Raw genomic sequence first — 57,671 nt, forward strand, 5'->3', positions numbered from 1 at the left:
GAAAACCAGCCAGCAACTTGTTTAGCAACCTTTGCGTTGCCGGCAACGCAACAAACGGTAGGGTCCAGCCAGACCTTACTGTTAGACCACATAACCTGTCGTGTTAATAACCTTAAATCAAATGGAATAGACAATGAAAAGGAATAAATACCTTTTAGCAGCCTCTGTGCTCGCCGTGATATTTCCGCTTACCAGTCAGGCGGAAAATATCAACGTCGACTTTACCGCCACCGTGTTAGCCACGACCTGCAGCATGTCAATTGCGGCGTTAGATGGCTCGAACTTATCGGGTGATGCCACCAGCGGCTATACGCTGAACGTCGGCGATGTCGGGTTGGATAAAATTATAAAAAAATCAGCGGAATCGCAGAAAAACTTTAAGTTTGTCGCGAAGGATTGCAGTGCCGCTCTGACCAAAATCACCACCACGCTTGCCAGCTCCACAGATGCCAGCGGCAATTTTATCAAAAACCAATCAGCGGCAAGCGGCGCTGCCACCAATGTTGGCATGGGCTTTAAGCGCAAAAGCACTACCGATGAAACCTATTTCACGCCCGGCTCAGGCTCATTTAGCTGGACTTCCGACGAGCGCGCAGCAAACGAAGTGGAAATGACGGTCGCGCTGCGTGAACTGACCGACGGCGCGGGTACCACAGGTGCTTTCAGCTCAACCGCTACGTTTAACTTCACTTATCAATAACAAGGACGATGATAATGAAAAAGCAAATATTGCGCGTCGTGATTTTTAGCTCGCTGATTGCCACGGGAGCTGGCATATCAACGATGACATATGCCGATGGAACCAACAGTCTGGACCTGACCGTGAACGCCAATATCACTGCGGGTACGTGTTCTGCATCCGTGGTTGAAGGTGATACCATTACCGATACTATCGCTTTTGGCAACGTTTACATTTCTGAAGTATATGCAAAAAGTAAAATAAAACTTTTCAAGTTACGGTTCAGTGATTGTGTCGGTCTCAAAGATAAAAAAGCTAAGTTCAGACTAGCCCCAAATAATGTAGCATGCCCGGGGAGCAGCGGCACTGATGGGCAATTCGCAAATGCCTCGACTTCAACAACAAAGGCAGCAATGGTCGCCATGGAAGTATGGACGACAGAAACCCCTGGAGGCACTGGCGCGGTAAAACTTCACTGCTGGTCGAAACCAGAACAAACCGTGGATTTATCTGGTGCAAGTGTAACAACGCCTGTTGATTTTCCTTTAAGCGCTATGATGGTCGCTCAAAGCGGCGGTACGCTTCAAAATATGACAGCGGGAGATTTCTACTCGCCCACCACCTTCACCATCACTTACCAGTAATGGTGATACCAATGAGACGTTTGCGCGAACCCACGCTCGCCACGTTATTTTCAGGGCTGGCAACAGCCCTGTTTAGCGCGACGCTGTACGCCGATACCAATGTGAATTTCACCGCCAGCGTGCAGAAGGACACCTGCCAGATAAAGATAGATGGCAATGGAACGGTAAACTTCGCCACCATAGCGCCCGCCTATTTTGCCGATGGCATTACCGCGGAAACCGATTATGAGGGGGGGAAAGAGTTCACCATTAAGCTTATTTCTTGCCCGATCAGTGATGGTAAAATAACCAATGTCACCTTTAATTTCGCACCACTAAACGGGCAGTTCTCACCTGAGAATCAACAAGTTTTTCCTAATGACATCGCTACCGATGCTGGTGGCGTAGACAATGTCGGCGTGGTGATTTTCACCACCGATTCACCACGCACCAACGTGCTTAATACGGATGGTTCATCGCGGGCGACTTTTGCTGCCAGCACCTACAGCGACACCGTCTGGACCTTTTACTCCAGAATGCAAAAAATACGCAGTGCCGAAAAAGTGACGACCGGTGAACTTAGCAGCCGTGTACTGGTGAATGTCTCCTATGAATAATCAGGAGATTTTATTAAACGAAAGGATATCGTTAATATGCTTTTAAAAAACACAACATGGTTTGCCGCCTTTTTCCTGATGATGGCTATCATGTCCAACTGTTATGCCATAAATACTACCCTGGCCGTTGGCGACTACGCCTCCAGTGAACATGATGGCCCAAGCGGGGATTCGGTATTCACTGATAACAGCCACAATTTTGGGCAGACCATCGCGATTCATAAGGAAACGGCGCTGCGCCAGATTACCGTTTTTAACTGGTCCGGCATCCAGTACGTTATGGAGATGTTCTGTAACGGCAGCGGCAACCACACCTACCTTCAACTGACCCATAATTATATCTCTGCTGGCAAAAGCTATAATGGACATCCGCTGTATAAAACCTCAATTCCCGGTTTTTATTTCACCATTGAGATGACCTTCCTTCAGCCAGCAGAGAATATGACCTCAAGCACCTTCTGGTTTGATAAGACCTCAACGCCGATCACCAGCGAGTTCACGGAATTTCCGTCAGCCTGCTCCAGAACAAATGTTTATAGCAACCTTGGCAAATTAATGTATGGCCTGAAAATCTATGCCTATGTCGACTCTGACTTCGCGCCGACGGAAGCCCAGCTTCAAAGCTTTACGCTGTCTAAAAACGGCGACTCCGATTTCTACATTGATAACCCGGGCAGCGGATTATCAAACTATAAAATGAAGTTTAACCTCGCCGCCACAGGACTTAAGGCCGTCTGGCCAACCTGCTCGGCCAGCACCATTAGCGGCACCAATGTTTCGGGATCAACGGTTAAGCTGGGTAGCTTTTATCCAAAGCAGATTATGGAAGGGCTGTCGCCGACCAAGTTCCAGATCAATCTCTCCTCCTGCCAGTACATCAATAATATTGAAGTTAAATTGGCCAGTAATAATGTCGGGACGAAAAACACCTCGCTACTAACCAACAATTCAACCAGCAACACGAAAGCCAGCGGCATTGGCGTTTTAATTGAAGGTTTGAAAAGTAGTTCGAGCGCCCAGATGGTACTCAAACCTAACGACTCAAGCTCAATTTATAAAGATACCACCAATAACACCGGAGACGGCAGCCCGGTAGGAAGCGCGACAAAATCGTTGTATTTCCAGGCAACCTTAAAGCCCGATGGTGACAATCCAACAATCAATCCAGGTGATTTCAAAGCCACCGCTCAATTTTCAATCACCTATCCGTAAAATCCTATAACGAACCGCAACGCAATTTGCCCAGAAAAGGCTAACGCTTGCGGTTCTCTTCCCCTACAATGCGGCCATTCTATTCATCAATATTATGGCCGGAGAGGTTATGAGCAAACCCACTACTATCGCTGTGCTGCAGAAATGCAAACAAGAGAAAAAGCGCTTCGCCACCATTACCGCGTACGATTACAGCTTCGCCAAACTCTTCGCCGATGAAGGCATCAATGTGATGCTGGTTGGCGACTCGCTGGGCATGACAATTCAGGGGCACGACTCCACCCTGCCTGTCACCGTGGAAGATATCGCCTACCACACCCGCGCGGTACGCCGCGGCGCGCCGAACTGCCTGCTGCTCTCCGACCTGCCGTTTATGGCTTACGCCACGCCGGAACAGGCGTTTGAAAACGCGGCTATCGTGATGCGTGCGGGGGCCAACATGGTCAAAATCGAAGGCGGCGCATGGTTGGTTGATACGGTGAAAATGCTCACCGAACGCGCCGTGCCGGTGTGTGGCCATCTGGGATTAACTCCCCAGTCGGTGAATATCTTCGGCGGCTATAAAATTCAGGGCCGCGGCGATGCCGGGCAGATACTGCTGGATGATGCGCTGGCCTTAGAAGCAGCGGGCGCTCAACTGCTGGTGCTGGAGTGCGTGCCGGTTGAACTGGCGAAGCGCGTCACGGAAGCGCTGTCGATTCCGGTGATCGGCATCGGCGCGGGCAACGTCACCGACGGTCAGATCCTGGTGATGCACGATGCGTTTGGCATCACCGGCGGTCATATTCCAAAATTCGCGAAAAATTTCCTTGCCGAGGCGGGCGACATGCGCGCCGCCGTACGGCAGTATATGGCAGAAGTGGAGTCCGGCGTTTATCCGGGCGAAGAACACAGCTTTCACTAATTTTTCTGACCGTGCCGGATAGCGACGCGACGCGTCTTATCCGGCCTACAGATCCTCAACGGATGTAGGCCTGATAAGCGCAGCGCCATCGGGCTGGATCATCAAGCAACTCAAGGAGTCTTGTTGTGTTAATCATTGAAACCCTGCCGCTGCTGCGCCAGCATATTCGCCGTCTGCGTCAGGAAGGCAAACGCGTCGCACTGGTTCCCACTATGGGCAACCTGCACGACGGCCATATGAAGCTGGTCGATGAGGCAAAAGCCCGGGCCGATGTGGTCATCGTCAGCATTTTCGTCAACCCGATGCAATTTGATCGGCCGGACGATCTGGTGCGCTATCCGCGCACGTTGCAGGAAGATTGTGAAAAGCTGAACAAACGCAAAGTCGATTATGTCTTTGCCCCAGCCGTTGAGGAAATCTACCCTCAGGGGCTGGAAGGACAGACATACGTTGACGTTCCCGGCCTCTCTACCATGCTGGAAGGCACCAGCCGTCCGGGCCACTTCCGCGGCGTCTCGACCATCGTCAGCAAGCTGTTCAACCTTATCCAGCCGGATATCGCCTGCTTTGGCGAGAAAGATTTCCAGCAGCTGGCGCTGATCCGCAAAATGGTGGCGGATATGGGTTATGACATTGAGATCGTCGGTGTGCCGATTATTCGCGCTAAAGACGGTCTGGCGCTCAGCTCACGTAACGCTTATCTGACTGCAGAGCAGCGCAAAATTGCGCCGGGTCTATACAACGTGATGAATAGCATCGCTGAAAAACTGATTGCGGGTAATCGTGAGCTGCAAGAGATTATTGCCATTGCCGAGCAGGAACTGAATGAAAAAGGCTTCCGTGCCGACGACATTCAAATCCGTGATGCCGACACGCTGCTGGAGCTGACGGAAACCAGCAAACGCGCAGTGATTCTGGCTGCCGCCTGGCTGGGACAGGCGCGTCTGATCGATAATCAAAGCGTTACATTAGCCCAGTAGACAGGGGTTAAAAATCGGGCAATACTGCCTGAGAATTTCCAAAGCAGGCTACAAGCGCCTGCTTAGCCAAGATAAACGACAGGGTATAGAAGTTATGATTCGCACCATGCTGCAAGGCAAGCTCCACCGCGTAAAAGTCACGCAGGCGGACCTGCACTACGAAGGCTCCTGCGCCATTGACCAGGATTTCCTTGATGCCTCCGGTATTCTGGAAAACGAAGCGATTGATATCTGGAACGTGACCAATGGGAAACGTTTCTCAACCTATGCGATTGCGGCTGAACGCGGCTCCAGAATCATCTCGGTGAACGGTGCGGCGGCGCACTGCGCTGAAGTTGGCGACATTGTGATTATCGCCAGCTTCGTCACCATGTCTGATGAAGAAGCGCGTACATGGCGTCCGAAAGTGGCCTACTTTGAAGGCGACAACGAAATGAAGCGCACCGCGAAAGCCATTCCGGTTCAGGTTGCCTGATAGTCCTTACCCCTGCGGCTGATTGACTATCAGCCGCGACATCGTTTCCAGCGAATCCGTGCGTAAAATATACAGCCTTTTGAGCAGCATCGGATTATCTCCCGGCTTCACCTTCCCTCTCACCGTGGTGACCGCCAGATGGAAACCGGCGTCTTTTGCTGCTTTGATCGCGGTCGCGTTATAGCCGCCAAAGGGATAAGAAAGATAAAATACGTGCGGAGTAAACTGTGTGAGCGCCCGCCGCGAACGTTCAAAATCAAACAGAATATTATGGTAACTGCGGCTATATAAAATCGGGCGGCGATGCCCGTCTACCCGGTGTAAAAAATGGGTATGCGACTGAAAATCAAAAACATCGCTTATCTTGCGCAATTCGGACACGCTCATAAATTGCAGCGACCTGGGATTCCATTTTTGCGGATGGCGCTTAATACGCGATGAGATAATAAATGCCGTCGCTTTCATATCGTACTGCTTTAATACCGGATATGCATAGCGACTCACCGATTTAAGGCCATCATCAAAGGTGATAGCCACCGCGCGCGCCGGGAAATTAGCGCGGTTATAGATGTAATCCTCCAGTTGGTACATCGTCAACGTGGCATAGCCGCGATCGCGAAGCCAGGTCATTTGGTTGCTGAATGCCCGAACCGAAGTCGTGGTGGAGGTATGGCGAAAACGGGTATTCTCTTCATCACGTAAAATGTGATGATAGGTCAAAATCGGAATGCCGTTGTCTTCCTGCGCATCCATGGCGTTGACATAAGCCAGCCTGTCGCCAATACGGATCTGATTCCAGGTTTGATGTAGCCGGCCTTTCAGCTTGCTAATAATGGGGTAACGCAAATTATCCACCAATACGCCAAACGGGGCGCTACTGATGTCCGGCGCGTTATACACCGGCGTGTCCTTCCAGGTCACCAGATTCTGATTGCTGAGCGGCTTGTTAAGATCGCCCAGCCCATCTTCCACTTTTTGTTTTCCCTGCACGGGTCCCAGATGGCCTTTATCGATAAACCCCACACCGAAGCCAAATTTAAAGGCATAATAATCAACCGCAACAGGCGTTACGGAAAGAATTTGTCCGGCGCGGATATTCCCTACGGTCACCATTTTGTCGCCAATCTGCGACCAGATGGCGGCATCTTTCGTCGTTTGCATATAACGAGCGGGCAAGGCAGCCAACACATTACCGGCGAAAAAGAACAGCAAGATAAGAACAACACGCATAACCATATATCATAACCGAGGCGAAAAAACGCCGTTATTGTAGCAAAAGCGTCGTCAATGGTATTGATCAAAACTCATACAAATCATGCAGCAATACAAAAGGCGGATTTTTCTGCTGCTGATGCCAGAGACTGGTGACATCCGGCGCGCCAAGCGCGACAATCTGGTCACGAAATGCTGAACTGCTCATCGACTCTCGCAAAGGAATCATTTCCTCTATCAATGAATAGCTAATGCCTGAAATAACTTCACATTGAGGATGTTTATGGCTCATCAGCGACGCTACACGATAAGGCGCCGCGCCGGAAATGTCGGTTAAAAATATCACGCCTTCACCGGAATCGGTGGCATGGAGGGCATCACACATCATGCGGCTCAGCATGTTTGAGCTCAGACCGCGCCAAAAATTGACCGCCCGGCATTGCGCCAGCGGACCATTTTTTCTCTCCAGGCGATCAAGCATATCCTGTGCACGATCGTCATGGCAGGTAATCACCCAACCTAACATAACCTACCTCCTTAGCAGGCAAGTAGTTTATCAGGGTGATCAATCGGGAATGATGACAGCCGTCAAAAGTCTCCTCTTCCCTCCAGGAGAAGAGGAGAATCGTATCAGCTACGCAAACCGCGTCCGCGCTGGATCAGCGACCAACACAGCAGATAGAAAGTAGCGATAAAGATCACCAGTACGCCAAACGTTGTCACCAGCGGCACATCATGGATACCCAGAAAACCATAACGGAAACCGCTGATCATGTAGACGATCGGGTTCAGGTGCGACAACCCTTGCCAGAACGGCGGCAGCAGCGTCAGCGAGTAAAATACCCCGCCGAGGTAGGTCAGCGGCGTCAGCACAAAGGTCGGGATCAGACTGATATCGTCAAAGGTTTTGGCAAACACGGCGTTCAGCAGTCCGGCCAGCGAGAACAGAATCGCGGTCAGAATCAGCGTTAGCGCGACAAATACCCAGGAATGCACCTGGAAAGGCACGAAAAAGAGCGAAATCGCCGTCACCAGAATCCCCACGCACAGCCCGCGCGCCACGCCGCCGCCGACAAATCCGGCGATGATCACGTGCGTTGGCACCGGCGCGACCAGCAGTTCCTCAATATTGCGCTGAAACTTGGCGCTAAAGAACGAGGAGGCCACATTGGCGTAGGAGTTAGTAATGACCGCCATCATAATCAGGCCCGGCACAATAAATTGCATATAGCTAAAGCCATGCATTTCGCCGATGCGCGAACCGATCAGGTTACCGAAAATAATAAAATAGAGCGTCATGGTGATGACAGGCGGCACCAGCGTTTGCACCCAGATCCGCATAAAGCGGTGGATCTCTTTCGCCCAGATGCTTTTAAGGGCAACCCAGTAAAGCTGCATCATGCGCGATCTCCTTGTTTTTCATGCACCAGCGACACAAACAGTTCTTCCAGACGGTTGGCTTTATTACGCATACTTAATACCTGAACCCCCTGCTCGCTCAGTTGGCTAAAGACGCTGTTAACCCCCTGCTCGCGTAACACTTCCACCTCCAGAGTCGAGGTATCCACCAGACGATATTGATAACCCGTAAGCTTAGGTAGCGGGCTTTTGGGCGCTAAATCCAGAATAAATGTCTCCGATTTCAGCTTTGAAAGCAGATTTTTCATGGAAGTATTTTCCACCAGCTCGCCGTGCTGAATAATACCGATATTGCGGCACAGCATTTCCGCCTCTTCCAGATAGTGGGTGGTGAGAATAATGGTGGTGCCTTTGGCGTTTAAGTCTTTCAGGAACCCCCACATTGAGCGACGTAATTCGATATCGACGCCCGCCGTCGGCTCGTCGAGAATCAATAGTTTAGGCTCATGCATCAATGCGCGGGCGATCATCAGGCGGCGTTTCATCCCACCGGACAGCATCCGCGCGCGTTCATGACGTTTTTCCCACAGATCGAGCTGTTTTAAATACTTTTCGCTACGTAAAACCGCCTCTTTATGCTCCACGCCGTAATAACCCGCCTGATTCACTACGATCTGTTGCACCGTTTCAAACGGGTTAAAGTTAAACTCCTGTGACACCAGTCCAAGCTGTCGCTTGGCGTTAACCACGTCTTTTTCCAGGTCGTAACCAAAAACGTTAACGCGCCCGGACGTTTTATTAACCAATGAGCTGATAATACCGATGGTGGTCGATTTCCCTGCTCCATTTGGCCCCAGAAGCGCGTAAAAATCCCCCGCTTCGACCTGCAAATCTATGCCGCGCAGCGCCTGAACGCCGCCGGGATAGGTTTTTTTAAGTTGTTGAAGTTCCAGCGCAATGGTCATAAATTCTCACTTACTTTACGTTCTTACACTTTATATATGGTTTAAATAATTACGGAGTTGCCCTATATTAGCCCAACGCACTTATTTGGTTACAGGTCGTTAACTTCCATGAAAGACATAGATACACTCATCAGCAACAATGCACTATGGTCAAAAATGCTGGTGGAAGAGGACCCCGGATTTTTTGAGAAACTGGCGCAAGCGCAAAAACCGCGCTTTCTATGGATTGGATGTTCCGACAGCCGCGTTCCCGCAGAGCGTTTAACCGGGCTTGAACCGGGCGAATTGTTTGTTCACCGTAATGTGGCTAACCTGGTTATTCACACCGATCTGAACTGTCTCTCCGTGGTTCAGTATGCGGTAGATGCTCTGGAAGTTGAGCATATTATCATTTGCGGCCACTCCGGTTGCGGCGGTATCAAGGCTGCGGTAGAAAACCCTGAGCTGGGCTTGATTAATAACTGGCTGCTGCATATCCGCGACATCTGGCTTAAACATAGCTCGCTGTTGGGAAAAATGCCCGAAGAGCAACGTCTGGACGCGCTCTATGAATTGAACGTCATGGAGCAGGTCTATAACCTGGGGCATTCCACCATTATGCAGTCAGCGTGGAAACGCGGGCAGAATGTGACCATTCACGGCTGGGCGTACAGTATCAATGATGGCCTGCTGCGCGATCTTGACGTCACCGCCACCAACAGAGAAACGCTGGAGAACGGCTATCATAAGGGTATCTCCGCCCTAAGTCTGAAATACATTCCCCACCAATAAGCCATTAGCTATAGGCCGGATAAGTCGCTTTAGCGACGCCATCCGGCATTTCTGCGCTTACTCGTCCAGCAGCACCACTTTACCAACATACGGTAGATGGCGATAACGCTGGGCGTAGTCGATACCGTAACCGACTACAAATTCGTCCGGAATCGAAAAGCCAACGAACTCAACCGGCACGTCCACTTCTCGGCGAGACGGCTTATCCAGCAGCGTACAAATCGCCAGCGATTTCGGCTCGCGCAGGCCCAGGATTTCACGGACCTTCGACAGCGTATTACCGGAATCAATAATGTCTTCGACAATCAGCACGTCTTTACCACGAATATCCTCATCCAGATCTTTGAGGATTTTCACGTCGCGGGTGGTGGACATACCGCTACCATAACTGGAGGCGGTCATAAAATCGACTTCATGAGGAACCTGAACTTCACGGCACAGGTCCGCCATAAACATAAATGAGCCACGCAACAGACCTACCAGCACCATTTCACTGTCGCTGTCTTTATAACGTTCGGTAATCTGACGACCCAGCTCGGCAATACGTGCTTTGATCTCCGCTTCGGGGATCATGACTTCAACAGTATGTTTCATATTTATAACCATATGATTTAAAAACAAATCACTCAATGCCGGTGACTAATAACGCCGCATTGACGCGCAAGGCACGCAGTATAACAGCAAACGTATTCATTCGCGGCATTTGATAAGAAAGCTCATTTTGTGATGACGATCACACATGTTAATTCCTATGCTTAATTGCTACTAAAAAATTAACAATTTGGGATGGTGTCTTTTTATGGCAGAAAATAACGCACGATCGCCACGATTACTCGTGACGCTGACGGCCCTCTTTGCAGCACTTTGCGGGCTGTATCTTCTTATCGGAGGTGTCTGGCTGGTTGCTATTGGCGGTTCCTGGTACTACCCCATCGCGGGCCTCGTGATGCTGGTTGTGGCCGGATTGCTATGGCGCAGTAAACGTGCCGCACTGTGGCTGTATGCCGCCCTGCTGCTGGCGACAATGATTTGGGGCGTGTGGGAAGTCGGGTTCGACTTCTGGGCACTCACGCCGCGTAGCGATATCCTGGTGTTTTTCGGCATCTGGCTAATATTGCCGTTTGTCTGGCATCGGCTGGTGGTTCCTTCCAGCGGCGCAGTGGCGGCGCTGGTCGTGGCGCTGCTGATTAGCGGCGGCATTCTGACCTGGGCTGGCTTCAACGACCCGCAGGAGATCAACGGTACGCTTCGCGCCGACGCCACGCCCGCCGCAACAAGTTCGTCGATCGCCGACGAAGACTGGCCGGCCTATGGACGTAATCAGGAAGGCCAACGCTATTCGCCGCTGAAACAGATCACTGCGGATAACGTTCACCAACTGAAAGAAGCGTGGGTCTTCCGCACCGGCGATCTGAAACAACCCAACGATCCGGGTGAAATCACCAACGAAGTGACCCCGATAAAAGTCGGTGATACGCTTTATCTGTGTACAGCTCACCAGCGTCTGTTCGCGCTGGACGCCGCCAGCGGTAAAGAGAAGTGGCATTTTGATCCTCAGTTGAAGACCGATTCGTCTTTCCAGCATGTGACCTGCCGCGGCGTCTCTTATCATGAGGCCAAAGCGGATACCGCCTCGCCGGAGGTCATCGCCGACTGTCCGAGCCGCATTATCCTCCCGGTCAACGACGGTCGCCTTTTCGCGGTGAATGCCGAAACCGGCAAGCTGTGTGAAACCTTCGCCAACAAAGGCGTCCTGAATCTGCAAACCAATATGCCGGATACCACGCCGGGACTGTATGAACCGACGTCGCCGCCGATTATCACCGATAAAACAATTGTCATTGCCGGTTCGGTCACGGATAACTTCTCTACTCGCGAAACGTCCGGCGTTATCCGTGGTTTTGATGTTAATAGCGGTAAACTACTGTGGGCCTTCGATCCTGGGGCGAAAGATCCGAACACGATTCCAGCCGATGAGCACGCTTTTACCTTTAACTCGCCGAACTCCTGGGCCCCTGCCGCCTATGATGCGAAACTGGATCTGGTCTATCTGCCGATGGGCGTGACCACGCCGGATATCTGGGGCGGTAACCGCACGCCGGAGCAGGAACGTTATGCCAGCTCCATCCTGGCGCTGAATGCCACCACCGGGAAACTGGCCTGGAGTTATCAGACCGTCCATCACGATCTGTGGGATATGGACCTGCCGGCACAGCCGACGCTGGCGGATATTACCGTTGACGGTACTACCGTTCCGGTTATCTATGCACCAGCGAAAACCGGTAATATCTTTGTGCTGGACAGACGTAATGGCGAGCTGGTCGTGCCCGCTCCGGAAAAACCGGTCCCGCAGGGCGCGGCAAAAGGCGATTATGTCGCCAAAACTCAGCCGTTCTCTGATTTAACCTTCCGCCCGAAAAAAGATCTCTCCGGCGCGGATATGTGGGGCGCGACCATGTTCGACCAACTGGTGTGCCGCGTTATGTTCCACCAGTTGCGCTATGAAGGTATCTTCACCCCGCCATCCGAGCAGGGGACATTGGTATTCCCTGGCAACCTGGGGATGTTTGAATGGGGCGGTATTTCCGTCGATCCAGACCGTCAGGTCGCTATCGCTAACCCGATGGCGCTGCCGTTTGTCTCGAAGCTGATCCCACGCGGCCCGGGTAATCCAATGGAACCGCCGAAAGACGCGAAAGGTACCGGTACAGAAGCGGGTATTCAGCCGCAGTACGGCGTACCGTTCGGCGTCACGCTGAATCCGTTCCTTTCGCCGTTTGGTTTGCCGTGTAAACAACCGGCCTGGGGCTACATTTCCGCGTTGGATCTGAAGACCAATGAAATCGTGTGGAAGAAACGTATAGGGACGCCGCGCGACAGTATGCCGTTCCCGATGCCGGTTCCGGTGCCGTTCAACATGGGGATGCCCATGCTGGGCGGGCCAATCTCAACCGCCGGTAACGTGCTGTTCATTGCCGCGACCGCCGACAACTACCTGCGCGCTTATAACATGAGCAACGGGGAAAAACTGTGGCAGGGACGTTTACCCGCCGGAGGCCAGGCAACGCCGATGACCTATGAGGTAAACGGTAAGCAGTACGTGGTCATTTCTGCCGGAGGCCACGGTTCGTTTGGTACGAAGATGGGCGACTATATCGTGGCCTATGCTTTGCCTGACGACGCGAAATAACCATTAATGCCCGGCGTATGCCGGGCATTGTGCCGGGTAGCGGTTTCGCCTTACCCGGCCTGCGTCACAGACATCGATTAGACCGTAAATCCTAACATCATTCCCGTATCTTCATGTTCTAACAGATGACAGTGCGCCATATAGGCATGTTCCTTCGGCGCGTCGTGATCGAACTTGACCAGCACTTCGCTGATACCGCCCTCAACGCGTACCGTATCCTTCCAGCCCGTTCTGTGCGCCGCTGGCGCTTTGCCGTTCTCTGACAAAATACGGAACTGGGTGCCGTGAATATGGAAAGGATGCAGCATCATGTCACCCACGCCGGAAATCACCCAACGTTCATGTCGGCCTTTTTGCGCCGCGAACATCGGTTTGTTCATATCGAAGACCTGGCCGTTGATAAAGTTAGCGTTATGGAAGTCGAATTTTCCGCCGTGATTCATATTGCCCATCGCGCCATGATTCATCCCGCTGTGATCCATGTTGCCATGATCCATCTCGCCATGCCCCATATTGCCGCCCTGCATATGCGCGTTCATGCTGTCATGATCCATGCCGCTCATCGCCTGAGCGCCATATTTCTTCATCAGCATTTGCATCCCCATCATATCAAGGCGCGGGTCCATCGACAGTTTCAGGTTGCGCACCGTCAGCCCTTCCAGCGACGGCAGCGCCGGCATCGTCGTCAACGTATCCGGCAGCGTACCGGAGGCGGTAATCCGCAGCGGCTGGATACGCATCACCGGATGCGGTTTATCAAACGGAGCGATCGCCATTCCCATCTGGCTGACCGGCAGGGTCACCAGATCAAAGGCTTTCCCGTCGCTGATATCCACCAGCACTTCAAAACGCTCGCCCATTAATAACGGCAGTTCGGTGACTTTCACCGGCTCCGCCAGCAGGCCGCCGTCGCTGGCGATCACATAAAGCGGACGATTATCGCTGGCGGCGATATTCAGCGAACGCGCATTACAGCCATTCAGCAAGCGCAGACGTAGCCAGCCTTTCGGCGCGGAATGCTGCGGATAGATAGCGCCATTGGTCAGCAGCGTATCGCCAAACCAGCCGACGGCGGCGGTCATAATATCCAGTTGATAATCAATCTGGCCATCGGCGGAGAAGCGTTTGTCCTGAATGATCACCGGCACATCGTCGATACCCCACTGTTTCGGCAGGCGCAATTTGCGAATCTCGTCATCTTCAATCAGCACCAGTCCGGCGAGGCCCATCGCCACCTGGCGCCCGGTTTTGCCGTGTTTGTGCGGATGAATCCAGCAGGTCGCGGCGCGTTGCTGCGGCGTAAACGTCACCGTGCGGGTTCCGCCAGCGGGAATAATCCCCTGCGGGCCGCCGTCAACGATGCCCGGAATCTCCAGACCATGCCAGTGAAGCGTCGTGTCTTCGGCCAGTTGGTTATGGATATCAACGGTCACGCTTTTTCCTTTGTGAAGCTGTACCGCTGGCCCCAGCAAATTACCGTTGTAGCCCCAGGTTGTCGCGTTCTTACCGGCGAATGTCGACTGTCCGGCTTTAACAATTAACTGCATACGGTTGCTCGCATCTGCCGTTAACAGGTCAGGAATAGGCAACGCGGGACGTTCGGCGGCAAAAGCGGCGCGGCTCCACAGCGGCAGCGCTGATGCAACCCCCAGCGCCACTGAATATTTTAAGAAATCACGGCGTAACATAATCATTTCCTTATAATGAACAGGCGGGTGTCTAAGCTTAGACCCTGCCCTAACGGGAAGGTCAAGCCAGCAACACGTCTTTACCGTTCCTGACAGCAATACAACAAGAATGAAAACGCCGCGACCAATCCTGATAATAAAAGTCGTCGCTACGTTCTCAGTATGCTAACGTTGACTTTCCCTGATGCCGTGGTAGAAGCAATGAAGACGTTTTTCAGACCCGTGTTGTTTGGCAGCCTGATGGCCTTATGCGCAAATAGCTATGCGCTTACTGAATCCGAAGCTGAAGATATGGCCGATTTAACGGCGGTTTTCGTTTTTCTGAAAAATGACTGTGGTTACCAAAATTTACCCAACAGTCAGATTCGCCGTGCGCTGGTCTTTTTTGCCCAGCAAAATCAGTGGGACCTGAGTAACTACGACACCTTCGATATGAAATCGTTGGGCGAAGACAGCTACCGCGATCTTAGCGGCATCGGTATTCCGGTCGCTAAAAAATGCAAAGCTCTGGCCCGCGATTCTCTGAGCCTGTTAGCCTACGTTAAATAATCCTCCGCGATCCTATTGCTGAAATAATGACCGTGCATCCACGGTCATTGTTAGCTATGATGTTGCGCCCTTTTTTTACGGGTGTTAACAATGGAGGTATCAGCCAATGGCCGAAAATACGATGTGGCATGAAACGCTACACGACCAGTTTGGTCAGTACTTTGCCGTAGACAACGTTCTGTATCATGAAAAAACCGATCACCAGGATTTAATCATCTTTGAAAACGCCGCTTTTGGCCGCGTGATGGCGCTGGACGGCGTGGTACAGACCACCGAACGCGACGAGTTTATTTATCATGAAATGATGACCCATGTCCCGCTGCTGGCGCACGGTCATGCGAAACACGTTCTGATTATCGGCGGCGGCGACGGCGCAATGCTACGTGAAGTTACCCGGCATAAAAACGTCGAAACCATCACCATGGTAGAGATAGACGCTGGCGTAGTCTCGTTTTGCCGCCAGTATTTACCCAACCACAATGCCGGCAGCTACGACGATCCGCGCTTTACGCTGGTGATCGACGACGGCGTGAATTTCGTCAATCAGACCCATCAGACCTTTGATGTGATCATTTCCGACTGTACCGATCCGATAGGCCCCGGCGAAAGCCTGTTTACCTCCGCCTTTTATGAAGGCTGTAAGCGTTGCCTGAATCCGGGCGGCATTTTTGTCGCCCAGAACGGCGTGTGCTTCCTGCAACAGGATGAAGCGCTCGACAGCCACCGCAAGCTGAGTCATTACTTCAGCGATGTCGGCTTCTACCAAGCGGCGATTCCGACCTATTACGGCGGCATTATGACCTTCGCCTGGGCGACGGACAACGACGCTCTTCGCCACCTGTCGAGCGAAATTATTCAGGCGCGTTTTCATGCCGCCGGCCTCAAATGCCGCTATTACAACTCGGCTATTCATGCCGCTGCATTTGCGCTACCGCAATATCTACATGACGCACTGTCCGCACAGTGACGTTAAGGAGGTGATAAAAATTGAAAAAGCTGAAACTGCATGGCTTTAACAATCTGACGAAAAGCCTGAGTTTTTGTATTTACGATATCTGCTACGCCAAAACCGCAGAAGAGCGCGATGGCTATATCGCCTATATCGATGAACTCTATAACGCCAACCGACTGACCGAGATCCTGTCGGAGACCTGCTCCATTATCGGCGCGAACATCCTGAACATCGCCCGTCAGGATTATGAACCCCAGGGCGCCAGCGTCACGATTCTGGTGAGCGAAGAGCCGATCGACCCGAAACTTATCGACCAAACCGAACATCCCGGCCCGCTGCCGGAAACCGTGGTGGCGCACCTCGATAAGAGCCATATCTGTGTGCATACCTATCCGGAAAGCCATCCGGAAGGCGGGCTTTGCACCTTTCGCGCCGACATCGAAGTGTCAACCTGCGGGGTGATTTCACCGCTAAAAGCGCTCAATTACCTGATCCACCAGCTAGAGTCTGATATCGTCACCATCGATTACCGCGTGCGCGGCTTTACGCGCGACGTCAACGGTATGAAACACTTTATCGATCATGAGATTAATTCCATTCAGAATTTTATGTCGGAAGATATGAAGTCGCTGTATGACATGGTGGATGTAAACGTGTATCAGGAAAATATTTTCCATACCAAGATGCTGCTTAAAGAGTTCGATCTTAAGCACTATATGTTTCACACCAAACCGGAAGATCTCACTGAAACCGAACGCCAGCAGATCACCGCCGCGCTGTGGAAAGAGATGCGCGAGATTTACTACGGCCGCAATATTTCTGCGGTCTGATTCACCACTGGCAGCGCCTGACGGCGCTGTCACTCCGGCTGCACCAGCGTTAGCGCAAAAGCGCGCCCTTTTAGTTCAACCTGCGCTGACGGCGGCAGATTGACGTCGGTAATCACATCATTAAAGCGCTCAAGCGGCACCACATTAAAGAGCGAATGCGCGCCATACTTACTGCTGTCCGCCAGCAACACTTTGCGCTGCGCATTAGCAATAATCTCCTGTTTAAGCCCGGCCTTATCTTCCGTTGGGGTCGTCACGCCCGTTTTTACCCCCCATGAATTACAGCTCATAAACGCGATGTTCGGATAAACGCTGCGCAACAGCTTGCGCCCATGCTCACCGATACAGGACTGACTGCTGTCATCGATACGACCGCCGACAATCGTCACTTCAATTTGCCGGAACTCAGCTAAAAACAGCGCAATATGCAGATCGACGGTGATGACCCGCAGCGGAAGATGGGTTAAGCATTTCGCCAGTTCCATCATTGTCGTACCGGCATCCAGCACGACGGCATCGCCAGCATTGACCAGCGATGCGGCAACGCGTGCAATCGCCCGTTTTTCAGCGGGCGATCGCAGTTGTTTTTCATTGGTGGTGGGCTGGGCGGGTTCAAAACGCCGCAGCGCCACGCCGCCATGACTACGGCTGATCACGCCCTGCTCATCCAGCTTGATCAAATCGCGACGGATAGTGGCTGGCGATGCGTCAACCGCCTCAACCAGCTGTTCTACCGTAACCAGCGTATGGTTTTTCAGATACGCCACAATGAGATCCAGACGGTGTTGTCCTTTCATAACAGGGAATTATGCCAGTTGCATTGCCAGTTTGATCGATACGGCCATGCTCTCAGATTTTGCTTTTCCCGTCCAGGCGATATCAAATGCGGTGCCATGATCGGCAGAGGTCCGGATAAACGGCAGCCCTGCGGTGATATTCACGCCATCATAAAAGCCAAGCAATTTCAACGGGATATGCCCCTGGTCATGATACATCGCCACCACCATATCATACTGTCCCTCATAAGCCTGGAGAAATACAGTATCCGGCGGGCACGGCCCATAAACGTCCATACCTTTTGCGCGGGCATCGGTAATGGCTGGCGTCAGGATACGCGTCTCTTCATCGCCAAACAGACCATTCTCGCCCGCATGAGGATTCACGCCTGCCACGGCGATACGCGGTTTAACGTAACCCACACGCTTGAGGAAAGTATCAGCAATACCAATCACCGTTTCGACACGCGTGGTACTTAACGTATCAAGGAATTTACGCAGCGCGATATGCGTTGAAACGTGAATCACTTTTAGTTTATCGGTGTAAAGTACCATCGCGTAATCGCGGCTATGGGTCAGAGTCGCGAGCAGCTCGGTATGGCCCGGATAGTTGTGCCCCGCCAGGTGCAGCGCCTCTTTATTCAGCGGCGCGGTAGCGATAGCCTGTACGTCGCCCCGTAACGCTAACTCGGTGGCGCGCTTCACGCAGCGATACGCTAAATCCCCCGCCTGCGCCTGAACTTTCCCGGCCTCCAGCGCCTCCGGCTGCGCCAGCGGCTCATCAATCACATGAATGATGCCGGGCGCAAAACGCGCTTCGGCGACCCGTTCAATGGCCCGTAACTCGACGTTCGGCGTGATGCCCTTCGCCTGTAAACATTTCAAGGTTGCGAGGCATCCAATCACCACCAGCGGCGCGCCGTTGAGACCGTCTTCACTTAGCGCTTTAACAATAATTTCCGGCCCAATGCCCGCTGGATCGCCCATGGTAATGGCAACGGTTTTAGTCTCCACAATACATCTCCTCAATATAATAAAGCGCGTCACACAACGTACTGTCTGAACCGAATCCGCCCGCTTTGGTAATGACCGGCAGATCGTCAATTTCGCTGTTTACAAACGTTCCACAGGGAATACAGGGCGCCACCTCGCTCTGAATGCGATAACCTTCAGCGCCAAGCGCGCCGGCGACGGCGGTAGCGATATCGCCGCCGGTCAGAAACAGCCCGCCAATCCGCGCCTGCTCGATAATATTTAACGTGACGACGCCAAGCCGATGACTCAGTCGCTCGCCCAATTGCTGACGGCTCATCGCGGATTTTTCGCACAGCGCGTCGATTAACTGTCGATCTTCTGCGCGACGGCTGGTGCGTAAAATCGTATGTCGATGCTGACTTAACAGCGCGCAGGCCTGCTCTACGACAGACGCGATTTCCTGCTCCGCGCTATCCGACACCATGCGCGCGGCATCGATATCCACGACCTCCGCACGTCCCCGGCACAGCGCATTATCCACCTGACGTCGCGTGGCTTCGCTCATCGAACCGGCTACCACCAGTACCGGTAGCCGCTGCCGGTCTTGCATAAAAAGTTCAACCGGCAACGCATTCGCCAGACCAGCTGCGCCGACGAGCAGCGGCATCGACGGTTGTTCGCACGCCGCTTGCGCAATCAACGTCAGGTCCCGCTCTTCTACCGCATCCACGACGATAATCCCTTCGCCCTCAGCCGCATAAGCCGTAAGTAAGGCGCTTAACCCGCCGCGTCGGACATCCTGTAAAAAGACTTCATACACAGGGATCTCACTTTGCAACGCCACTATCTCGGCAATACGGGAAGAGACAATGGGCGTTTTCGGATCGCTAGCAAATTCGGTTTCCAGTAGCGGGGCGCCATTAACCAGACATTTTCCTTCAAGCGTCGTGCGTCCGGCCGCAGGGATCGCAGCAGCGATAACGGCCAGTTTTCGCTGACTGGCGCGCATAGCTGCCGTCACTTCGGCGCCGATATTGCCGCGAAATGTGGAGTCGATTTTTTTGTACACCAGCGGCGCTGGCGATGTCTCACACCACGGGGAAAGCGCGGCATAAACGGCAGATGCCGCCTGATCTGCGGGCATCGCCCGGCTTTCGGTGTTAATGACTAACACATCGGCGCGGCGGGACGGTTTTTGCGACGCGCTCAACATGACTTCCGTTCTCGCCCCCTTCTTCGCCAACTGGACGCCGGTATCATTCGATCCGGTAAAATCATCGGCGATAACCATCATTTTCATGCGTTTTTCTCCAAAGAAGCCTGACGCGCCTGTTTTTTCGCAACCCAGGAGGTCAACACTGGCGTCAGGATTGCCGTGGTGATCACCGAGGCGGCAATCAGCGGAGCGGCAGCAGCGGCCACCTCGGCGAGCGAAGGGTCGGCCTGCGCAATAGCCAGCGGCGTCGCAACGGCATTACCCGCAGTGCTGGAGGCCGCCGCCCCGGCAATGCCAGTTCCGCCAACCAGACGATCTGCGCGAATATTAAAGAAACCGCCAACGAACGTTGTCAGCACGCCGAGCAGAATTCCGGCAAGTCCGCCTTGCAGTAACATTTCCAGGTTGATGCCCGCCCCCAGCGCAAAAGCAAAGAAAGGAATGAGCAGCGGGCCGCCTTTGGTCAAAAAATCGCGCATATGAGGATCAAGATTGCCGAGGATCATGCCGACAACCAGCGGAACCAGCACCGCCACCAGCGCCATAATGGGAATGTTCGCCATCCCTGCCGCGCCCAGCGCAATCATCGTAAAGAAAGGGCCATCATTAAGAGACAAAATAGAGATAGCGCCGACGTCGCGCTCATTGCCGAATTCGCCTACCAACGCAGCATAAAGTCCGCCATTCGAATTGCTCATCGCCGCGATAATCGCCACGCCGCTCAGGCCAAAAATACCCTCCGCGCCGAAAAGATGCTCCACGCCCAGGCCAATGCCGATGGCGACAAGCAACTTAGTGAGCGTAATCGTCCCGCCCTGCAATAACGCCTGGGGCGCGGCTTTCACACTGATACCGGCTCCCATACACAGCAGAAAAGCGCCAATCAGCGGCGCCGCGCCGTTTTTAAATAAGGCAGTGGTAAAACCGCCAATCTCAAGCGCCTGCGGGGCGAAGGTGTTAATGACTGCGCCAATAACGAGCGGTACGACCATCATGCCGCCGGGTACGCGCTCTATTGCTTTTTTGATGTTCATGGTCTTACCGCCTGTTGCTTGTTGTGATTGAATAAAATCATAACGATTATATTCAATCAAATTAAGATCACAAACGCGTCAGATCACAGTTTTAAAATGATTAATAAAAATCAAAAAATCATTCTGCAATAAAAAAGCCGGGATACTCCCGGCTGGAATGTGTGGTGATTTCGTTTCCACTACCGCCCCCAACTGTCCGTCGACAGGCGTTGCGGGGCAATAACGAAGAGAGGGTCAGGCTTTACTGACGAATTCCCGATACGCGGCGACGACCCGCAGAAAATCCTCCATGCCGCACAGGGATAAACTCTCTTCATCGTAATAACTCATCCCCTCTTCCATCTCATCGCCGGAAAAATCCAGCTGATTGGCGCGAATCATCACTTCTTCGCCGTCCATCCAGATCGTGTACTCATGCCCTGCTCGTTGCCAGGAACGTTCGCTGCCTTTGACCGTACGCGCGGCTTGTTCTACTTCATCCAGTAGCGAGAGGTTGTCTTTAACCTCTTCATTAAACCAGTGACCGACCACCTCGTGGCCCATCGACATTCGTACCAAAACCCGTCCGGTCACATCGCGCAGAAATTCGTAATCCATAATGTGTTCCTCTGCAAAGCCCTTACAGTCATTATCGCAGCAGCGGAGAAGAAAAAAAGCGGGAACAGCAGGCGGAATGAAAATAAAAACCCACCGCAGTTGCGATGGGTTTTGTAGGCCCGGTAAGCGTAGCCGCCACCGGGCAATAAGAGGCGTAGGCATGGTAAGCCTGACGCCGTCAGGCAAATTATACCGCAGTCTGGAAAATCACCCCATCCGCTTTCTCAGTGTACTGAGAGAGCTGGTCGAAGTTCAGATAACGGTAGGTATCCACCGCCGTCTTATCCACCTGCGCCACAAAGGTCTGGTACTCTTCCGGCGTCGGCAGTTTGCCAATAAGCGCTGCAACCGCCGCCAGCTCCGCAGAAGCCAGGAAGACGTTCGCACCAGTACCTAAACGGTTCGGGAAGTTACGGGTAGAAGTGGAAACCACCGTCGCGCCGTCAGCCACACGCGCCTGGTTACCCATACACAGGGAACAACCCGGGATTTCGATACGCGCACCGCTCTTACCAAACACGCTGTAGTAACCTTCTTCGGTCAGCTGCGCAGCGTCCATACGGGTTGGCGGCGCTACCCACAGGCGGGTTGGCAACTGGCCTTTGTGGCTATCCAGCAGCTTACCAGCCGCGCGGAAGTGGCCGATGTTGGTCATGCAGGAACCGATGAACACTTCGTCGATCTTCTCGCCCTGCACGTCAGACAGCAGACGCGCGTCGTCCGGATCGTTCGGCGCACAGAGGATTGGCTCTTTGATATCCGCCAGATCGATGTCGATCACCGCTGCGTATTCCGCGTCAGCATCGGCTTCCAGCAGCTGCGGGTCCGCCAGCCATTTTTCCATACCCTGGATACGACGTTCCAGCGTACGACGGTCGCCGTAGCCTTCGGCGATCATCCACTTCAGCAGGACGATGTTGGAGGTCAGGTATTCAACGATCGGCTCTTTGTTCAGCTTGATGGTACAACCGGCAGCGGAACGCTCGGCAGAAGCATCGGTCAGCTCAAACGCCTGCTCGACTTTCAGATCCGGCAGACCTTCGATTTCCAGGATGCGGCCAGAGAAGATGTTTTTCTTGCCTTTCTTCTCAACGGTCAGCAGGCCCTGTTTGATGGCGTACAGCGGGATGGCATGGACCAGATCGCGCAGGGTGATGCCCGGCTGCATTTTGCCTTTGAAGCGCACCAGCACCGATTCCGGCATATCCAGCGGCATCACGCCGGTCGCGGCGGCAAACGCCACCAGACCAGAACCCGCCGGGAAAGAGATACCAATCGGGAAACGGGTATGGGAGTCACCGCCGGTACCGACGGTGTCCGGCAGCAGCATACGGTTCAGCCAGGAGTGGATCACGCCGTCGCCCGGACGCAGGGAGACACCGCCGCGGTTCATAATGAAGTCCGGCAGCGTGTGGTGCGTGGTGACGTCAACGGGCTTCGGATAGGCTGCGGTGTGACAGAACGACTGCATGACCAGATCGGCGGAGAATCCCAGACAGGCCAGGTCTTTCAGCTCATCACGGGTCATCGGGCCAGTAGTATCCTGAGAACCGACGGAGGTCATTTTCGGTTCGCAGTACGCGCCCGGACGAATGCCTTTCACGCCGCAGGCGCGACCGACCATTTTCTGCGCCAGAGAGAAGCCACGGCTGCTTTCTGCCACGTCTTTTGCCTGACGGAAAACGTCAGAGTGCGGCAGACCCAGCGCTTCACGCGCTTTGGTGGTCAGGCCACGTCCGATAATCAGCGGAATACGGCCACCGGCGCGTACTTCGTCGATCAGCACGTCGGTTTTCAGTTCGAAGGTTGCCAGCAGTTCATCGGTTTCATGATTGCGCACTTCGCCTTTGTACGGGTAGACGTCAATTACATCGCCCATGTTCAGGTTAGAAACGTCAACTTCAATCGGCAGCGCGCCCGCATCTTCCATGGTGTTAAAGAAGATAGGCGCAATTTTGCCGCCGAGGCACAGACCGCCGCCGCGCTTGTTCGGCACGTTCGGGATGTCATCGCCCATGAACCACAGCACGGAGTTGGTCGCGGATTTACGGGAAGAACCGGTGCCCACCACGTCACCCACGTAGGCCAGCGGGTAGCCTTTTTTCTGCAATGCTTCGATTTGTTTGATCGGGCCGACAACGCCTGGCTGATCCGGCTCAATGCCTTCACGGGCGTTTTTCAGCATCGCCTGCGCATGTAACGGGATATCCGGTCTCGACCACGCATCCGGCGCCGGAGAGAGATCGTCGGTATTCGTTTCGCCGGTCACTTTGAAAACGGTGACGGTGATTTTTTCCGCCAGCGGCGGACGGCTCAGGAACCATTCGGCGTCGGCCCAAGATTGCATCACCTGTTTGGCATATTCATTGCCCGCTTTGGCTTTCTCTTCTACGTCGTAGAAGTTATCGAACATCAGCAGGGTGTGAGACAGCGCTTTGGCCGCAATCGGCGCCAGTTTCGCATCGTCCAGCGCGTCAATCAGCGGATGAATGTTGTAACCACCCTGCATGGTGCCCAGCAGTTCAATGGCTTTTTCTGGGGAGACCAGCGGGGAGGTGGTGTCGCCTTTCGCGACAGCAGCGAGAAAACCGGCTTTAACATAAGCGGCTTCATCGACGCCAGGAGGAACGCGGTTGATCAACAGGTCTAACAGGAATTCTTCTTCGCCCACAGGCGGGGTCTTCAGCAGCTCGACAAGCGCAGCCATTTGGGTTGCGTCTAAAGGTTTCGGCACAATCCCCTGGGCAGCACGCTCAGCTACGTGCTTACGGTATTCTTCTAGCACGACGATATCTCCTCGCTCTCATTGTCATAATGCGGCGCTTTTGTTGATGGGCGATTCTCTTCACGCTCCTGTGAGACAGTAGTTAGTAGGGTAAATGCCCGGTACCGCATAAGGCACAATAACAGGATTTTCTTTAAGTGTTAATCTGTTTACAAAAAAGCAACATAAAAAAGTGGCTGAATCGTTAAGGATGGTCTAATGCTCTACTGAGACGGGAGCTGCAGCCATAAATGCTTACCTCATTTCGTGCTTTGATCGTCACGTAACGTTACCGATCCCAACATTAGCTAAAAATTAAACTATCGTCCCTTTATACTCACGCCAAACTGCACCCCGTCGGCGGCAGGCATAATGACCATAGCGATTCTCGGGAATCGGGAGAGATAAAATGACGTTGCCCTTTAAACCCCATCTCATTGCCCTTGTGTGCAGTGCCGGGTTATTTGCCGCTTCGGGCGTACTGTATGTTAAAAGCCGCGCTCCCGAAGCGCCCGCGCAGGCGGCAGCTCCCACCTCTGAGCCAACGCAGACCGCTGTGCCCGCGCCTGTCGCGAAAACGACCTTTACCACTGCGCAAATCGATCAATGGGTCGCGCCTGTCGCGCTTTATCCCGATGCCCTGCTTTCGCAGGTGCTCATGGCCTCCACCTACCCGGCGAACGTGGTTCAGGCCGTCCAGTGGTCGCGGGATAACCCCACGCTGCAGGGCGATGCCGCTATTCAAGCGGTGGCCAGCCAACCGTGGGACCCCAGCGTCAAATCGCTGGTCGCCTTTCCTCAGTTGATGGCGCTTATGGGCGAGAATCCGCAATGGGTGCAAAACCTGGGCGATGCGTTCTTAGCCCAGCCACAGGATGTGATGGATGCGGTGCAAAGGCTGCGTCTGCTCGCTCAACAAACCGGTTCGCTAAAATCCACGCCACAGCAAACCGTCACCAGCGTGCCGAAGTCCAGCGCTTCTACCGCCGTCACGACGACAACCACCACATCCGCCAGTACGCCAGCAACACCGTCGACCGTCATCAAAATTGAACCTGCGAATCCGCAGGTGGTGTACGTGCCAAACTATAACCCCACGACGGTGTATGGCGCCTGGCCCAATACCGCTTATCCGCCGGTGTATTTACCGCCCCCTCCGGGGCAGCAGTTTGCCGACAGTTTTGTTAAAGGTTTTGGTTATAGTCTGGGCGTCGCCACCACCTATGCGTTGTTCAGCAGCATAGACTGGGATGACGACGATCATCACCACCATGACGACGACCATCATGATGATGATTACCATCATGGTGGTAACGGTTATCAACATAATGGCGATAATATCAACATCAATGTCAATAATTTCAACCGGATATCCGGGCAAAACCTGCCGGGCCAAACGATGGGCTGGCAGCATAATCCCGCCTGGCGCAATGGCGTCCCCTATCCGAATAATACCGTTGCGCAACGGTTCCATCCCACCAATGTTAGCGGCGGGTTAAGCGCAACGCAGCAAGCGCCAGTGTCTCGCGACAGTCAGCGCCAGGCAGCCATGGCGCAATTCCAACAGCGCAGCCATACATCACCCGCTAACGTGTCAGGCGAGACATCCCGCGACAGACAGCGCAAAGCGGCATCGCAGCAGTTAAATCAAATTGCCCAGCGTAATAATTACCGTGGCTATGACGGAACACAAAACAGCAGTCGTCGCGAGGCGGCGCAGCAGACACTGAATAAATCCACCACGCAGCAGCATCGTTCCGAGCTGAAGGCTAAAGCCCAGCAGCACCCTGTTTCACAACAGCAGAGAGACACCGCCCGCCAGCGTATTGAATCCTCTACGCCACAGCAGCGTCAGGCATTTCGCCAGAATATGCACGCCAATGTGTTTAGCGGGAACGACAGTCGATCGCCGTCATGGCAATCGCAACAGCTACGCGGCCTAGAAAGCCGTCGCGGCAGTCACTTGAACACCGAGCAACGCGCCGCCGCGCGGGAACATTTTTCTGAACATCATGAATTTCATCGCCGTTAACCGGAGCAGATAATGAAAAAGGTTATGTTAAGCGCTCTGTTACTGTCGTTACCCTTGCTGGGCTACGCGCAGGAACGGTTCCCCTCCCCGGAAGCGGCCGCCAGCGCCTTCGCCGCGGCGGTAGCCGGAAAAAACGAAACGCAGCTTACCGCGCTACTGGGCGATGACTGGCGGCAATTTCTGCCGCCGGAAGGTGCCGATCCCGAGGCCGTGGCCCGCTTCAATCGTGACTGGCGCGAAGGCCATCGCATTGTACAAAAAGACAATACGGCGCACCTGAATGTCGGACGAGAAGACTGGCAGCTCCCGGTGCCCATGGTGAAAGAGACTGGCGGCTGGCGCTTTGATATGGCGGCAGCCGGGAATGAGATCCTCACCCGTACTATTGGGCGAAATGAACTTTCTACCTTACAGGCCATGCATGCTTACGTTGATGCGCAGCAGGACTATTACTTACAAAACCATCGCTGGGCGCACAGGATAATCAGTAGCGAAGGCCAAAAAGATGGCCTGTACTGGCCAACCAAAGCAGGCGACGTCCCCAGTCCGTTAGGCCCAAACTTTAGTCCCGCAGCGCCAGACGAGGGTTACCACGGCTACCATTTCCGTATTATCAGCGATAACGACGGTCACGGTGCGGCGCTTCTGGCCTGGCCGATGCATTACGGCGAAACCGGGGTGATGAGTTTTATGGTCAACCAGGACGATCGTATTTATCAGGCGGATTTAGGCAAGGAGACGGAGAGTAAAGTTCAGGCTATCACGCGTTTTGCGCCAGACGCGCAGTGGCAGGTCGCCGAATAACCCGTAAGCGCCTGGCGTTATCGCCAGGCCGTGATCATTAGCCCTGATGCGGCATCAATTCCGGGTGGCCTTGTACCGGCGGCTTGTTGCTGGTCAGCGCGGCTTCATCAGCCTGAATGCTGCCGGAATTGGCCGCCCATACGCCTTCATGCGTGTGGGTGATCTGCTGATGCTGCGCATTCAAATCCTCGCCCATTGCCGCAATATGCGTGCTTTCCGTACCGCCGCTGTTAGTCGCCCAGGGGATGACGGGATCGCTGGCAAATGCCATGCCGGAAATCAAGGTCGCAGTTAGCGCTGCCGTTGTCAGAAAAAGTTTCATATATCAAACCTCATAATTAGCTCGCTATTATTTTATAGCGTTACCAATTTCAGGATGATGACAAATTAAGGAGAGGTATTTCTTATGAAACAATTAGTTGGTCGAAAATGACAGACAAAGGCACTACCGACGGCATAAGCTTTGAAAAACGTACTGCTGCGGAAAGGATAAATTTTGCGGTTTCGTTATCCTTCGCCATCATTTGACACATCTGATTTGCCATGCATAAAAAAAGCGGCTGTAAAGCCGCTTTTCTGTATCGGGTGGCGCATTGCCACCCGCAGAAGATTATTTCTTCTTCGCTTTCGGGTTTGGCAGGTCGGTAATGCTACCTTCGAAGATTTCCGCCGCCAGGCCCACGGACTCATGCAGAGTCGGGTGAGCATGGATGGTCAGCGCGATATCTTCCGCGTCACAGCCCATTTCGATCGCCAGACCGATTTCACCCAGCAGCTCGCCGCCGTTGGTACCGACAATCGCCCCGCCGATCACGCGGTGAGATTCTTTGTCGAAAATCAGTTTGGTCATACCGTCTGCGCAGTCAGAAGCGATAGCACGGCCAGAAGCTGCCCACGGGAAGGTGGCGGTTTCATAGCTGATGCCTTTTTCTTTCGCTTCTTTCTCGGTCAGGCCAACCCATGCCACTTCTGGCTCGGTGTACGCGATAGACGGGATAACTTTCGGATCGAAGTAGTGTTTCTTCCCGGCGATAACTTCAGCGGCAACGTGGCCTTCGTGAACGCCTTTGTGCGCCAGCATCGGCTGACCGACGATATCGCCGATAGCGAAGATGTGCGGCACGTTGGTGCGCAGCTGTTTGTCGACGCGGATAAAGCCACGGTCGTCAACTTCCACGCCAGCTTTGCCCGCGTCGAGGTTTTTACCGTTCGGCACACGACCAATCGCCACCAGAACCGCATCATAACGCTGCGCTTCAGCCGGGGCTTTTTTGCCTTCCATCGAAACGTAGATACCGTCTTCTTTCGCTTCAACGGCAGTCACTTTGGTTTCCAGCATCAGGTTGAATTTCTTGCTGATGCGTTTGGTGAAGACTTTAACGATGTCTTTATCAGCCGCCGGGATAACCTGGTCGAACATTTCAACCACGTCAATCTCTGAACCCAGCGCGTGGTATACGGTACCCATTTCCAGACCGATGATACCGCCGCCCATGACCAGCATACGCTTCGGCACTTCTTTCAGTTCCAGAGCGTCGGTAGAATCCCATACGCGCGGGTCTTCATGCGGAATAAACGGTAATTGGATCGGACGAGAACCCGCCGCGATGATCGCGTTATCGAAGTTGATCACGGTTTTGCCATTTTCGCCTTCCACTTCCAGGGTATTAGCCCCGGTGAATTTACCCAGACCATTGACCACTTTCACTTTACGGCCTTTGGCCATACCAGCCAGACCGCCGGTCAGCTGCGTGATCACTTTCTCTTTCCAGGTACGAATCTTGTCGATATCGGTTTTCGGCTCGCCGAAGACGATACCGTGTTCAGCCAGCGCTTTGGCTTCTTCGATAACTTTTGCTACGTGCAGCAGCGCTTTAGAAGGGATACAGCCGACGTTCAGACAAACACCGCCAAGGGTGTTGTAGCGTTCTACAATTACGGTTTCCAGACCTAAATCAGCGCAACGGAAAGCGGCAGAATAGCCTGCCGGGCCCGCCCCAAGTACCACGACCTGAGTTTTGATTTCAGTACTCATCATGACCTCTTTATTTGTATCCGGCGGTCCGGGGTACTTGATCGCCCATCATCCACCGGGTCGTTCTATCCGCCCGTATCTTACAAAATTGTTAACAATTTTGAAACAACAAACGGATCACGAATTATCGCTTTCGCTAATAACCTCACAAACTCCATGAGATTATCAAAAAAAAGCCGGCCGTCGGGCCGGCTTTTTCGCTTACATCACCAGACGGCGAATGTCAGACAACATATTGTTGATAATGGTAATGAAACGCGCACCATCAGCACCATCGATCACACGGTGGTCGAAAGAAAGAGAGATAGGCATCATCAGACGCGGCACAAACTCTTTCCCATTCCACACCGGTTCCATCGCCGACTTAGAAACGCCGAGGATAGCCACTTCCGGCGCGTTGACAATCGGCGCAAAGTGGGTAGTTCCCAGGCCGCCGATGCTGGAGATAGTGAAGCAACCACCCTGCATTTCGCCAGCGGTCAGCTTACCATCACGCGCTTTTTTGGAGATGGTGGTCAGTTCACGAGACAGCTCGGTCACGCTCTTCTTATTCACGTCTTTAAAGACCGGAACCACCAGGCCATTCGGGGTATCAACCGCCACGCCGATGTTGATGTATTTTTTCAGGGTCAGACGCTGACCGTCTTCGGATAGAGAGCTGTTGAAGCGCGGCATCTGTTCCAGAGCAGCGGCAACCGCTTTCATGATGAAGACCACTGGCGTGTATTTCACATCCAGTTTGCGCTTCTCAGCTTCGGCGTTCTGCTGTTTACGGAACGCTTCCAGATCGGTGATATCGGTTTTGTCGAAGTGCGTAACGTGCGGGATCATCACCCAGTTACGGCTCAGGTTCGCGCCAGAGATTTTCTGGATACGGCCCAGTTCCACTTCTTCAACTTCACCAAACTTGCTGAAGTCCACTTTCGGCCACGGCAGCATACCCGGGATACCGCCGCCCGCAGCAGCCGGCGCAGCTTCCGCGCGTTTGATAGCGTCTTTCACGTAAGCCTGAACGTCTTCGCGCAGAATACGGCCTTTACGACCAGTGCCTTTCACTTTCGCCAGGTTGACGCCAAACTCGCGCGCCAGACGGCGAATCAGTGGGGTAGCGTGAACGTAAGCGTCGTTTTCAGCGAACTCAGATTTGCCTTCGGCTTTGGCAGCCGGGGCAGCAGGCTTCTCAGCTTTCGCCGCCGGAGCCGGCGCCGCTGCTTCCTGTTTAGCCGGAGCGGCCGCAGGCGCTGCGCCTTCCACTTCGAAGACCATAATCAGCGAGCCGGTTTTCACTTTATCGCCGGTGCTGATTTTGATTTCTTTCACGGTGCCCGCGAACGGCGCAGGCACTTCCATAGAGGCTTTGTCGCCTTCCACGGTGATCAGCGACTGTTCAGCGGTAACTTTATCGCCGACTTTGACCATCACTTCGGTGACTTCAACTTCGTCGCCGCCGATGTCCGGTACGTTAACGTCTTTCACGCCCGTCGCTGCTGCTGGAGCAGCCGCAGCCGGAGCGGCTTCCGCTTTCGCTGGTGCTGCTGCGCCCGCTTCACCCGCCACTTCGAAGACCATAATCAGAGAGCCGGTAGACACTTTATCACCGGTGTTCACTTTGATCTCTTTCACGGTGCCTGCAAACGGAGCAGGAACTTCCATAGAGGCCTTGTCGCCTTCGACGGTGATCAGCGACTGTTCAGCTTCTACGGTGTCGCCCACTTTCACCATCACTTCAGTCACTTCAACTTCGTCACTGCCGATATCCGGAACGTGAACGTCTTTCGCCGCTGCCGCAGCAGGTGCTGCTGCCGGCGCCGCTTCTTTCTTCTCTTCTGCCTGAGCAGGCGCAGCGTCAGCTGCACCGTCGGCGGAATCGAAAATCATGATAAGTGCACCGGTCTCAGTTTTGTCGCCGACAGAGACTTTGATCTCTTTCACGACGCCAGCCTGCGGAGACGGGACTTCCATAGAGGCTTTGTCGCCTTCTACGGTGATCAGCGACTGTTCAGCTTCAACTTTGTCGCCCACTTTGACCAGAATCTCGGTGATTTCAACTTCATCTGTCCCGATGTCCGGTACTTTGATTTCGATAGCCATTATTCTTTTACCTCTTACGCCAGACGCGGGTTAACTTTATCTGCATCGATGTTGAATTTGGTAATCGCATCCGCTACCACTTTCTTGTCGATTTCGCCACGTTTAGCCAGTTCGCCCAGCGCTGCGACAACCACATAAGAAGCATCAACTTCGAAATGGTGACGCAGGTTCTCACGGCTGTCGGAACGACCGAAGCCATCCGTACCCAGTACGCGATAGTCGTCAGCCGGTACGTAAGTACGAACCTGCTCGGCGAACAGTTTCATATAGTCAGTAGATGCCACAGCCGGAGCGTCGTTCATCACCTGAGCGATGTACGGTACGCGCGGGGTTTCCAGCGGGTGCAGCATGTTCCAGCGCTCACAATCCTGACCATCACGCGCCAGTTCGGTGAAGGAGGTCACGCTATATACGTCAGAACCTACGCCGTAATCTTTCGCCAGGATCTCTGCCGCTTCACGGACGTGACGCAGGATAGAACCGGAGCCCAGCAGCTGAACTTTACCTTTGCTACCTTCGAGGGTTTCGAGTTTGTAGATACCTTTACGGATACCTTCCTCGGCACCTGCTGGCATTGCCGGCATGTGGTAGTTTTCGTTCAGGGTGGTGATGTAGTAGTAAACGTTCTCTTGTTTTTCACCGTACATACGCTCCAGACCATCATGCATGATGACAGCCACTTCATAAGCGTAAGCCGGGTCGTAAGAGATACAGTTCGGGATAGTCAGCGACTGAATGTGGCTGTGACCATCTTCGTGCTGCAGACCTTCGCCGTTCAGCGTAGTACGACCGGAAGTCCCGCCAATCAGGAAGCCGCGAGCCTGCTGGTCGCCAGCCTGCCAGCACAGGTCGCCGATACGCTGGAACCCGAACATAGAGTAGTAGATGTAGAACGGGATCATCGGCAGATCGTTGGTGCTGTAAGAGGTCGCCGCAGCCAGCCAGGATGCGCCTGCGCCCAGCTCGTTGATACCTTCCTGCAGAATCTGGCCTTTCTCGTCTTCTTTGTAGTAAGCAACCTGCTCACGGTCCTGCGGGGTGTACTGCTGGCCGTTCGGGCTGTAGATACCAATCTGACGGAACAGACCTTCCATACCGAAAGTACGCGCTTCGTCGGCGATGATCGGAACCAGACGATCTTTGATCGACTTGTTCTTCAGCATCACGTTCAGGGCACGCACGAAAGCGATCGTAGTGGAAATCTCTTTACTTTGCTCTTCCAGCAGCGCGCCGAAATCTGAAAGTTGAGGCAGCTCTAACTTCTCGGTGAAGTTCGGCTGACGGCTTGGCAGGTAGCCGTGCAGCGCCTGACGGCGTTCATGCAGGTATTTGTGTTCTTCAGAACCTTCCGGGAAGGTAATGTACGGCAGTTTTTCGAGATCAGCATCGGCAACCGGCACGTTGAAACGATCGCGGACGTAACGCACGCCGTCCATGTTCATTTTCTTAACCTGGTGAGCGATGTTTTTACCTTCCGCGGTGTCACCCATGCCGTAACCTTTAATGGTATGGGCCAGGATTACGGTCGCTTTGCCTTTGGTTTCCTGCGCTTTTTTCAGTGCCGCGTAGACTTTCTTCGGATCGTGACCACCACGGTTCAGCGCCCAAATCTGCTCGTCAGTCCAGTCGGCCACCAGCGCGGCGGTTTCCGGATATTTACCGAAGAAGTGCTCACGCACGTAAGCGCCGTCTTTGGATTTGAAGGTCTGGTAGTCGCCGTCAACGGTTTCGTTCATCAGCTGGATCAGTTTACCGCTGGTGTCTTTACGCAGCAGTTCATCCCAACGACCGCCCCACATGACTTTGATAACGTTCCAGCCAGCACCTGCAAAGATGCCTTCCAGTTCGTTAACAATCTTGCCGTTACCGGTGACCGGGCCGTCAAGACGCTGCAGGTTACAGTTGATAACAAAAACCAGGTTGTCCAGTTTTTCACGGGTGGCGATGGTGATCGCGCCTTTGGATTCCGGCTCATCCATCTCGCCGTCGCCGAGGAAGGCGTAAACGGTCTGTTTAGAGGTATCTTTCAGGCCACGGTGTTCCAGATATTTCAGGAATTTCGCCTGGTAGATAGCACCGATTGGGCCCAGCCCCATAGAGACGGTCGGGAACTGCCAGAATTCCGGCATCAGTTTCGGGTGCGGATAGGAAGAGAGGCCATTGCCGTGAACTTCCTGACGGAAGTTATCCATCTGTTCCTGGGTCAGACGACCTTCCAAGAACGCGCGAGCGTAGATGCCCGGAGAGATGTGGCCCTGGAAGTACACCAGGTCGCCGCCATCCTGTTCGTTGCGCGCACGGAAGAAATGGTTAAAACAGACATCATAGATCGTGGCGGAAGACTGGAAGGACGCCATGTGGCCGCCCAACTCAAGGTCTTTTTTAGACGCGCGCAGCACGGTCATGATGGCGTTCCAGCGGATCGCAGAACGAATGCGACGTTCCAGCTCCAGATTACCCGGGTATTCCGGTTCGTCTTCAACGGCAATAGTGTTGATGTAATTACTGGCCCCTGCGCCTGCCGCGACTTTCACGCCGCCTTTACGAGCTTCAGAAAGCAGTTGGTCAATCAGATACTGAGCGCGCTCAACACCTTCTTCACGGATAACCGATTCGATCGCCTGTAGCCAGTCGCGAGTTTCGATCGGATCCACGTCATTTTGGAAACGTTCTGACATGGGGGTATTCCTTATCTATCTAATACGTTGAGTTATCTGGAACCTGTCCCATTAAACTTTCGTCAGAAAGCTTAATAAGACAGGTTCTGCGTTTAGTTGCCGCGCACATTTTTGCGCGTTATTCACAACATCTTCTGGTTAACGTTCTGCCAGAAAAAACTAATTCTTGCGCTGTTCCAGGCGGCGTAAAGCGCGTTCACGACGGCTCTCCTCACGGCTTCTGTCCAGCATAATCTCTTCGATAAACGCCAGATGTCGGTGTGACGCTTCACGCGCTTCTTCTGGTTTTCCGGCCATAATGGCTTCAAATATACGGGTGCGATGCGTGCTCACCAGCGGCAGCATCTCCCGACGCGCATACAGCAATTCGAAGTTCTGCCGCACGTTTTGCGCCAGCATCGGCTCCATACACCTTAGCAGATGAAGCAATACCACGTTGTGCGCCGCTTCGGTGACGGCGATTTGATACTGGAGCACGGCTTCGGACTCGGCATCCAGATCGCCGGACTCTTGCGCCAGCTCAATAGCGTGGTGCAGCTCGCGAATACGGTCTTTATCTTCGTCGGTGCTGCGCAGCGCCGCGTAATAAGCCGCAATGCCTTCCAGCGCATGGCGCGTTTCGAGCAGGTCAAACTGGGATTCAGGGTGATCGGAGAGCAGTTCCACCAGCGGGTCGCTAAAGCTCTGCCACAGGCTGCTCTGCACGAAGGTTCCGCCGCCCTGGCGACGAAGCAACAATCCCTTCGCTTCGAGACGTTGAATCGCCTCGCGCAAGGAGGGACGGGAGACGTCGAACTGTTTTGCCAGTTCACGTTCCGGTGGGAGTTTTTCTCCGGGACGCAATGTTCCCTCAAGGATTAAAAACTCCAGCTGCTGCTCGATCACATCGGAGAGTTTTGGTTGGCGGATTTTGCTGTAGGCCATGATTTCCTGTCTTAAGCCATTTGCCCGGAGTCAATTGGTCTTACCAATTTCATGTCTGTGACGCTAAAGTAACAAAGTATTCACCTTCTGTCCATACAGGTTTTGATTGAAATCAGTAAAGGAGGCACATTTTAACAATTTTACAGAAATCACGTTTCAAAACTGTAACTGTGCACAAATGTTAAATTTACCCACCAGGAGGTAGATTTAACGTATTTGAAACGATAAAAAATCTCATCTGAACCGATTCAACAGCAGATCAAATGCATTTTTATGCATAAATAATGAATAAAAACAAATTAACCTTTAGAAGGGAAAATAAAAGGAGGTATTTACAAGTGCTTTCTTTTTACGCAACTCGTCATCACCCCTGCACAAAGCAGGTGCATTCGCGGCCACATACCATTATTCTGATCAAGACGAAAGAGTTGAAGTGACATTTTAAAAAACGAGCTTGTAAATAAATCAATACAAAAAGCGGAATTGCAAACTTACACACGCACTACTGCATCGTTCAAAATAAGCGCGTTATGAATAAACCGCGCCCGATACACGAGGTTTTATGATGGACAGTCAGCAGCACGGCGAGCAGCTCAAGCGCGGCCTGAAAAACCGCCATATTCAGCTTATCGCATTGGGCGGCGCGATAGGGACAGGCTTGTTCCTGGGAAGCGCCTCCGTTATTCAGTCGGCGGGGCCAGGAATTATCCTGGGCTATGCGATTGCAGGCTTTATTGCCTTTCTGATTATGCGCCAGCTGGGAGAGATGGTGGTTGAAGAACCGGTCGCCGGCTCTTTTAGCCACTTCGCCTATAAATACTGGGGCGGCTTTGCCGGATTCGCTTCCGGCTGGAACTACTGGGTGCTGTACGTATTAGTTGCCATGGCGGAACTGACCGCAGTGGGTAAATATATCCAGTTCTGGTATCCGGAGATCCCCACCTGGGCTTCTGCGGCAGCCTTCTTTGTGATTATCAACGCCATCAACCTGACCAACGTTAAAGTGTTCGGTGAGATGGAGTTTTGGTTCGCCATTATTAAAGTGATCGCCGTCATCGCTATGATTCTGTTCGGCGCGTGGTTACTCTTCAGCGATACCGCTGGTCCGCAGGCCACCGTGCGCAACCTGTGGGAACAGGGCGGCTTTCTGCCGCATGGCTGGACCGGGCTGGTGATGATGATGGCCATTATTATGTTTTCGTTCGGCGGACTGGAGCTGGTAGGGATCACCGCCGCTGAAGCCGATAACCCGGAACAGAGCATCCCCAAAGCTACCAATCAGGTTATCTATCGCATCCTGATTTTTTATATCGGCTCGCTGGCGGTTCTGCTTTCGCTGCTGCCATGGACTCGCGTCACCGCCGATACCAGCCCGTTTGTCCTTATCTTCCATGAGCTGGGCGATACGTTTGTCGCCAATGCGCTGAATATCGTGGTTCTCACCGCCGCGCTATCGGTTTATAACAGCTGCGTTTACTGCAACAGCCGTATGCTGTTCGGTCTGGCCCAGCAGGGAAATGCGCCGAAAGCGCTGCTGAACGTCGACAAACGCGGCGTGCCGGTGAGCTCCATTTTGGTTTCCGCCGTCGTGACGGCGTTGTGCGTGCTGCTCAACTACCTGGCCCCAGAGTCCGCATTCGGACTGCTGATGGCGCTGGTGGTCTCCGCGCTGGTCATTAACTGGGCGATGATTAGCCTTGCCCATATGATGTTCCGTCGCGCGAAACAGCAGCAGGGCGTGAAAACCCGCTTCCCGGCCCTGTTTTATCCGTTCGGCAACGTTCTCTGCCTGCTGTTTATGGCGGCGGTATTGATCATTATGCTGATGACGCCAGGTATGGCGATCTCCGTGTGGCTGATTCCGGTATGGCTGCTCATCCTGGGCGTCGGCTACCTGTGTAAAGAAAAAACGGCAAAAACGGTGAAAGCCCACTGATCGTGGCGTTACTTTTCCGCCCTCCCCGTCCGGGGAGGGTGTTATCTGCCTCACAGTTTCCCACGTATAACCATTTTATCCATATCAGCGGCGTGATCCTGCTACGCAAAAAAAAGCTCGCAGGCGAATAATTACCGCCATCATCTGATGGGGAGAAGTCTCAATGGATAAGGGCAGACTTTCGGTAAGAGAGAAAATCGGGTATGGCATGGGTGACGCCGGATATAACATTATTTTTGGCGCTATCATGCTGTTTGTTAATTACTTTTATACGGATATTTTTGGTCTTGCCCCAGCGTTAGTCGGTGTTTTACTCCTTTCAGTACGCGTTATCGATGCCGTTACCGATCCGGTGATGGGCGCGCTTGCCGATCGTACCCAAAGTAAATATGGTCGTTTCCGCCCCTGGCTACTGTGGATTGCATTTCCCTACGCGCTGTTCAGCGTTCTGATGTTCACGACGCCGGACTGGGGCTATAACAGCAAAGTTATCTATGCCTTCGTCACCTATTTTCTGCTTTCCGTGACCTATACCGCCATCAATATTCCCTATTGCTCACTGGGCGGCGTGATCACTAACGATCCAAAAGAGCGCGTAGCCTGTCAGGCTTATCGCTTCGTGTTAGTCGGCATCGCGACGCTGTTGCTATCGTTAACGCTATTGCCGATGGTGGACTGGTTTGGCGACGGCGACAAAGCCAAAGGCTATCAGTTGGCGATGACCGTGCTGGCGATTATCGGCATGGGTATGTTTCTGTTCTGCTTTGCCAGCGTCCGCGAACGCGTTCGCCCTGCCGTTCCGACGCACGATGATATGAAGAATGATTTCAAAGATGTGTGGAAAAACGATCAATGGGTACGCATTCTGCTATTGACCTTATGTAACGTCTGCCCGGGGTTTATCCGTATGGCGGCGACCATGTATTACGTCACCTGGGTGATGGGACAAAGCACCCATTTCGCTACGCTTTTTATTAGTCTTGGCGTGGTCGGTATGATGATCGGCAGTATGCTGGCAAAAGTCTTAACCGATCGCTGGTGTAAATTGAAGGTATTTTTCTGGACCAATATCGCGCTGGCGATTTTCTCCTGCGCGTTCTATTTCTTTGACCCGAAAGCCACCGTGATGATAGTGGCGCTCTACTTCTTGCTCAATATTCTGCATCAGATCCCTTCCCCGTTACACTGGTCGCTGATGGCGGACGTCGATGATTACGGCGAATGGAAAACCGGCAAACGCATTACCGGTATTAGCTTCTCCGGTAATCTGTTCTTCCTGAAACTGGGCCTGGCGATTGCCGGGGCGATGGTCGGCTTTTTGCTCTCCTGGTACGGTTATGACGCCAGCGCCAAAGCGCAAAGCGCCTCGGCGATGAACGGTATTATGCTGTTGTTTACCGTTATCCTTGGCGTTGGCTATCTGATTACCGCAGGCGTGGTACGTCTGCTGAAAGTTGACCGTGAACTGATGAAAAAAATCCAGGACGATTTGGAAAAACGTCGCACTAATTACCGCGAATTGAGTGAGTTGCAGGAGCTCAAAGCCGCTGAAAGCGTAAGGAAAGCCTGATGGCAAACTGGCCAAACCCGTTTATTGAACAACGTGCCGATCCGTTTATTTTACGCGACGGCAGCGATTACTACTTTATTGCCTCCGTACCGGAATATGACAGGCTGGAAATCCGCCGGGCTGATTCGCTGGAAGGGTTGCGCGCCGCCGACCCCGTTGTCGTCTGGCGCAAACCGGAAAGCGGCCCGATGAGCCAGCTCATCTGGGCACCGGAAATGCACCGCATCAACGGTAAGTGGTACATCTATTTTGCCGCTACCCATACTCAAGCGCTTGATAAACTGGGAATGTTCCAGCACCGCATGTTTGCCCTGGAGTGCGCCGATGCCGACCCACTCACCGGCAAGTGGACGGAGAAGGGTCAAATTAAAACGCCGTTTGATACCTTCTCCCTCGATGCCACCACTTTTTATCATCAGGGAAAACAGTGGTATCTGTGGGCGCAAAAAGCGCCGGATATTGCCGGTAACTCAAATATTTATCTGGCTGAACTGGAAAATCCGTGGACCCTTAAAGGCGAGCCGGTAAGACTCAGTAAGCCAGAGTACGACTGGGAATGTCGGGGTTTTTGGGTTAACGAAGGTCCGGCCGTCGTGGTGCATGGCGACAAGCTGTTTATCAGCTATTCGGCCAGCGCCACCGATGAAAACTACTGTATGGGGTTACTGTGGATTAACGTAAACGACGATCCGCGCGATCCGGCCAACTGGCATAAATCACCGCGCCCGGTCTTTACCACCAGCTATGAAAATCGCCAGTATGGGCCGGGACACAACAGCTTTACGCAAACGTCGGAAGGTGAAGATGTACTGGTGTACCACGCGAGAAATTACACCGAAATTGAAGGCGATCCGTTGTACGATCCCAACCGCCATACGCGTCTGAAACGGGTGCGCTGGGACGAAAACGGGATGCCTGATTTTGGCGTGCCGCCAGCCGATACGATCTAAGCCGTTGCACTGCCCGGTGGCGCTAGCGCTTACCGGGCCTACAGATTTTTCCATTGTAGGCAGCATAAGCGTTAGCGCTATCGGCACAACATTACACTAATGCCCCATAAATGGTGAGCAACGCAATAATCACCACCACCACAAACGAGGCCTTCTTCGCCATCGATACCGCCGCTTTGGGGGTTTCTACTTTGTCAGTATGCGGTTCGCGCACCAGTGAGAACTGCGCCAGACGTGTGAGCACCTGATATTGCGAAGTATGCAGATCCGCCAGCGAGGCAAACCAGGCCGGCAACGCTTTCTCGCCATGCCCCAGTAATGCATACACTACGCCCGCCAGACGTACCGGAATCCAGTCCAGTACATGAAGAATAGCGTCAATGCCGGATTGCAAACGTTGGTGCGGCGTCTGATAGCGCGCCAGCCAGGTCTGCCAGGCCCGTAAAAACGCATAGCCCACCAGCGTTACCGGCCCCCACGGACCGCCAACGATAAACCAAAATAGCGGTGCGAGGTAAAAACGGAAATTTATCCATAACAACGCGTTTTGCAGCTCACGCAAAAACTCACGCTCATTACAATCCGGCGGCACGCCGTGAATCAGCGTAAGCTCGCTGGCCATCGCCTCGCAAGGATGCGGATCGTTACGGGACGCCGCTTTCAGCCAGGCGTGATAATGTACTCGCACTTTGCCCGCGCCGATACACAGCACGCCCAGGAGAATCCACACCACCAGCGTCGGCACGTTAAATAGCAGCCCTTTTAACGCCTGGAGCAGTAGAAAAGTCACCACCATCGCGATCGCCGTCATTCCCATCGTGCGCAACATCGAAAAATGCGTAATCCGACGGAATAGCGCCTCCAGCCGATGATCGAGCTGCCAGTGCTCGCCCAGCTTAAACAGGCGCTCGACAATCAGCACCAGTAATGTCGTAAACAGCGTCATGTCATCTCCTTGTGCGACGAGAGGGCTACCAAAGCGCGAAAGCGCGGCCAGTCAAAGGCAGGGCCAGGGTCCGTTTTGCGGTCAGGCGCAATGTTGCAGTGTCCGGTCATATTGTCGGCGATCGCCGGATAGCAAGCGATAAGCGTGCGCGTCACGGCGGCTAGCTGCTGATACTGCGCATCGGTATAAGCCAGCGTATCCGTCCCCTCCAGCTCAATACCAATGGAGAAATCATTACAACGTTCCCGCCCCTGATAGTTTGATACGCCCGCATGCCACGCACGCTTATCAAAAGGCACATACTGGACGATTTCACCGTCGCGACGAATCAGACAATGGGCCGAAACACGAAGATGAGCGATTTCTGCAAAAAAAGGATGGGCGTCTGGATCTATCGTTCCGGTGAATAATGCATCGATCCACGGACCGCCAAACTCGCCGGGGGGCAGGCTAATATTATGCACCACCAGCAAGGACGGTTTTTCGTCATCCGGACGGCAATCATAATGCGGAGAAGGGACGCGTCGCGCCTCTACCAACCAACCCTTATCTGGCAACATGCGGAGTCTCCTTTTGAGTGGTGCTTATAGCTGCTTCAGAGTAGCATGTTTCTACCTTATGATTCGTTAGCAATTTGGAGTTTTATCATGCCGCCTCGCCGTTATAACCCAGACGACCGACGTGACGCGCTACTGGAACGCATTAATCTCGATATCCCTGCCGCCGTTGCTCAGGCGCTGCGTGAAGATTTAGGTGGAGAAGTCGATGCTGGCAACGATATCACCGCGCAACTTTTGCCGGCAGATACGCAAGCCCATGCCACAGTGATCACTCGTGAAGACGGCGTTTTCTGCGGCAAGCGCTGGGTTGAAGAGGTCTTCATCCAACTGGCGGGCGATGATGTGCGCCTCACCTGGCATGTCGATGACGGCGACGCCATTCACGCCAACCAAACAGTGTTTGAACTGAACGGCCCCGCTCGCGTATTGCTGACCGGCGAGCGCACGGCGCTAAACTTTGTCCAGACCCTTTCCGGCGTCGCCAGTGAAGTACGCCGCTACGTTGGACTATTGGCTGGCACCCAAACCCAGTTGCTCGACACGCGTAAAACGCTGCCGGGTCTGCGCACCGCGCTCAAATATGCGGTTTTATGCGGCGGCGGCGCCAATCATCGTCTGGGTCTCACTGACGCGTTCCTGATTAAAGAAAACCATATCATCGCCTCCGGTTCGGTTCGTCAGGCGGTGGAAAAAGCGTTCTGGCTACATCCGGACGTGCCGGTAGAAGTCGAGGTCGAAAATCTGGATGAACTGGACGATGCGCTGAAAGCAGGCGCGGATATCATCATGCTGGATAATTTCAACACCGACCAGATGCGCGAGGCGGTGAAACACGTCAACGGCCAGGCGCGGCTGGAAGTATCCGGCAACGTCACCGCGGAAACCTTACGCGAATTTGCTGAAACCGGGGTGGATTTCATCTCCGTTGGCGCGCTGACCAAGCACGTGCGCGCGCTCGATCTCTCCATGCGTTTTTGCTGATCCTCTCCGCCCGATGGCGCTGCGCCGTCGGGTCTATAAATCACCTGTCCGTAGATCCGCGTCGTGATTCGGTAAAATATTCGTAGCGCCTCGCAATAACGTTGCCGTGTCATGTAACGCAGCGAAAATCTTCAGAATCCGCCTTCCCGTTTTACCTTTTGCCGCTCGCCCGCTCTTCCCTTGTTTGCCACAGTAGCGCCGGCTAACTCAAGGAGCGAACAATGGAAAAACAACGCGGTTTCACGCTTATCGAACTGATGGTCGTTATTGGCATCATCGCCATTTTAAGCGCCATTGGCATTCCGGCTTACCAGAACTATCTGCGTAAAGCGGCGCTGACGGATATGTTGCAAACATTTGTCCCCTACCGTACTGCCGTCGAACTCTGCGCTCTGGAACATGGTGGGACGAGCACATGCGATGCGGGCGTCAACGGTATCCCCTCGCCCGTCATCACCCGTTATGTTTCGGGCATGAGCGTGGAAAAAGGCGTCATCACGCTTACCGGTCAGGAGAGTCTGAGCGGGCTTAGCGTCATCATGACGCCCGCCTGGGACAATGCTAACGGCATTACCGGCTGGACGCGTAACTGCAATATTCAAAGCGACAGCGCGTTACAACAGGCTTGTGAAGATGTCTTCCGTTTTGACGCCAACTAAGGAGACAAGATGAAAGACGCTCAGCTCAACACCTTGTGTCAACGTCATCAGGCTGTACTGATCAATAGCGCCAGCAACAGTATCACTGTTGCGGTGGTCGACGCGCCCTCTCATGCGTTATTGGACGCTCTGCATTTCGCCACGCAAAAACAGATTGATATTGTGTGCTGGACTCGCCAGCAAATGGAAAATCATCGGCATAAGCCGGATCAGGCACCCTCGACAAACGCCGCGAAAGGCGGAGAAACCGCGGCCCAGCTTCTCAATCAGACATTACGCTCGGCGATGGCGAAACGCGCCTCTGATATCCATCTCGAACCCGGCGCCAGCCGCTACCGGATAAGGCTCCGCATCGATGGCGTTCTTCATATTCTGCAGGACATCGCCAAAGAGACGGGGCTTGCGCTGACGGCCAGATTGAAAGTCCTAGGAAATTTGGACATCGCTGAACATCGGCTGCCGCAGGACGGGCAATTTACCGTTGACCTGACGGGCGACAGCATCTCTTTTCGTATCGCCACGCTTCCCTGTAAAGAAGGCGAAAAAGTCGTCTTACGGTTGTTGCATCAGGTTGAACAAACGCTGGATCTGGACACGCTGGGCATGTACGGGGCACAACTTACCGCTTTTAGACAAGCCCTACAGCAACCTCAGGGGCTGGTACTGGTGACTGGCCCCACCGGTAGCGGAAAAACGGTCACGCTATACAGCGCGCTACAAACCCGGAATACGCCGGGTATCAACCTCTGTAGCGTTGAGGATCCGATAGAAATTCCACTGGATGGGATTAACCAGACGCAGATCCATCCCCGCGCCGGGCTCACCTTTCAAAATGTGCTGCGCGCGCTTTTACGCCAGGACCCTGACATCATCATGGTAGGTGAAATTCGTGACGGCGACACCGCAGAAATCGCCATTAAGGCGGCACAAACGGGCCATCTGGTACTTTCAACACTCCATACGAACTCCACCAGCGAAACCCTGATACGTTTGCAGCAAATAGGCGTAACACGCTGGATGATCTCATCGGCGCTTACGCTGGTGGTAGCGCAACGCCTGGTAAGGAAGCTTTGCCCGCACTGCAAACAGCGTCTGAGCGATCCCGTGGTGCTATCGCCCAATCTTTGGCCCAGCGCGCTACCGCGCTGGCAGGCAAACGGCTGTCAGCATTGCTACCACGGCTTTTATGGCCGAACCGCGTTATTCGAAGTGTTAACCGTTACCCCGGCATTACGTCAGTTAATTGCGAGCGGCGCATCGGCGCAAGCACTGGAAGCCCACCTCCAGCAGACCGGTACAGGGACGCTTTTTGAAAATGGCTGTCGCGCCGTTGAGCAAGGCATGACGTCCTTTGAAGAGATACTGCGCGTTCTGGGAATGCCCCATGAGCGTTAAACAGCTCTGGCGCTGGCAAGGCGTTAACGATAAAGGTCAACTGGAACAAGACGTTGTATGGGTGGACAATCGTCTGGCGCTGATCATCACCCTGCAACATCAGCGCATTATGCCGCTTCGCATCAAGCGCATAAGCGTTAACGCCGCACTGTGGAAAGAAGAGCAAAGCGCTGAAATTATTCATCAGTTGGCCACGCTCATTCATGCCGGACTGACGCTTTCTGAAGGGCTGGAACTCCTTGCGAAACAGCATCCCCACCGACAATGGCAAGCGCTGTTGCGCACGCTGGCTCACGAGCTTGAACAGGGCGTCCCTTTTTCCAGCGCATTAGTCTCCTGGCCGCAGGTATTTCCGCCGCTCTACCAGACGATGATCCGCACCGGAGAACTGACCGGCAAACTGGCCGAATGCTGCTTTGAACTGGCCCGTCAGCAAAAAGCGCAACGGCAGATTACGGTTAGCGTGAAAAAGGCGCTGCGCTATCCCGCCATTATTCTAACAATGGCCGCCCTGGTCGTTTTCGCCATGCTGCACTTTGTCCTGCCGGAATTTGCCGCCATTTACCGTAGCTTCAATACCCCGCTTCCTCTTCTGACACGCGGTATTATCGCGATAGCGCAATGGGGGCCGGCATGGGGTTGGCTCATCTTGTTCCTGACGATGCTCGTTGCTATCGCTCACCGCAGGTTAAAACAAAAACCGTCCTGGCAAGCGCAGCGGCAGCGTCTTCTGCTACGGCTTCCCGTTATGGGTCGCCTGATAAGAGGCCAGAAACTAGCGCAAATATTCACCGTACTGGCATTAACCCAAAGCGCAGGCATTCCTTTTCTTCAGGGACTGGAAAGCGCTATCGATAGTCTCGGCTGCCCTTACTGGTCACAGCGTTTAACGCAGGTACATCAGGAGATCGCCGCGGGCAATCCGGTCTGGTTGGCGCTAAAAAATACCCAGGAATTTAGTCCGCTATGCCTGCAACTGGTCAGAACGGGCGAAGCGTCCGGTTCACTCGATATCATGCTGCATAACCTTGCCCGTCACCACAGTGAATCTACGCTGGCGCTGGCCGATAATCTGGCGTCGCTGTTGGAACCGGCGTTATTGATCATCACCGGCTTAATTATCGGTACGCTGGTGGTGGCGATGTATTTGCCGATTTTTCATTTGGGAGACGCGATGAGCGGGATGGGATAAGGCTGGCGCACATTTACGCCAGCCAGAATATTAGAGGCTATTGAAAATGCGGTTTTCTTGTTCCTGCACCCGAATAAAGGTGGTGCGTTTGGTCAACTCTTTCAGGCGAGACGCGCCGACATAAGTGCAGGCTGAGCGTAGACCGCCCAGGATATCGCGGGCGGTATTGCCCACCGGCCCACGCAGTGGCAATTTAACCGTTTTACCTTCTGCCGCGCGGTATTTCGCAACGCCGCCGACATGACGGTTCATCGCAGATTCCGAACTCATGCCGTAGAACAGCATGAATTTCTCGCCATTCTCTTCTACCACGCTGCCGCCGCTCTCTTCGTGACCCGCCAGCATACCGCCCAACATAACGAAATCCGCGCCGCCGCCGAAGGCTTTTGCTACGTCGCCTGGCATGGTGCAGCCGCCATCGCTGACGATCATGCCGCCCAGGCCATGCGCCGCGTCAGCACATTCGATAACCGCCGACAGTTGCGGATAACCGACGCCGGTTTTTACACGCGTCGTGCATACGGAGCCGGGACCAATTCCCACTTTCACGATATCGGCGCCGGAGAGGATAAGCTCTTCGCACATCTCGCCCGTTACCACATTGCCTGCGCAGATTGTTTTTGACGGCCATGCTTCACGCGCTTTTGCGACGAACTGCACAAAATGTTCTGAATAGCCATTGGCCACATCAATACAGACAAAGTTCAGCGCAGGATTCAGCGCCAGAATCTGCACGGTTTTTTCGAAATCAGCATCAGAGGTCCCGGTGGAAACCATCACATGCTTGAGAACATCAGCCGAAGCCGTGTTGATAAAAGCTGCCCACTCTTCAACGCTATAATGTTTATGTACAGCGGTCAGAATATCAAACCCGGCCAACGCTTGCGCCATTTCAAACGTCCCGACGGTATCCATATTGGCCGCGATAATCGGTACGCCAGACCAGGTCTGACCTGAGTGTTTAAAGGTGAATTGACGTTCCAGTTCGACATCGGAACGGCTTTTGAGGGTAGAACGCTTAGGACGGATAAGAACGTCTTTGAAACCTAACTTCAGATCTTCTTCAATACGCATGTGCGGATTCCTGAGGTTAATGGCGAAAAATCGAAACTCACAACTCCAGTGACGCTATCATACGCACTAATCATGGCCGTACAAGACTCAGAAATTCTCTTTTTTTACGTTACAATCCCATAAATTTACCTGGCGAATAGTAGGTTAATGCTCAGAGCATATCGTCTTTGTATGTTTAAAATTTAACCTTTTGATTATCAAACTAAAATTCCGGAAGCTGGAGATATGAGGTATACCGTAGCCTTAACCGGCGGTATTGGCAGCGGTAAAAGTACCGTCGCTGATGCCTTCGCTGACCTCGGAATAACCGTCATCGACGCGGATATTATCGCGCGCCAGATGGTTGAGCCAGGGCAGCCCGCCCTGAACGCAATAGCGGAACATTTTGGTTCTGAACTTATCGCCGCCGACGGCACGTTACGTCGCCGGGCACTGCGTGAGCGTATTTTTTCGCATCCGGAAGAAAAAGCCTGGCTTAACGCTCTGCTTCATCCCTTAATTCAGCAGGAAACCCAACGACAGTTTCAACAGGCTACGTCGCCCTATGTGTTATGGGTTGTGCCTCTGCTGGTTGAAAACAGGTTGTATCAAAAAGCCAACCGCGTACTGGTGGTTGACGTTACGCCCGAAACGCAGCTCATACGCACAATGCAGCGTGATGATGTTACGCGCGAGCATGTTGAACACATTCTCGCTGCGCAGGCGACGCGTGAAGCGCGCCTTGCCGTGGCGGACGATGTTATTGATAATAACGGCGCACCGGATGCTATCGCATCAGATGTGGCCCGCCTGCACGCCAGTTATCTTAAGCTCGCGTCGCAGTTTGTCTCACAGGAAAAACCGTAATGCACACCCAGGTCCTATTTGAACACCCTCTCAATGAGAAGATGCGTACGTGGCTGCGCATAGAGTTTTTGATCCAACAGCTCTCCATCAACCTGCCAATTGCAGACCATGCTGGCGCACTGCATTTTTTCCGTAATATCAGCGATCTACTGGATGTGTTCGAACGGGGCGAAGTCCGTACCGAACTGCTGAAAGAACTGGAGCGCCAGCAGCGTAAATTACAGGCCTGGGTTGAGGTTCCCGGCGTCGATCAAGACCGTATTGAAGCCCTGCGCCAGCAGTTAAAATCGGCGGGCAGCGTGCTGATCTCCGCCCCGAGGATTGGCCAGCAGCTACGCGAAGATCGCTTGATTGCTCTTGTGCGTCAACGCTTAAGTATTCCTGGCGGCTGTTGCAGTTTCGATTTACCCACTCTGCATATCTGGTTGCACCTACAACAGGCGCAGCGCGATGCCCAGATTGAAAGCTGGCTTGCCAGCCTGAATCCCCTCACCCAGGCGCTGACGCTGGTGCTTGATCTGATCCGTAATTCAGCGCCTTTCCGTAAGCAAACCAGCCTGAACGGTTTTTATCAGGATAACGGGGACGACGCCGATTTGCTGCGTCTTATGCTGACGCTCGATTCACAACTTTATCCGCAAATTTCCGGCCATAAGAGCCGTTTTGCCATTCGCTTTATGCCGCTGGATAGTGAAAATGGTCTGGTGCCGGAGCGTCTTGATTTTGAACTGGCCTGTTGCTAAGGAGTAAAAATGTCTGACGTGACCGTCGTAAACTGTCCGACCTGCGGTAAACCGGTCGTCTGGGGGGAAATTAGCCCCTTCCGCCCATTTTGTTCTAAACGCTGTCAGTTAATTGATTTGGGCGAATGGGCCGCCGAAGAGAAACGAATCGCCAGCAGCGGCGACCAGTCTGATAGCGACGACTGGAGCGAAGAGCGCTAACGGTGATAGCTCTGTTGAGACGGCAATATCGCCTTATGACAAAAATAATCAATAAATACGCGTAGTTTTGGCGCCATATGCGCGCGGCCGGGATAATACAAATAAAACCGGTCCGCCGCAGGCAGCCACTCCTCAAGTACGGAACACAACCGCCCATCCTGTAAGTCTTCGTGGACATCCTGTTCAAAAACGTAGGTTAGCTCTGCCCCATCACGCGCGGCGGAGAGACGCAACGCTTTATCATTCACCATTAACGCGGCTTCCGGCGTAATTTCCAGCCGTTGCGCTCCATGAACAAACTCCCACCGATATAGCCCGCTCTCACGCGTAAAACGATGGCAAAGGCAGCGGTGATTGATGAGCTCCTGAGGATGCAGCGGCGTGCCAAAACGCGCAAGGTATGCAGGGGATGCTACGATCGCCGGGCGTAAAACATCACCGAGCGGAACGACATTCATATCAAGTTGTACCGCATCGCCAAAGCGAATACCGGCATCAAAGCGTTCGTTAATTAAATCCACAAAACCGTCATTCACATCGATATCCAGCCGAATATCGGGATAATCGCGCATGAAGCCGGCGAGATTAGGTTGTAACAGAAGCGTGGCCGCCGTGCGCGGTACGGTCAGGCGTAATGTCCCTCCGGGTATATCGCGGCTCTGGCAGGCATGTTCCATCGCCTCATCAATATGGTTCAATGCGGGTCTGATACTGGCAAGAAAGGCATGTCCTGCTTCTGTCAAACCGACACGCCGGGTGGTTCGGTTCAATAATTTCACGCCAAGTTCATCCTCCAGTTGACGCATATTCTGACTTAACGCCGACGTGGAAATATGTAACTGCGCCGCTGCCCGCGTGAAGCTATGGTTTTCAGCAATCATGCAAAAAGCATGCAATACGGACATCACATCATGACGCATTATTAAGCCAGCCTTCATAAACCATGCTTATTCCCCCTATTTTTCATCTTATACGCCAGGTATAGACTGCCTGCCATGCACAAAATATCCTCATGGAGGCAGTATGCAATATCGTACATTAGGCGCAAACGGACCGCGAGTGTCAGCCATCGGACTGGGATGTATGGGCATGAGCGCATTTTACGGCGCTCATGACGACAGCACCTCAATTAAGACGCTACATTATGCGTTAGATCAGGGGGTAACACTGCTCGATACCGCAGATATGTATGGCCCTTATACCAATGAAAGGTTAGTCGGAAGAGCCATCGCCGATCGTCGCGATCGGGTATTTTTAGCGACGAAATTTGGTATCGTTCTCGACCCTGCTAACCCTATGGCGCGTGGCGTCAATGGCAGACCGGAGTACGTTCGCCGTAGTTGTGAGCAAAGCCTGCAACGCCTGGGGGTCGATCATATCGATCTGTACTATCAACATCGCGTTGATCCATCAGTTCCCATAGAAGAGACTGTCGGTGCAATGGCGGACCTAGTGCGCGAGGGAAAAGTGCGTTATCTCGGGCTATCCGAAGCATCAACGCAAACGCTGGAACGCGCCCATAACGTTCACCCTATTACCGCGCTGCAAAGTGAGTATTCGCTTTGGTCCCGCGAAGCGGAAATTTCAGCACTTTCCACCTGTGAACGGTTGGGTATAGGATTCGTCGCTTACAGCCCGCTGGGACGCGGATTTCTGACCGGTACGATTAAAACGCCAGAAGATTTTGCTGCGAATGACTTCCGTCGCACAAATCCCAGATTCATGGGTGAGAACTTCTCGCGCAATTTACGTCTGGCTGAAGCAATAAAACAAATGGCACGCGAAAAAGAGTGTACCCCCGCACAATTAGCGCTGGCCTGGCTGCTGGCCCGCAACAGGCACCTCGTTCCCATTCCCGGCACCCGCCACTGCGCCAGGGTGGATGAAAACCTCGGCGCGTTATCACTGACCCTAAGCCCGCAGGAGCTGGCGGCAATTGAGGCGGTTTTTCCTCACGACGCCGCAGCCGGCCCCCGCTACTGGCCGGAAATTATGTCGACATTAAATCGCTAATAAGATCGATGGGGATCGTGTTGCGATCCCCCACTAAGGCGCAAATTGGCGTAATTTACGAATAATCGGTTCATTGGCCGGCGGAAAATCGTCCGTATTCAACGCGTTTTGCGCGATCCACCGTCCCGGCTGTCCTTCTTTCCCCCACGGTTCGCCCTCCCAGCGTTCAACCAGCCAAAACCACAGCGTAATGTGTCTATCCGGGAATTGATATTCCAGAGTGTCGAATAATGTCACCTGTGTTGGCGTAATCCCCACCTCTTCCTGTAGCTCCCGGATCAACGCCTGCTCTGGTGTTTCGCCGGCTTCAATTTTTCCGCCGGGAAATTCCAGCTTGTTCGCCATATGCGCATCAGCGGCGCGTCGGGTAATAAAAATTTCGTCGTTCGGGTTGCGGATAATCCCAACCGCGATTTGCAGTTTTTTCATCTTGGTGCATCCATAAAAAAGGCGCAGTCGCCTGCGCCTTTTTATCTGTGTTCAATGCTAGGCCGAATAAGCGTAGCGCCCTTCGGCAATAATGCCAGCACCGACCGACCTGATGGCAACACATTATGTCTTATCAGGCCGGTAAGTTTATCGCATCAGCTCAGGCGACCGTGACACTGTTTGTATTTCTTACCGGAACCACAAGGGCAAGGATCGTTACGTCCAATCTTACGTTCGCCGGTTTGGGCGGCCAGATCGGCAGCCACGGCGGCATCGTCATCCTGATGGCTTAGCTGCTGCATCTGCGCCAAGCGCTCCGCCTCTTCGCGACGCTGCATTTCCATCGCTTCGACCTCTTCCGGCATACGTACCTGGACTTTGCTCAGGGTACTGATCACTTCATATTTCAGCGATTCCAGCATCGCGGCGAACATAGCGAAGGATTCGCGCTTGTATTCCTGCTTCGGATCTTTTTGCGCATAGCCGCGCAGATGAATACCCTGACGCAGGTAATCCATCGCCGCCAAATGCTCTTTCCACAGGGAATCGAGCGTTTGCAGCATCACGCCTTTTTCGAAATGACGCATCATTTCAGCGCCAACCACCTCTTCTTTACGCTGATACACCTCGATGGACTGCGCCAGGATGCGCTCACGCAGCGTCTCCTCATGCAGCTCCGGCTCTTTATCCAGCCATTCGGCAATCGGCATCTCCAGGTCGAAGTCGTTTTTCAGGCGTTCCTGCAAACCCGGGATATCCCACATCTCTTCCAGCGACTGCGGCGGAATGTAGGCGTCGATAGTCGCCTTAAAGACATCTTCGCGAATGCTGTTAATGGTGTCGCTCACGTCAGACACATCCAGCAGTTCGTTACGCTGGGTATAAATTGCACGGCGCTGATCGTTCGCCACATCATCATATTCCAGCAGTTGCTTACGAATATCGAAGTTACGGCTTTCTACTTTACGCTGCGCGTTAGCGATAGCTTTCGTCACCCACGGGTGCTCAATCGCTTCGCCCGGCTTCATTCCCAGTTTACGCATCATACCGGAGACACGATCGGAGGCGAAAATACGCATCAGCGCATCTTCCATCGACAGGTAGAAACGGGAAGAACCCGGATCGCCCTGGCGACCGGAACGGCCACGCAGCTGGTTGTCGATACGGCGGGATTCATGGCGCTCGGTGCCAATGATATGCAGGCCGCCGGCAGCCAGAACCGCGTCATGGCGTACCTGCCAGTCCGCTTTAATCTGCGCAATCTGTTCTTCCGTCGGCGCTTCCAGCGCAGCGACTTCCGCCTGCCAGCTACCGCCCAGCATAATATCGGTACCACGACCCGCCATGTTGGTAGCGATAGTGACCGCCGCTGGATAACCAGCCTGCGCAACGATGCCTGCTTCGTTGGCGTGGAATTTTGCGTTCAGTACGTTATGTTTGATGCCCGCTTTGGTCAGCTCTCTGGAGACCACTTCAGATTTCTCGATAGAAATCGTCCCGACCAGCACTGGCTGACCGTTCGCGGTACGTTCTTTAATATCTTCGATAATGGCCTGGATTTTTTCCGCTTCGGTTATGTAGACCAGATCCGGCAAATCTTTACGGATCATCGGACGGTTGGTCGGAACAACGACGGTGTCCAGCTTATAGATAGAACTAAATTCGAAGGCTTCAGTATCCGCCGTACCGGTCATACCGGCCAGCTTTTCATACAGACGGAAGTAGTTCTGGAAGGTAATAGACGCCAGCGTCTGGTTTTCATTCTGAATTTCAACGCCTTCTTTCGCTTCTACCGCCTGGTGCAGACCGTCAGACCAGCGACGCCCCTGCATGGTACGACCGGTATGTTCATCAACAATGATGACTTCGCCGTCTTTCACAATGTAATCCACGTCACGGGTAAACAGCGCGTGCGCGCGCAGCGCGGCGGTGACGTGATGCATCAACATAATATTGCCAGGCGAGTAGAGCGACTCGCCTTCATCCATAATGCCTTCTTGCACCAGTAGCTCTTCGATCAGCACCAGACCGCGTTCGGTCAGGTTAACCTGGCGCGCTTTCTCATCAACGGAGAAGTGGCCTTCGCCCTGGAAAGTGTCAGAATCTTCTTTCTCCTGACGAATCAGGTGCGGAATGATTTTGTTCACTTTTTTGTACATTTCCGAGCTATCTTCCGCCGGGCCGGAAATAATCAGCGGCGTACGCGCTTCATCGATCAGGATGGAGTCAACCTCATCCACCAGCGCATAATGCAGTTTACGCTGCACGCGCTCTTCCGGGCTGAACGCCATGTTGTCGCGCAGGTAGTCAAAACCGTATTCGTTGTTAGTGCCGTAAGTGATGTCGGCAGCGTAAGCTTCACGTTTGGCTGGCGCAGGCATACCTGGCAGGTTGATACCAACGGACATACCGAGGAATTCGAATAGCGGACGGTTGTTTTCGGCGTCACGCTGCGCCAGATAGTCGTTCACGGTCACCACATGAACGCCTTTGCCGGACAGCGCGTTCAGGTAGGCTGGCAGGGTTGCGGTCAGCGTCTTACCTTCACCAGTACGCATTTCGGCAATACAACGATCGTTGAGCACCATGCCACCCAATAGCTGAACGTCGAAGTGACGCATCCCAAAGACGCGTTTACTGGCTTCACGCACCACCGCGAACGCTTCCGGAATCAGGCTCTCTACGCTTTCGCCTTTTCCAATACGGGCGCGAAATTCGTTGGTTTTCGCTTTCAGTTCGTCATCGGAGAGTTTTTCCATCTCCGGTTCCATCGCATTAATAAGGCTGACGGCCTTACGCATACGACGCAGCGTACGATCGTTACGGCTACCGAATACTTTGGTTAATAATTTGATTAGCATAATAAAGTCTCAAATGCCCCGCGCCGCGGAGCTACAAATAAAGTAAAAGGGTCTTTTTTCGTTAGCTGAGACGTTGCGGACCGGCGCGGATACCCTGCGCCTGACTTATCCAGGCCGGGATGCTAAATGCGGTTTGTGGCGCAAAATACGCCAGGGAGAGGCGGCGAACAATCGCCGGCGGCGTGCCCTCCTGCGTGAGCATCGCGCTGAGCGTATTCAGTAAGGCGATATGATGCGCCTGTAATGGCGACGGCGCGTCGGCAACGGGCAGCGTTTGCGGCGCCATTGCAAAAGAAAGGTGGCGAATCACCGTGCGAATAGCGTGCTGATGCCAGTAATCTACGGTGAAATTGGGACGACGGTTAGAGGCTTCTAACAGCGCAAGATGGCTAAAGTTAACTTTAGACGCGGTGCTGGCGGTCGTCCTTGCAGGCGTATTGGTTTCAGCGGCGTTACTGAGCGCGGGCAAACCAAAACTCGCCGCGACCATCCCTAATAAGAGATGCGGCCAGAAGTATCGTCTGCCTAACTGTCGCCAGCGCGTCAGTATTCCACTCACGTCATTGCCACCTGATATGCCCCTCATGGGCTTACGGAATCAAAACAATTTGCGCACAAATCTTATCATTAAAGCGTACGCGCTACAGCAGTAATGACGAGAAGCTAAGGTGAAAATCGGCTAAGAAAACAGCGAACGCGCCGTGTTTCCATTTAACCCTGTCAAAATGGCTGTATTAAGGAAAGCGCAGATAAAGGATAGTAAAAAAAAAAACGACTAGCTCGCCTGGCCGGAGAGAGTGCCAGGTTAACCAGTCGAATTTTATACGACAGCGTATGTCGTTATGCCAGTACCGTCGAAGGCGCTTTGAAAGCCAACGGCAGTTCTGCGTCGTCCTGGAAGGTCACAAATTCCCAGGCTTCCTGTTTTGCCAGGACTGCCTGTAACAATTTGTTATTCAATGCGTGACCGGATTTATACGCGGTAAACGCACCAATAATATTGTGACCACACATGAACAAGTCACCGATCGCGTCGAGCATTTTGTGACGAACGAATTCATCTTCAAAACGCAGGCCGTCTTCGTTCAATACGCGATAATCGTCAACAACGATGGCACAATCGAAGCTGCCGCCCAGGCACAGGCCGCGGGACTGCAGATATTCGATATCACGCATAAAACCGAAGGTACGCGCACGGCTGATCTGGCGCATGAAAGCATCCGCAGAGAAGTTCATCGCGTAGCGCTGGCTGCTGGAATCGATCGCCGGATGGTTAAAGTCGATGGTGAAATCCAACGTAAAACCATTGTACGGTCTGAATTCAGCCCATTTATCGCCATCTTCAACCCGAACAGTCTCTTTGATGCGTACGAATTTTTTGGCGCAGTTCAGTGCATCAATACCGGCATCAAGCAGCAGGTAGACAAACGGAGCGGCACTGCCATCCATGATCGGGATTTCCGGGGCATTAACCTCAATAACGATGTTATCGATACCTAAGCCCGCCAGAGCAGCGTTCAGGTGCTCAACGGTTGAAATCCGTACATCATGCTCATTCACCAGACACGTACAGAGCATGGTATCACGCACAGATTTGGCATCGGCCGGGAAATCTACCGGTGGATTCAAGTCGGTGCGACGATAGATGACCCCGGTATTGGCCGGCGCAGGGCGTAATGTCAGGGTGACTTTTTTGCCGGTGTGTAAACCGACGCCAGTCGCCTGAACGATACGTTTAAGTGTCCTTTGTTTGATCATCGTATAATCTCGCCAAATTACCTATCCAACCGAAGTGTACTATACATTCGGCGGGCCAGTTTAGCACAAAGAGCCCAGAATCCCAAATTCCAGCTAATTCTTAATCAGCTTGCTTACGCAGGAATGCGGGGATATCCAGATAATCCGGCTCTTTCGCCGCCTGTGGCGCATTGTCGTTAACCACTTTCGCGACCGTTTTTTGCTCCTGCGTCAGCGGCGCCATACCGTGCTGCTGATAACGATCCAACACCGGCTGCTGCACCTGTTTATTGGTGACCAGAGTGATTTCAGGACGCTTGTCCATACCAATTCCAGTGGCAACAACGGTCACGCGCAGTTCGTCGTTCATATCCGGGTCCAGAGAGGTACCGATAACCACGGTGGCGTTATCCGACGCAAAGGCACGGATGGTGTTACCGACGGTTTCGAACTCATCCAGACGCAGGTCGAAGCCCGCCGTAATGTTGACCAACACGCCGCGCGCGCCGGACAGGTCGATATCTTCCAGCAGCGGAGAAGAAATAGCCATTTCAGCCGCTTCTTCCGCACGGTCTTCACCGCTCGCCACGCCGGAGCCCATCATTGCGTAGCCCATTTCAGACATCACGGTACGCACGTCAGCAAAGTCGACGTTCATCAGGCCCGGGCGGGTGATCAGCTCTGCGATACCCTGAACCGCGCCTTTCAGCACGTCGTTAGCCGCGCCGAACGCGTCGAGCAGGGAGATGCCACGGCCCAGCACTTTCAGCAGCTTGTCGTTCGGGATGGTGATCAACGAGTCCACATGCTTGGACAGCTCGGTGATACCCTGCTCCGCAAATGCCATGCGCTTTTTGCCTTCAAAATTGAAAGGCTTAGTCACCACGGCAACGGTCAGAATACCTAAATCTTTTGCCACTTCAGCAACCACTGGCGCCGCGCCGGTTCCGGTACCGCCGCCCATGCCTGCCGCGATAAATACCATGTCTGCGCCTTCAAGCGCCGCACGCAGCGCTTCACGGTCTTCGTCCGCCGCATTACGGCCGACTTCCGGGTTAGCGCCGGCGCCCAGACCTTTGGTAATGCCGCTACCAATTTGAATGGTCTGGCCAACCGCCGTCTTACGCAACGCCTGCGCGTCGGTATTCACCGCGAAGAATTCAACACCTTCGATGCGCTCGCGCACCATGTGTTCAACAGCGTTACCGCCGCCACCACCGACGCCGATGACTGTAATCACCGCGTCGTTGGTTAGTTCCATAGGTTCAAACATAATCTCTCTCCGTCATGTGCCTGTCGCCTGAGGCCGTAATATCTGGCGGCCTCATAAAAATTAAAACTCTTTTCGCAGCCAGCTATTAAGTCGCTTGATCCACGAGCCAACTGATGCCGTAACACGTTTTTCCACTTCTGCTTCACCGTTTAAGTGGGACTCTTTCCCGTAGTGAAGCAATCCCACCGCCGTTGAGTAATACGGCTCCTGGGCATAATCCGTCAGACCGGTGATATTCAGCGGCGCGCCGATACGCACCTGCGTATGAAACACGCGCTGAGCGCAAGCAGCAAGCCCTTCGATTTGCGCCGCGCCGCCGGTTAACACAATGCCCGCCGCCAGGTGATGTTTTACCCCTTGTTGGCGAAGCTGTTCCTGTAATTGCAATATCTCTTCGTTGACCAGATTGAGCAGCTCGGTGTAACGCGGCTCAATCACTTCCGCCAGCGTCTGACGTTGCAGGCTGCGCGGCGGACGCCCGCCTACGCTCGGTACTTCAACGCTTTCGTCTTTACCGACAATGGAACCCAGCGCGCAACCGTGGCGAACTTTAATGGCTTCAGCATCGCTCGGCGGCGTACCAAAGGCATAAGCGATATCGCTGGTCACCACGTTCCCCGCGTAAGGGATCACTTTGGTATGACGCAGCGCGCCGCCAGTATAAACGGCGATATCCATTGTACCACCGCCGATATCCACGACACAGACGCCCAGTTCACGTTCATCTTCCGTTAACACGGAATAACTGGCCGCCAGTCCGGCAAATATCAGTTGGTCAACTTTCAGACCACAACGTTCAACAGCTTTGACAATGTTTTTTGCCATATCGTTGTGGCAGGTAATCAAATGTACTTTCGCCTGCATACGCACGCCGGAAAGACCGACCGGATTTTTAATGCCTTCCTGGTAGTCAATGGCGTACTCCTGAGGAATCACATGCAGCACGCGATGTTCATCGCGCACGCGCACTGACTTCGCAGTATGCACGACGTTTTCCACATCTTCCTGCGTCACTTCCTCTTCGGAAATGGGCACCATACCAATTTCATTCTGACAGCTAATATGTTTGCCGGAAAGCGCCAGATATACCGAGGAGATCTGGCAATCAGCCATCAATTCCGCCTGGTCAATGGCGCGCTGAACGCATTTCACCACTGACTCAAGGTCATTCACCCCGCCTTTATCCATACCCCGCGATGGGCAACTGCCCACGCCAATGATATTGACCATACCGTCGGGCAGAACTTCCCCTACTAAAGCGGCAACCTTCGCGGTGCCAATCTCCAGTCCTACTACCAGTTTTCTGTCCGTCGCCTTGATCATTGTTGTTCTGCCTGTGCCTGATTCTGTTGCTGATTAGATTCCTCAGGGGG

Annotated in this window: 54 protein-coding genes (2 of these 54 cut by a window edge); 26 read left to right on the forward strand and 28 right to left on the reverse strand. The window is 53.4% G+C overall.

Going from position 1 to position 57,671, the window contains the following annotated elements; genetic code table 11:
• From AAYN39_RS03635 to panD, 8 genes are all read left to right on the forward strand, one after another.
• Nucleotides 1-147: the final stretch of an outer membrane usher protein gene (locus AAYN39_RS03635; RefSeq protein WP_001125008.1), read on the forward strand. It extends 2,460 nt beyond the left edge of the window; the window shows 147 of its 2,607 coding nt (coding positions 2,461-2,607); the start codon falls outside the window, past its left edge; it ends in the stop codon at nt 145-147.
• On the forward strand, nt 134-700 hold the full coding sequence (locus AAYN39_RS03640) for a fimbrial protein (RefSeq protein ID WP_000827925.1): 567 nt from the start codon (nt 134-136) through the stop codon (nt 698-700). Before AAYN39_RS03635 ends, AAYN39_RS03640 begins: the two co-directional genes overlap by 14 nt.
• A gap of 14 nt (nt 701-714) precedes the next feature.
• Nucleotides 715-1,323 (forward strand): fimbrial protein StaE, encoded by a 609-nt coding sequence (gene staE, locus AAYN39_RS03645; protein WP_000744142.1) that lies wholly within the window; start codon nt 715-717, stop codon nt 1,321-1,323.
• 11 nt (nt 1,324-1,334) lie between these two features.
• Entirely contained in the window at nt 1,335-1,919 is a 585-nt protein-coding gene (locus AAYN39_RS03650) for a fimbrial-like protein (protein ID WP_001253683.1), read from the forward strand.
• A 36-nt stretch (nt 1,920-1,955) separates the two neighbouring features.
• On the forward strand, nt 1,956-3,131 hold the full coding sequence (locus AAYN39_RS03655; protein WP_000924983.1) for a fimbrial-like adhesin: 1,176 nt from the start codon (nt 1,956-1,958) through the stop codon (nt 3,129-3,131).
• A gap of 109 nt (nt 3,132-3,240) precedes the next feature.
• Entirely contained in the window at nt 3,241-4,035 is a 795-nt protein-coding gene (gene panB / locus AAYN39_RS03660; protein WP_000043003.1) for a 3-methyl-2-oxobutanoate hydroxymethyltransferase, read from the forward strand.
• A gap of 125 nt (nt 4,036-4,160) precedes the next feature.
• Nucleotides 4,161-5,015, forward strand: a complete 855-nt coding sequence (gene panC, locus AAYN39_RS03665) for a pantoate--beta-alanine ligase (RefSeq protein ID WP_000905353.1) — start codon at nt 4,161-4,163, stop codon at nt 5,013-5,015.
• A 94-nt stretch (nt 5,016-5,109) separates the two neighbouring features.
• Nucleotides 5,110-5,490, forward strand: a complete 381-nt coding sequence (panD, locus tag AAYN39_RS03670; protein ID WP_000621526.1) for an aspartate 1-decarboxylase — start codon at nt 5,110-5,112, stop codon at nt 5,488-5,490.
• A gap of 6 nt (nt 5,491-5,496) precedes the next feature.
• On the opposite strand, the gene AAYN39_RS03675 is transcribed toward panD, so the two are convergent.
• The 4 genes from AAYN39_RS03675 to AAYN39_RS03690 all read right to left on the reverse strand — a co-directional run bounded on the left by AAYN39_RS03675 (nt 5,497) and on the right by AAYN39_RS03690 (nt 9,026).
• Complete coding sequence (locus AAYN39_RS03675; protein ID WP_000245324.1) at nt 5,497-6,726, reverse strand: polysaccharide deacetylase family protein; 1,230 nt, start codon at nt 6,724-6,726, stop codon at nt 5,497-5,499.
• Nucleotides 6,727-6,787: 61 nt separating this feature from the next.
• Nucleotides 6,788-7,228, reverse strand: coding sequence for a PTS sugar transporter subunit IIA (locus AAYN39_RS03680; RefSeq protein ID WP_000901966.1), 441 nt, complete (start codon nt 7,226-7,228; stop codon nt 6,788-6,790).
• Between the two features lie 104 nt (nt 7,229-7,332).
• A complete protein-coding gene (locus AAYN39_RS03685; protein WP_000983419.1) occupies nt 7,333-8,103 on the reverse strand; it encodes an ABC transporter permease in 771 nt (256 codons plus the stop codon).
• Nucleotides 8,100-9,026, reverse strand: a complete 927-nt coding sequence (locus AAYN39_RS03690) for an ABC transporter ATP-binding protein (RefSeq protein WP_000150629.1) — start codon at nt 9,024-9,026, stop codon at nt 8,100-8,102. Before AAYN39_RS03690 ends, AAYN39_RS03685 begins: the two co-directional genes overlap by 4 nt.
• Nucleotides 9,027-9,134: 108 nt before the next feature.
• On the opposite strand from AAYN39_RS03690, the gene can reads away from it, so the two are divergent.
• Entirely contained in the window at nt 9,135-9,797 is a 663-nt protein-coding gene (gene can / locus AAYN39_RS03695; RefSeq protein WP_000651585.1) for a carbonate dehydratase, read from the forward strand.
• 57 nt (nt 9,798-9,854) lie between these two features.
• Here the strand turns inward: can and hpt are convergent, their stop codons facing one another.
• Entirely contained in the window at nt 9,855-10,391 is a 537-nt protein-coding gene (gene hpt, locus AAYN39_RS03700; protein WP_000683333.1) for a hypoxanthine phosphoribosyltransferase, read from the reverse strand.
• A gap of 205 nt (nt 10,392-10,596) precedes the next feature.
• Between hpt and AAYN39_RS03705 the strand changes: the two genes are divergently transcribed.
• A complete protein-coding gene (locus AAYN39_RS03705) occupies nt 10,597-12,987 on the forward strand; it encodes a pyrroloquinoline quinone-dependent dehydrogenase (protein WP_000829735.1) in 2,391 nt (796 codons plus the stop codon).
• 77 nt (nt 12,988-13,064) lie between these two features.
• Here the strand turns inward: AAYN39_RS03705 and cueO are convergent, their stop codons facing one another.
• Nucleotides 13,065-14,675, reverse strand: a complete 1,611-nt coding sequence (gene cueO, locus AAYN39_RS03710) for a multicopper oxidase CueO (protein ID WP_000946058.1) — start codon at nt 14,673-14,675, stop codon at nt 13,065-13,067.
• A 201-nt stretch (nt 14,676-14,876) separates the two neighbouring features.
• Between cueO and AAYN39_RS03715 the strand changes: the two genes are divergently transcribed.
• The 3 genes from AAYN39_RS03715 to speD all read left to right on the forward strand — a co-directional run bounded on the left by AAYN39_RS03715 (nt 14,877) and on the right by speD (nt 17,006).
• Nucleotides 14,877-15,224 (forward strand): YacC family pilotin-like protein, encoded by a 348-nt coding sequence (locus AAYN39_RS03715; RefSeq protein ID WP_000846613.1) that lies wholly within the window; start codon nt 14,877-14,879, stop codon nt 15,222-15,224.
• Between the two features lie 106 nt (nt 15,225-15,330).
• A complete protein-coding gene (gene speE / locus AAYN39_RS03720; protein ID WP_000829972.1) occupies nt 15,331-16,191 on the forward strand; it encodes a polyamine aminopropyltransferase in 861 nt (286 codons plus the stop codon).
• A 20-nt stretch (nt 16,192-16,211) separates the two neighbouring features.
• Nucleotides 16,212-17,006, forward strand: coding sequence for an adenosylmethionine decarboxylase (gene speD, locus AAYN39_RS03725; protein ID WP_000734279.1), 795 nt, complete (start codon nt 16,212-16,214; stop codon nt 17,004-17,006).
• 29 nt (nt 17,007-17,035) lie between these two features.
• On the opposite strand, the gene AAYN39_RS03730 is transcribed toward speD, so the two are convergent.
• The 6 genes from AAYN39_RS03730 to acnB form a co-directional block, all read right to left on the reverse strand.
• A complete protein-coding gene (locus AAYN39_RS03730) occupies nt 17,036-17,803 on the reverse strand; it encodes a DeoR/GlpR family DNA-binding transcription regulator (RefSeq protein WP_000678254.1) in 768 nt (255 codons plus the stop codon).
• A 9-nt stretch (nt 17,804-17,812) separates the two neighbouring features.
• The gene (locus AAYN39_RS03735) at nt 17,813-18,796 is read right to left on the reverse strand and encodes a D-threonate 4-phosphate dehydrogenase (protein WP_000448742.1); all 984 of its coding nucleotides are present in this window, start codon (nt 18,794-18,796) and stop codon (nt 17,813-17,815) included.
• Nucleotides 18,786-20,057, reverse strand: a complete 1,272-nt coding sequence (locus AAYN39_RS03740; protein WP_000783298.1) for a D-threonate kinase — start codon at nt 20,055-20,057, stop codon at nt 18,786-18,788. Before AAYN39_RS03740 ends, AAYN39_RS03735 begins: the two co-directional genes overlap by 11 nt.
• Nucleotides 20,054-21,007: a 2-keto-3-deoxygluconate permease 1 gene (locus AAYN39_RS03745; protein WP_001022089.1), complete on the reverse strand. Its 954-nt coding sequence runs from the start codon at nt 21,005-21,007 to the stop codon at nt 20,054-20,056. The genes AAYN39_RS03740 and AAYN39_RS03745 overlap by 4 nt, the downstream gene beginning before the upstream one ends.
• Before the next feature lie 234 nt (nt 21,008-21,241).
• On the reverse strand, nt 21,242-21,604 hold the full coding sequence (gene yacL, locus AAYN39_RS03750; protein ID WP_000384314.1) for a protein YacL: 363 nt from the start codon (nt 21,602-21,604) through the stop codon (nt 21,242-21,244).
• A gap of 187 nt (nt 21,605-21,791) precedes the next feature.
• Complete coding sequence (gene acnB / locus AAYN39_RS03755; RefSeq protein WP_000888954.1) at nt 21,792-24,389, reverse strand: bifunctional aconitate hydratase 2/2-methylisocitrate dehydratase; 2,598 nt, start codon at nt 24,387-24,389, stop codon at nt 21,792-21,794.
• A 388-nt stretch (nt 24,390-24,777) separates the two neighbouring features.
• On the opposite strand from acnB, the gene AAYN39_RS03760 reads away from it, so the two are divergent.
• Nucleotides 24,778-26,400: a DUF3300 domain-containing protein gene (locus AAYN39_RS03760; protein WP_000174529.1), complete on the forward strand. Its 1,623-nt coding sequence runs from the start codon at nt 24,778-24,780 to the stop codon at nt 26,398-26,400.
• A 12-nt stretch (nt 26,401-26,412) separates the two neighbouring features.
• Entirely contained in the window at nt 26,413-27,204 is a 792-nt protein-coding gene (locus AAYN39_RS03765) for a DUF2950 family protein (protein WP_000757452.1), read from the forward strand.
• Nucleotides 27,205-27,241: 37 nt separating this feature from the next.
• On the opposite strand, the gene AAYN39_RS03770 is transcribed toward AAYN39_RS03765, so the two are convergent.
• The 5 genes from AAYN39_RS03770 to pdhR all read right to left on the reverse strand — a co-directional run bounded on the left by AAYN39_RS03770 (nt 27,242) and on the right by pdhR (nt 34,932).
• Nucleotides 27,242-27,526 carry an outer membrane protein gene (locus AAYN39_RS03770; protein ID WP_000765363.1) on the reverse strand — a complete coding sequence of 95 codons (285 nt, stop codon included), beginning with the start codon at nt 27,524-27,526 and terminating at the stop codon, nt 27,242-27,244.
• A gap of 288 nt (nt 27,527-27,814) precedes the next feature.
• Entirely contained in the window at nt 27,815-29,239 is a 1,425-nt protein-coding gene (lpdA, locus tag AAYN39_RS03775; RefSeq protein ID WP_001527420.1) for a dihydrolipoyl dehydrogenase, read from the reverse strand.
• Nucleotides 29,240-29,440: 201 nt separating this feature from the next.
• On the reverse strand, nt 29,441-31,330 hold the full coding sequence (gene aceF, locus AAYN39_RS03780; RefSeq protein ID WP_000963602.1) for a pyruvate dehydrogenase complex dihydrolipoyllysine-residue acetyltransferase: 1,890 nt from the start codon (nt 31,328-31,330) through the stop codon (nt 29,441-29,443).
• A gap of 14 nt (nt 31,331-31,344) precedes the next feature.
• Nucleotides 31,345-34,008, reverse strand: a complete 2,664-nt coding sequence (gene aceE, locus AAYN39_RS03785) for a pyruvate dehydrogenase (acetyl-transferring), homodimeric type (RefSeq protein ID WP_000003851.1) — start codon at nt 34,006-34,008, stop codon at nt 31,345-31,347.
• A 159-nt stretch (nt 34,009-34,167) separates the two neighbouring features.
• Nucleotides 34,168-34,932 (reverse strand): pyruvate dehydrogenase complex transcriptional repressor PdhR, encoded by a 765-nt coding sequence (gene pdhR / locus AAYN39_RS03790; protein WP_000331771.1) that lies wholly within the window; start codon nt 34,930-34,932, stop codon nt 34,168-34,170.
• A gap of 562 nt (nt 34,933-35,494) precedes the next feature.
• Between pdhR and aroP the strand changes: the two genes are divergently transcribed.
• The 3 genes from aroP to AAYN39_RS03805 all read left to right on the forward strand — a co-directional run bounded on the left by aroP (nt 35,495) and on the right by AAYN39_RS03805 (nt 39,388).
• Nucleotides 35,495-36,868: an aromatic amino acid transporter AroP gene (gene aroP / locus AAYN39_RS03795; protein WP_000969487.1), complete on the forward strand. Its 1,374-nt coding sequence runs from the start codon at nt 35,495-35,497 to the stop codon at nt 36,866-36,868.
• Between the two features lie 163 nt (nt 36,869-37,031).
• Complete coding sequence (locus AAYN39_RS03800) at nt 37,032-38,438, forward strand: MFS transporter (RefSeq protein ID WP_000357549.1); 1,407 nt, start codon at nt 37,032-37,034, stop codon at nt 38,436-38,438.
• The gene (locus tag AAYN39_RS03805) at nt 38,438-39,388 is read left to right on the forward strand and encodes a family 43 glycosylhydrolase (protein ID WP_000024772.1); all 951 of its coding nucleotides are present in this window, start codon (nt 38,438-38,440) and stop codon (nt 39,386-39,388) included. Before AAYN39_RS03800 ends, AAYN39_RS03805 begins: the two co-directional genes overlap by 1 nt.
• Before the next feature lie 91 nt (nt 39,389-39,479).
• On the opposite strand, the gene ampE is transcribed toward AAYN39_RS03805, so the two are convergent.
• Together ampE and ampD are read right to left on the reverse strand one after the other, a co-directional pair.
• Nucleotides 39,480-40,334 (reverse strand): beta-lactamase regulator AmpE, encoded by an 855-nt coding sequence (gene ampE, locus AAYN39_RS03810; RefSeq protein WP_000172040.1) that lies wholly within the window; start codon nt 40,332-40,334, stop codon nt 39,480-39,482.
• On the reverse strand, nt 40,331-40,894 hold the full coding sequence (gene ampD / locus AAYN39_RS03815; protein WP_000936326.1) for a 1,6-anhydro-N-acetylmuramyl-L-alanine amidase AmpD: 564 nt from the start codon (nt 40,892-40,894) through the stop codon (nt 40,331-40,333). The genes ampE and ampD overlap by 4 nt, the downstream gene beginning before the upstream one ends.
• Nucleotides 40,895-40,981: 87 nt before the next feature.
• Between ampD and nadC the strand changes: the two genes are divergently transcribed.
• From nadC to hofC, 4 genes are all read left to right on the forward strand, one after another.
• Nucleotides 40,982-41,875, forward strand: coding sequence for a carboxylating nicotinate-nucleotide diphosphorylase (gene nadC / locus AAYN39_RS03820; RefSeq protein ID WP_001135134.1), 894 nt, complete (start codon nt 40,982-40,984; stop codon nt 41,873-41,875).
• Nucleotides 41,876-42,096: 221 nt separating this feature from the next.
• Nucleotides 42,097-42,534, forward strand: a complete 438-nt coding sequence (ppdD, locus tag AAYN39_RS03825; RefSeq protein WP_000414989.1) for a prepilin peptidase-dependent pilin — start codon at nt 42,097-42,099, stop codon at nt 42,532-42,534.
• Nucleotides 42,535-42,543: 9 nt separating this feature from the next.
• A complete protein-coding gene (gene gspE / locus AAYN39_RS03830) occupies nt 42,544-43,929 on the forward strand; it encodes a type II secretion system protein GspE (protein ID WP_000650611.1) in 1,386 nt (461 codons plus the stop codon).
• On the forward strand, nt 43,919-45,121 hold the full coding sequence (gene hofC / locus AAYN39_RS03835; protein WP_000114107.1) for a protein transport protein HofC: 1,203 nt from the start codon (nt 43,919-43,921) through the stop codon (nt 45,119-45,121). The genes gspE and hofC overlap by 11 nt, the downstream gene beginning before the upstream one ends.
• Before the next feature lie 30 nt (nt 45,122-45,151).
• Here hofC and AAYN39_RS03840 read toward each other — a convergent pair whose 3' ends face one another.
• Nucleotides 45,152-46,195, reverse strand: coding sequence for a GMP reductase (locus tag AAYN39_RS03840; RefSeq protein ID WP_001217357.1), 1,044 nt, complete (start codon nt 46,193-46,195; stop codon nt 45,152-45,154).
• Nucleotides 46,196-46,420: 225 nt separating this feature from the next.
• Between AAYN39_RS03840 and coaE the strand changes: the two genes are divergently transcribed.
• From coaE to yacG, 3 genes are read left to right on the forward strand one after another with little or no spacing between them, the layout of a single operon-like run.
• The gene (gene coaE, locus AAYN39_RS03845; RefSeq protein ID WP_001270913.1) at nt 46,421-47,041 is read left to right on the forward strand and encodes a dephospho-CoA kinase; all 621 of its coding nucleotides are present in this window, start codon (nt 46,421-46,423) and stop codon (nt 47,039-47,041) included.
• Nucleotides 47,041-47,784 carry a cell division protein ZapD gene (zapD, locus tag AAYN39_RS03850; RefSeq protein WP_000557441.1) on the forward strand — a complete coding sequence of 248 codons (744 nt, stop codon included), beginning with the start codon at nt 47,041-47,043 and terminating at the stop codon, nt 47,782-47,784. The genes coaE and zapD overlap by 1 nt, the downstream gene beginning before the upstream one ends.
• Before the next feature lie 9 nt (nt 47,785-47,793).
• Entirely contained in the window at nt 47,794-47,985 is a 192-nt protein-coding gene (yacG, locus tag AAYN39_RS03855) for a DNA gyrase inhibitor YacG (protein ID WP_001286419.1), read from the forward strand.
• Here yacG and AAYN39_RS03860 read toward each other — a convergent pair.
• Nucleotides 47,982-48,923: a LysR family transcriptional regulator gene (locus tag AAYN39_RS03860; RefSeq protein WP_001802116.1), complete on the reverse strand. Its 942-nt coding sequence runs from the start codon at nt 48,921-48,923 to the stop codon at nt 47,982-47,984. The genes yacG and AAYN39_RS03860 overlap by 4 nt on opposite strands.
• 85 nt (nt 48,924-49,008) lie before the next feature.
• Between AAYN39_RS03860 and AAYN39_RS03865 the strand changes: the two genes are divergently transcribed.
• Nucleotides 49,009-49,998 carry an aldo/keto reductase gene (locus AAYN39_RS03865; RefSeq protein ID WP_001200039.1) on the forward strand — a complete coding sequence of 330 codons (990 nt, stop codon included), beginning with the start codon at nt 49,009-49,011 and terminating at the stop codon, nt 49,996-49,998.
• A gap of 33 nt (nt 49,999-50,031) precedes the next feature.
• Here the strand turns inward: AAYN39_RS03865 and mutT are convergent, their stop codons facing one another.
• From mutT to ftsQ, 7 genes are all read right to left on the reverse strand, one after another.
• A complete protein-coding gene (mutT, locus tag AAYN39_RS03870) occupies nt 50,032-50,427 on the reverse strand; it encodes an 8-oxo-dGTP diphosphatase MutT (protein ID WP_000736063.1) in 396 nt (131 codons plus the stop codon).
• A gap of 155 nt (nt 50,428-50,582) precedes the next feature.
• Nucleotides 50,583-53,288 carry a preprotein translocase subunit SecA gene (gene secA, locus AAYN39_RS03875; RefSeq protein ID WP_000905763.1) on the reverse strand — a complete coding sequence of 902 codons (2,706 nt, stop codon included), beginning with the start codon at nt 53,286-53,288 and terminating at the stop codon, nt 50,583-50,585.
• A gap of 61 nt (nt 53,289-53,349) precedes the next feature.
• On the reverse strand, nt 53,350-53,847 hold the full coding sequence (secM, locus tag AAYN39_RS03880; RefSeq protein WP_000014336.1) for a secA translation cis-regulator SecM: 498 nt from the start codon (nt 53,845-53,847) through the stop codon (nt 53,350-53,352).
• Between the two features lie 281 nt (nt 53,848-54,128).
• Nucleotides 54,129-55,046, reverse strand: coding sequence for a UDP-3-O-acyl-N-acetylglucosamine deacetylase (gene lpxC / locus AAYN39_RS03885; RefSeq protein ID WP_000595474.1), 918 nt, complete (start codon nt 55,044-55,046; stop codon nt 54,129-54,131).
• Between the two features lie 100 nt (nt 55,047-55,146).
• Nucleotides 55,147-56,298 (reverse strand): cell division protein FtsZ, encoded by a 1,152-nt coding sequence (gene ftsZ, locus AAYN39_RS03890; RefSeq protein WP_000462798.1) that lies wholly within the window; start codon nt 56,296-56,298, stop codon nt 55,147-55,149.
• Between the two features lie 60 nt (nt 56,299-56,358).
• Nucleotides 56,359-57,621 (reverse strand): cell division protein FtsA, encoded by a 1,263-nt coding sequence (ftsA, locus tag AAYN39_RS03895; protein WP_000588463.1) that lies wholly within the window; start codon nt 57,619-57,621, stop codon nt 56,359-56,361.
• Nucleotides 57,618-57,671 carry the 3' portion of a cell division protein FtsQ gene (ftsQ, locus tag AAYN39_RS03900; RefSeq protein WP_000075728.1) on the reverse strand. 777 nt of this gene lie beyond the right edge of the window, so the window shows 54 of its 831 coding nt (coding positions 778-831); the start codon falls outside the window, past its right edge; it ends in the stop codon at nt 57,618-57,620. The genes ftsA and ftsQ overlap by 4 nt, the downstream gene beginning before the upstream one ends.

It is taken from the genome of Salmonella sp. K21076 (genome assembly GCF_039650795.1).
GTDB classification, from domain to species: Bacteria; Pseudomonadota; Gammaproteobacteria; order Enterobacterales; family Enterobacteriaceae; genus Salmonella; species Salmonella enterica.

What these genes read in the sequence shown, in the direction of transcription:
- AAYN39_RS03640 (WP_000827925.1), top strand. Translation starts at nt 134, where the DNA reads ATGAAAAGGAATAAATACCTTTTAGCAGCCTCTGTGCTCGCCGTGATA.
- staE (WP_000744142.1), top strand. Translation starts at nt 715, where the DNA reads ATGAAAAAGCAAATATTGCGCGTCGTGATTTTTAGCTCGCTGATTGCC.
- AAYN39_RS03650 (WP_001253683.1), top strand. Translation starts at nt 1,335, where the DNA reads ATGAGACGTTTGCGCGAACCCACGCTCGCCACGTTATTTTCAGGGCTG.
- AAYN39_RS03655 (WP_000924983.1), top strand. Translation starts at nt 1,956, where the DNA reads ATGCTTTTAAAAAACACAACATGGTTTGCCGCCTTTTTCCTGATGATG.
- panB (WP_000043003.1), top strand. Translation starts at nt 3,241, where the DNA reads ATGAGCAAACCCACTACTATCGCTGTGCTGCAGAAATGCAAACAAGAG.
- panD (WP_000621526.1), top strand. Translation starts at nt 5,110, where the DNA reads ATGATTCGCACCATGCTGCAAGGCAAGCTCCACCGCGTAAAAGTCACG.
- AAYN39_RS03675 (WP_000245324.1), bottom strand. Translation starts at nt 6,726, where the DNA reads ATGGTTATGCGTGTTGTTCTTATCTTGCTGTTCTTTTTCGCCGGTAAT.
- AAYN39_RS03680 (WP_000901966.1), bottom strand. Translation starts at nt 7,228, where the DNA reads ATGTTAGGTTGGGTGATTACCTGCCATGACGATCGTGCACAGGATATG.
- AAYN39_RS03685 (WP_000983419.1), bottom strand. Translation starts at nt 8,103, where the DNA reads ATGATGCAGCTTTACTGGGTTGCCCTTAAAAGCATCTGGGCGAAAGAG.
- AAYN39_RS03690 (WP_000150629.1), bottom strand. Translation starts at nt 9,026, where the DNA reads ATGACCATTGCGCTGGAACTTCAACAACTTAAAAAAACCTATCCCGGC.
- can (WP_000651585.1), top strand. Translation starts at nt 9,135, where the DNA reads ATGAAAGACATAGATACACTCATCAGCAACAATGCACTATGGTCAAAA.
- hpt (WP_000683333.1), bottom strand. Translation starts at nt 10,391, where the DNA reads ATGAAACATACTGTTGAAGTCATGATCCCCGAAGCGGAGATCAAAGCA.
- AAYN39_RS03705 (WP_000829735.1), top strand. Translation starts at nt 10,597, where the DNA reads ATGGCAGAAAATAACGCACGATCGCCACGATTACTCGTGACGCTGACG.
- cueO (WP_000946058.1), bottom strand. Translation starts at nt 14,675, where the DNA reads ATGTTACGCCGTGATTTCTTAAAATATTCAGTGGCGCTGGGGGTTGCA.
- AAYN39_RS03715 (WP_000846613.1), top strand. Translation starts at nt 14,877, where the DNA reads ATGAAGACGTTTTTCAGACCCGTGTTGTTTGGCAGCCTGATGGCCTTA.
- speE (WP_000829972.1), top strand. Translation starts at nt 15,331, where the DNA reads ATGGCCGAAAATACGATGTGGCATGAAACGCTACACGACCAGTTTGGT.
- AAYN39_RS03730 (WP_000678254.1), bottom strand. Translation starts at nt 17,803, where the DNA reads ATGAAAGGACAACACCGTCTGGATCTCATTGTGGCGTATCTGAAAAAC.
- AAYN39_RS03740 (WP_000783298.1), bottom strand. Translation starts at nt 20,057, where the DNA reads ATGAAAATGATGGTTATCGCCGATGATTTTACCGGATCGAATGATACC.
- AAYN39_RS03745 (WP_001022089.1), bottom strand. Translation starts at nt 21,007, where the DNA reads ATGAACATCAAAAAAGCAATAGAGCGCGTACCCGGCGGCATGATGGTC.
- yacL (WP_000384314.1), bottom strand. Translation starts at nt 21,604, where the DNA reads ATGGATTACGAATTTCTGCGCGATGTGACCGGACGGGTTTTGGTACGA.
- AAYN39_RS03760 (WP_000174529.1), top strand. Translation starts at nt 24,778, where the DNA reads ATGACGTTGCCCTTTAAACCCCATCTCATTGCCCTTGTGTGCAGTGCC.
- AAYN39_RS03765 (WP_000757452.1), top strand. Translation starts at nt 26,413, where the DNA reads ATGAAAAAGGTTATGTTAAGCGCTCTGTTACTGTCGTTACCCTTGCTG.
- AAYN39_RS03770 (WP_000765363.1), bottom strand. Translation starts at nt 27,526, where the DNA reads ATGAAACTTTTTCTGACAACGGCAGCGCTAACTGCGACCTTGATTTCC.
- lpdA (WP_001527420.1), bottom strand. Translation starts at nt 29,239, where the DNA reads ATGAGTACTGAAATCAAAACTCAGGTCGTGGTACTTGGGGCGGGCCCG.
- aceF (WP_000963602.1), bottom strand. Translation starts at nt 31,330, where the DNA reads ATGGCTATCGAAATCAAAGTACCGGACATCGGGACAGATGAAGTTGAA.
- aceE (WP_000003851.1), bottom strand. Translation starts at nt 34,008, where the DNA reads ATGTCAGAACGTTTCCAAAATGACGTGGATCCGATCGAAACTCGCGAC.
- pdhR (WP_000331771.1), bottom strand. Translation starts at nt 34,932, where the DNA reads ATGGCCTACAGCAAAATCCGCCAACCAAAACTCTCCGATGTGATCGAG.
- aroP (WP_000969487.1), top strand. Translation starts at nt 35,495, where the DNA reads ATGATGGACAGTCAGCAGCACGGCGAGCAGCTCAAGCGCGGCCTGAAA.
- AAYN39_RS03800 (WP_000357549.1), top strand. Translation starts at nt 37,032, where the DNA reads ATGGATAAGGGCAGACTTTCGGTAAGAGAGAAAATCGGGTATGGCATG.
- AAYN39_RS03805 (WP_000024772.1), top strand. Translation starts at nt 38,438, where the DNA reads ATGGCAAACTGGCCAAACCCGTTTATTGAACAACGTGCCGATCCGTTT.
- ampE (WP_000172040.1), bottom strand. Translation starts at nt 40,334, where the DNA reads ATGACGCTGTTTACGACATTACTGGTGCTGATTGTCGAGCGCCTGTTT.
- ampD (WP_000936326.1), bottom strand. Translation starts at nt 40,894, where the DNA reads ATGTTGCCAGATAAGGGTTGGTTGGTAGAGGCGCGACGCGTCCCTTCT.
- nadC (WP_001135134.1), top strand. Translation starts at nt 40,982, where the DNA reads ATGCCGCCTCGCCGTTATAACCCAGACGACCGACGTGACGCGCTACTG.
- ppdD (WP_000414989.1), top strand. Translation starts at nt 42,097, where the DNA reads ATGGAAAAACAACGCGGTTTCACGCTTATCGAACTGATGGTCGTTATT.
- gspE (WP_000650611.1), top strand. Translation starts at nt 42,544, where the DNA reads ATGAAAGACGCTCAGCTCAACACCTTGTGTCAACGTCATCAGGCTGTA.
- hofC (WP_000114107.1), top strand. Translation starts at nt 43,919, where the DNA reads ATGAGCGTTAAACAGCTCTGGCGCTGGCAAGGCGTTAACGATAAAGGT.
- AAYN39_RS03840 (WP_001217357.1), bottom strand. Translation starts at nt 46,195, where the DNA reads ATGCGTATTGAAGAAGATCTGAAGTTAGGTTTCAAAGACGTTCTTATC.
- coaE (WP_001270913.1), top strand. Translation starts at nt 46,421, where the DNA reads ATGAGGTATACCGTAGCCTTAACCGGCGGTATTGGCAGCGGTAAAAGT.
- zapD (WP_000557441.1), top strand. Translation starts at nt 47,041, where the DNA reads ATGCACACCCAGGTCCTATTTGAACACCCTCTCAATGAGAAGATGCGT.
- yacG (WP_001286419.1), top strand. Translation starts at nt 47,794, where the DNA reads ATGTCTGACGTGACCGTCGTAAACTGTCCGACCTGCGGTAAACCGGTC.
- AAYN39_RS03860 (WP_001802116.1), bottom strand. Translation starts at nt 48,923, where the DNA reads ATGAAGGCTGGCTTAATAATGCGTCATGATGTGATGTCCGTATTGCAT.
- AAYN39_RS03865 (WP_001200039.1), top strand. Translation starts at nt 49,009, where the DNA reads ATGCAATATCGTACATTAGGCGCAAACGGACCGCGAGTGTCAGCCATC.
- mutT (WP_000736063.1), bottom strand. Translation starts at nt 50,427, where the DNA reads ATGAAAAAACTGCAAATCGCGGTTGGGATTATCCGCAACCCGAACGAC.
- secA (WP_000905763.1), bottom strand. Translation starts at nt 53,288, where the DNA reads ATGCTAATCAAATTATTAACCAAAGTATTCGGTAGCCGTAACGATCGT.
- lpxC (WP_000595474.1), bottom strand. Translation starts at nt 55,046, where the DNA reads ATGATCAAACAAAGGACACTTAAACGTATCGTTCAGGCGACTGGCGTC.
- ftsZ (WP_000462798.1), bottom strand. Translation starts at nt 56,298, where the DNA reads ATGTTTGAACCTATGGAACTAACCAACGACGCGGTGATTACAGTCATC.
- ftsA (WP_000588463.1), bottom strand. Translation starts at nt 57,621, where the DNA reads ATGATCAAGGCGACGGACAGAAAACTGGTAGTAGGACTGGAGATTGGC.